The organism is Streptomyces sp. NRRL WC-3742 (assembly GCF_000720635.1).
Taxonomy (GTDB): Bacteria; Actinomycetota; Actinomycetes; order Streptomycetales; family Streptomycetaceae; genus Kitasatospora.
In genome coordinates this window covers 1-55809 of record NZ_JOCF01000016.1, presented here as the reverse complement: position 1 = coordinate 55809, position 55809 = coordinate 1, and the positions used below count along the sequence as shown (strand labels likewise).

56 protein-coding genes (1 of these 56 only partly in view) are annotated in these 55809 nt (G+C 74.1%); 30 read left to right on the top strand and 26 right to left on the bottom strand.

The genetic code is table 11. From position 1 onward, the window contains the following. Positions 1–155, bottom strand: the 5' end (the start) of a protein-coding gene (locus IH61_RS0111985) for a hypothetical protein (protein ID WP_031068619.1). 601 nt of this gene lie to the left of the window's left edge; the window shows 155 of its 756 coding nt (coding positions 1–155); it begins with the start codon at positions 153–155; its stop codon lies off the left edge, out of view. A gap of 298 nt (positions 156–453) precedes the next feature. On the opposite strand from IH61_RS0111985, the gene IH61_RS0111980 reads away from it, so the two are divergent. Together IH61_RS0111980 and IH61_RS0111975 are read left to right on the top strand one after the other, a co-directional pair. Further along, positions 454–1203, top strand: a complete 750-nt coding sequence (locus IH61_RS0111980) for a polyprenol monophosphomannose synthase (protein WP_031068618.1) — start codon at positions 454–456, stop codon at positions 1201–1203. A gap of 96 nt (positions 1204–1299) precedes the next feature. Beyond that, on the top strand, positions 1300–2571 hold the full coding sequence (locus IH61_RS0111975; protein WP_037972404.1) for an FUSC family protein: 1272 nt from the start codon (positions 1300–1302) through the stop codon (positions 2569–2571). 51 nt (positions 2572–2622) lie between these two features. Here IH61_RS0111975 and IH61_RS47725 read toward each other — a convergent pair whose 3' ends face one another. The 5 genes from IH61_RS47725 to IH61_RS0111950 all read right to left on the bottom strand — a co-directional run bounded on the left by IH61_RS47725 (position 2623) and on the right by IH61_RS0111950 (position 7361). After that, a complete protein-coding gene (locus IH61_RS47725; protein ID WP_031068615.1) occupies positions 2623–2814 on the bottom strand; it encodes a hypothetical protein in 192 nt (63 codons plus the stop codon). 4 nt (positions 2815–2818) lie between these two features. Beyond that, on the bottom strand, positions 2819–3292 hold the full coding sequence (locus IH61_RS0111965; RefSeq protein WP_031068612.1) for a VOC family protein: 474 nt from the start codon (positions 3290–3292) through the stop codon (positions 2819–2821). 109 nt (positions 3293–3401) lie between these two features. Beyond that, on the bottom strand, positions 3402–5390 hold the full coding sequence (locus IH61_RS0111960; protein ID WP_031068610.1) for a phosphocholine-specific phospholipase C: 1989 nt from the start codon (positions 5388–5390) through the stop codon (positions 3402–3404). A gap of 14 nt (positions 5391–5404) precedes the next feature. After that, positions 5405–6838 carry an endonuclease/exonuclease/phosphatase family protein gene (locus IH61_RS0111955; RefSeq protein ID WP_031068608.1) on the bottom strand — a complete coding sequence of 478 codons (1434 nt, stop codon included), beginning with the start codon at positions 6836–6838 and terminating at the stop codon, positions 5405–5407. Positions 6839–7094: 256 nt separating this feature from the next. Continuing rightward, complete coding sequence (locus IH61_RS0111950; RefSeq protein ID WP_031068606.1) at positions 7095–7361, bottom strand: metal-sensitive transcriptional regulator; 267 nt, start codon at positions 7359–7361, stop codon at positions 7095–7097. A gap of 163 nt (positions 7362–7524) precedes the next feature. On the opposite strand from IH61_RS0111950, the gene IH61_RS0111945 reads away from it, so the two are divergent. Together IH61_RS0111945 and IH61_RS0111940 are read left to right on the top strand one after the other, a co-directional pair. Continuing rightward, positions 7525–8355, top strand: coding sequence for an SAM-dependent methyltransferase (locus tag IH61_RS0111945; RefSeq protein WP_420713897.1), 831 nt, complete (start codon positions 7525–7527; stop codon positions 8353–8355). A 184-nt stretch (positions 8356–8539) separates the two neighbouring features. After that, complete coding sequence (locus IH61_RS0111940; protein ID WP_031068602.1) at positions 8540–9271, top strand: DUF4097 family beta strand repeat-containing protein; 732 nt, start codon at positions 8540–8542, stop codon at positions 9269–9271. Between the two features lie 57 nt (positions 9272–9328). Here IH61_RS0111940 and IH61_RS0111935 read toward each other — a convergent pair whose 3' ends face one another. The 3 genes from IH61_RS0111935 to IH61_RS0111925 form a co-directional block, all read right to left on the bottom strand. Beyond that, on the bottom strand, positions 9329–10003 hold the full coding sequence (locus tag IH61_RS0111935) for a response regulator transcription factor (RefSeq protein WP_031068601.1): 675 nt from the start codon (positions 10001–10003) through the stop codon (positions 9329–9331). Continuing rightward, entirely contained in the window at positions 10000–11331 is a 1332-nt protein-coding gene (locus IH61_RS0111930; RefSeq protein WP_078911040.1) for a sensor histidine kinase, read from the bottom strand. The genes IH61_RS0111935 and IH61_RS0111930 overlap by 4 nt, the downstream gene beginning before the upstream one ends. Before the next feature lie 118 nt (positions 11332–11449). Continuing rightward, positions 11450–13648: an MMPL family transporter gene (locus IH61_RS0111925; RefSeq protein ID WP_031068596.1), complete on the bottom strand. Its 2199-nt coding sequence runs from the start codon at positions 13646–13648 to the stop codon at positions 11450–11452. Between the two features lie 316 nt (positions 13649–13964). On the opposite strand from IH61_RS0111925, the gene IH61_RS0111920 reads away from it, so the two are divergent. From IH61_RS0111920 to IH61_RS0111910, 3 genes are all read left to right on the top strand, one after another. Next, positions 13965–15092: a DegT/DnrJ/EryC1/StrS family aminotransferase gene (locus IH61_RS0111920; RefSeq protein ID WP_031068594.1), complete on the top strand. Its 1128-nt coding sequence runs from the start codon at positions 13965–13967 to the stop codon at positions 15090–15092. A gap of 73 nt (positions 15093–15165) precedes the next feature. After that, positions 15166–16113 carry an NAD-dependent epimerase/dehydratase family protein gene (locus IH61_RS0111915; protein ID WP_037972401.1) on the top strand — a complete coding sequence of 316 codons (948 nt, stop codon included), beginning with the start codon at positions 15166–15168 and terminating at the stop codon, positions 16111–16113. 3 nt (positions 16114–16116) lie between these two features. Further along, a complete protein-coding gene (locus IH61_RS0111910; protein ID WP_031068590.1) occupies positions 16117–17196 on the top strand; it encodes an MGDG synthase family glycosyltransferase in 1080 nt (359 codons plus the stop codon). Positions 17197–17302: 106 nt separating this feature from the next. Here the strand turns inward: IH61_RS0111910 and IH61_RS42830 are convergent, their stop codons facing one another. From IH61_RS42830 to IH61_RS0111885, 5 genes are all read right to left on the bottom strand, one after another. Then, the gene (locus IH61_RS42830; protein WP_031068588.1) at positions 17303–17908 is read right to left on the bottom strand and encodes a hypothetical protein; all 606 of its coding nucleotides are present in this window, start codon (positions 17906–17908) and stop codon (positions 17303–17305) included. Positions 17909–17985: 77 nt separating this feature from the next. Then, positions 17986–18750 (bottom strand): polysaccharide deacetylase family protein, encoded by a 765-nt coding sequence (locus IH61_RS0111900; protein ID WP_031068586.1) that lies wholly within the window; start codon positions 18748–18750, stop codon positions 17986–17988. Continuing rightward, a complete protein-coding gene (locus IH61_RS45840; RefSeq protein WP_051836876.1) occupies positions 18747–19520 on the bottom strand; it encodes an SDR family NAD(P)-dependent oxidoreductase in 774 nt (257 codons plus the stop codon). Before IH61_RS45840 ends, IH61_RS0111900 begins: the two co-directional genes overlap by 4 nt. Positions 19521–19570: 50 nt before the next feature. Further along, a complete protein-coding gene (locus tag IH61_RS45835; RefSeq protein WP_051836874.1) occupies positions 19571–20530 on the bottom strand; it encodes a hypothetical protein in 960 nt (319 codons plus the stop codon). 117 nt (positions 20531–20647) lie between these two features. Beyond that, complete coding sequence (locus IH61_RS0111885) at positions 20648–21523, bottom strand: helix-turn-helix transcriptional regulator (RefSeq protein ID WP_031068581.1); 876 nt, start codon at positions 21521–21523, stop codon at positions 20648–20650. 192 nt (positions 21524–21715) lie between these two features. Here IH61_RS0111885 and IH61_RS0111880 point away from each other — a divergent pair, with 192 nt between their 5' ends. Next, positions 21716–22459 (top strand): dienelactone hydrolase family protein, encoded by a 744-nt coding sequence (locus IH61_RS0111880; protein WP_031068580.1) that lies wholly within the window; start codon positions 21716–21718, stop codon positions 22457–22459. Then, positions 22456–22863 (top strand): carboxymuconolactone decarboxylase family protein, encoded by a 408-nt coding sequence (locus tag IH61_RS0111875; protein WP_031068578.1) that lies wholly within the window; start codon positions 22456–22458, stop codon positions 22861–22863. Before IH61_RS0111880 ends, IH61_RS0111875 begins: the two co-directional genes overlap by 4 nt. Before the next feature lie 55 nt (positions 22864–22918). On the opposite strand, the gene bla is transcribed toward IH61_RS0111875, so the two are convergent. Together bla and IH61_RS0111865 are read right to left on the bottom strand one after the other, a co-directional pair. Continuing rightward, a complete protein-coding gene (gene bla, locus IH61_RS0111870; protein WP_031068576.1) occupies positions 22919–23833 on the bottom strand; it encodes a class A beta-lactamase in 915 nt (304 codons plus the stop codon). Positions 23834–23879: 46 nt separating this feature from the next. Further along, entirely contained in the window at positions 23880–24683 is an 804-nt protein-coding gene (locus IH61_RS0111865) for an SAM-dependent methyltransferase (protein ID WP_031068574.1), read from the bottom strand. Positions 24684–24884: 201 nt separating this feature from the next. Between IH61_RS0111865 and IH61_RS42825 the strand changes: the two genes are divergently transcribed. After that, positions 24885–25478 (top strand): RNA polymerase sigma factor, encoded by a 594-nt coding sequence (locus IH61_RS42825; RefSeq protein ID WP_031068572.1) that lies wholly within the window; start codon positions 24885–24887, stop codon positions 25476–25478. Then, positions 25475–26152: a hypothetical protein gene (locus IH61_RS0111855; protein ID WP_158844920.1), complete on the top strand. Its 678-nt coding sequence runs from the start codon at positions 25475–25477 to the stop codon at positions 26150–26152. Before IH61_RS42825 ends, IH61_RS0111855 begins: the two co-directional genes overlap by 4 nt. A 6-nt stretch (positions 26153–26158) precedes the next feature. Here IH61_RS0111855 and IH61_RS0111850 read toward each other — a convergent pair whose 3' ends face one another. The 5 genes from IH61_RS0111850 to IH61_RS0111830 all read right to left on the bottom strand — a co-directional run bounded on the left by IH61_RS0111850 (position 26159) and on the right by IH61_RS0111830 (position 30917). Then, a complete protein-coding gene (locus IH61_RS0111850) occupies positions 26159–27988 on the bottom strand; it encodes a condensation domain-containing protein (RefSeq protein ID WP_158844917.1) in 1830 nt (609 codons plus the stop codon). A gap of 158 nt (positions 27989–28146) precedes the next feature. Then, positions 28147–28827, bottom strand: coding sequence for a 4'-phosphopantetheinyl transferase family protein (locus tag IH61_RS45830; protein WP_051836869.1), 681 nt, complete (start codon positions 28825–28827; stop codon positions 28147–28149). Continuing rightward, the gene (locus IH61_RS45825) at positions 28824–29621 is read right to left on the bottom strand and encodes a hypothetical protein (RefSeq protein WP_031068560.1); all 798 of its coding nucleotides are present in this window, start codon (positions 29619–29621) and stop codon (positions 28824–28826) included. The genes IH61_RS45830 and IH61_RS45825 overlap by 4 nt, the downstream gene beginning before the upstream one ends. A 4-nt stretch (positions 29622–29625) precedes the next feature. Continuing rightward, complete coding sequence (locus IH61_RS0111835; RefSeq protein ID WP_031068559.1) at positions 29626–29916, bottom strand: phosphopantetheine-binding protein; 291 nt, start codon at positions 29914–29916, stop codon at positions 29626–29628. Positions 29917–29984: 68 nt separating this feature from the next. Continuing rightward, positions 29985–30917 (bottom strand): 3-oxoacyl-[acyl-carrier-protein] synthase III C-terminal domain-containing protein, encoded by a 933-nt coding sequence (locus tag IH61_RS0111830; RefSeq protein ID WP_031068558.1) that lies wholly within the window; start codon positions 30915–30917, stop codon positions 29985–29987. A gap of 159 nt (positions 30918–31076) precedes the next feature. Here IH61_RS0111830 and IH61_RS0111825 point away from each other — a divergent pair, with 159 nt between their 5' ends. From IH61_RS0111825 to IH61_RS0111810, 4 genes are all read left to right on the top strand, one after another. Next, entirely contained in the window at positions 31077–31358 is a 282-nt protein-coding gene (locus tag IH61_RS0111825) for a hypothetical protein (protein WP_158844914.1), read from the top strand. Then, entirely contained in the window at positions 31355–32527 is a 1173-nt protein-coding gene (locus IH61_RS0111820) for a glycosyltransferase (RefSeq protein WP_031068556.1), read from the top strand. Before IH61_RS0111825 ends, IH61_RS0111820 begins: the two co-directional genes overlap by 4 nt. A 103-nt stretch (positions 32528–32630) precedes the next feature. Then, entirely contained in the window at positions 32631–33674 is a 1044-nt protein-coding gene (locus IH61_RS0111815; RefSeq protein ID WP_324607596.1) for an ATP-binding cassette domain-containing protein, read from the top strand. A 19-nt stretch (positions 33675–33693) separates the two neighbouring features. Further along, on the top strand, positions 33694–34458 hold the full coding sequence (locus IH61_RS0111810) for an ABC transporter permease (protein WP_031068554.1): 765 nt from the start codon (positions 33694–33696) through the stop codon (positions 34456–34458). Between the two features lie 64 nt (positions 34459–34522). Here IH61_RS0111810 and IH61_RS0111805 read toward each other — a convergent pair whose 3' ends face one another. Genes IH61_RS0111805 through IH61_RS0111790 form a run of 4 tightly spaced genes read right to left on the bottom strand, consistent with a single transcriptional unit; the run spans position 34523 to position 38714 of the window. Further along, positions 34523–35815 carry a PLP-dependent aminotransferase family protein gene (locus tag IH61_RS0111805; RefSeq protein ID WP_031068552.1) on the bottom strand — a complete coding sequence of 431 codons (1293 nt, stop codon included), beginning with the start codon at positions 35813–35815 and terminating at the stop codon, positions 34523–34525. Then, positions 35812–36747: an alpha/beta hydrolase gene (locus IH61_RS0111800; protein ID WP_031068550.1), complete on the bottom strand. Its 936-nt coding sequence runs from the start codon at positions 36745–36747 to the stop codon at positions 35812–35814. Before IH61_RS0111800 ends, IH61_RS0111805 begins: the two co-directional genes overlap by 4 nt. 37 nt (positions 36748–36784) lie before the next feature. Continuing rightward, positions 36785–37561, bottom strand: a complete 777-nt coding sequence (locus IH61_RS49540) for a class I SAM-dependent methyltransferase (RefSeq protein ID WP_031068549.1) — start codon at positions 37559–37561, stop codon at positions 36785–36787. 55 nt (positions 37562–37616) lie between these two features. Beyond that, positions 37617–38714 carry an alpha-hydroxy acid oxidase gene (locus IH61_RS0111790; RefSeq protein ID WP_031068547.1) on the bottom strand — a complete coding sequence of 366 codons (1098 nt, stop codon included), beginning with the start codon at positions 38712–38714 and terminating at the stop codon, positions 37617–37619. A gap of 246 nt (positions 38715–38960) precedes the next feature. On the opposite strand from IH61_RS0111790, the gene IH61_RS0111785 reads away from it, so the two are divergent. The 12 genes from IH61_RS0111785 to IH61_RS0111730 all read left to right on the top strand — a co-directional run bounded on the left by IH61_RS0111785 (position 38961) and on the right by IH61_RS0111730 (position 50464). Then, a complete protein-coding gene (locus IH61_RS0111785; RefSeq protein WP_031068545.1) occupies positions 38961–40325 on the top strand; it encodes a class I adenylate-forming enzyme family protein in 1365 nt (454 codons plus the stop codon). A 71-nt stretch (positions 40326–40396) separates the two neighbouring features. Beyond that, the gene (locus IH61_RS0111780) at positions 40397–40684 is read left to right on the top strand and encodes a phosphopantetheine-binding protein (RefSeq protein WP_031068544.1); all 288 of its coding nucleotides are present in this window, start codon (positions 40397–40399) and stop codon (positions 40682–40684) included. Then, complete coding sequence (locus tag IH61_RS0111775; RefSeq protein ID WP_234327143.1) at positions 40681–40968, top strand: acyl carrier protein; 288 nt, start codon at positions 40681–40683, stop codon at positions 40966–40968. The genes IH61_RS0111780 and IH61_RS0111775 overlap by 4 nt, the downstream gene beginning before the upstream one ends. Further along, a complete protein-coding gene (locus tag IH61_RS0111770; protein WP_199823302.1) occupies positions 40965–42119 on the top strand; it encodes a beta-ketoacyl synthase N-terminal-like domain-containing protein in 1155 nt (384 codons plus the stop codon). The genes IH61_RS0111775 and IH61_RS0111770 overlap by 4 nt, the downstream gene beginning before the upstream one ends. Before the next feature lie 14 nt (positions 42120–42133). Then, positions 42134–42718 (top strand): beta-ketoacyl synthase N-terminal-like domain-containing protein, encoded by a 585-nt coding sequence (locus tag IH61_RS0111765; RefSeq protein ID WP_199823301.1) that lies wholly within the window; start codon positions 42134–42136, stop codon positions 42716–42718. 122 nt (positions 42719–42840) lie between these two features. Then, complete coding sequence (locus IH61_RS0111760) at positions 42841–44457, top strand: class I adenylate-forming enzyme family protein (protein ID WP_031068535.1); 1617 nt, start codon at positions 42841–42843, stop codon at positions 44455–44457. Next, positions 44454–45770 (top strand): beta-ketoacyl-[acyl-carrier-protein] synthase family protein, encoded by a 1317-nt coding sequence (locus tag IH61_RS0111755; RefSeq protein ID WP_078911024.1) that lies wholly within the window; start codon positions 44454–44456, stop codon positions 45768–45770. The genes IH61_RS0111760 and IH61_RS0111755 overlap by 4 nt, the downstream gene beginning before the upstream one ends. A gap of 27 nt (positions 45771–45797) precedes the next feature. Further along, positions 45798–46781, top strand: a complete 984-nt coding sequence (hppD, locus tag IH61_RS0111750) for a 4-hydroxyphenylpyruvate dioxygenase (RefSeq protein WP_031068531.1) — start codon at positions 45798–45800, stop codon at positions 46779–46781. A gap of 31 nt (positions 46782–46812) precedes the next feature. Next, positions 46813–47727: a phytanoyl-CoA dioxygenase family protein gene (locus IH61_RS0111745; protein WP_031068528.1), complete on the top strand. Its 915-nt coding sequence runs from the start codon at positions 46813–46815 to the stop codon at positions 47725–47727. Beyond that, on the top strand, positions 47724–48704 hold the full coding sequence (locus tag IH61_RS0111740; RefSeq protein ID WP_234327142.1) for a thiamine pyrophosphate-dependent dehydrogenase E1 component subunit alpha: 981 nt from the start codon (positions 47724–47726) through the stop codon (positions 48702–48704). Before IH61_RS0111745 ends, IH61_RS0111740 begins: the two co-directional genes overlap by 4 nt. Beyond that, positions 48701–49669: an alpha-ketoacid dehydrogenase subunit beta gene (locus IH61_RS0111735; RefSeq protein WP_031068524.1), complete on the top strand. Its 969-nt coding sequence runs from the start codon at positions 48701–48703 to the stop codon at positions 49667–49669. Before IH61_RS0111740 ends, IH61_RS0111735 begins: the two co-directional genes overlap by 4 nt. 9 nt (positions 49670–49678) lie before the next feature. Next, the gene (locus IH61_RS0111730) at positions 49679–50464 is read left to right on the top strand and encodes a DUF3050 domain-containing protein (protein ID WP_031068522.1); all 786 of its coding nucleotides are present in this window, start codon (positions 49679–49681) and stop codon (positions 50462–50464) included. Positions 50465–50480: 16 nt separating this feature from the next. Here the strand turns inward: IH61_RS0111730 and IH61_RS0111725 are convergent, their stop codons facing one another. Further along, entirely contained in the window at positions 50481–51830 is a 1350-nt protein-coding gene (locus IH61_RS0111725; protein WP_031068521.1) for an acyltransferase, read from the bottom strand. 146 nt (positions 51831–51976) lie between these two features. Here IH61_RS0111725 and IH61_RS0111720 point away from each other — a divergent pair, with 146 nt between their 5' ends. The 3 genes from IH61_RS0111720 to IH61_RS0111710 form a co-directional block, all read left to right on the top strand. Continuing rightward, entirely contained in the window at positions 51977–54367 is a 2391-nt protein-coding gene (locus IH61_RS0111720; protein WP_031068520.1) for an ATP-binding cassette domain-containing protein, read from the top strand. Between the two features lie 90 nt (positions 54368–54457). Beyond that, positions 54458–54985 carry a hypothetical protein gene (locus tag IH61_RS0111715; RefSeq protein WP_031068518.1) on the top strand — a complete coding sequence of 176 codons (528 nt, stop codon included), beginning with the start codon at positions 54458–54460 and terminating at the stop codon, positions 54983–54985. Then, positions 54982–55809 (top strand): serine/threonine-protein kinase (locus tag IH61_RS0111710; RefSeq protein WP_234327141.1); only part of this gene is annotated, 828 nt, incomplete at its 3' end. The genes IH61_RS0111715 and IH61_RS0111710, both read left to right, overlap by 4 nt.

The following is a 55809-nucleotide window of genomic DNA, read 5'->3' as shown; positions in this document are numbered from 1 at the left end:
TCCGGGTCGAAGGCACCGGCGGCGTCGACCGGCGCGCCACCCGCCTCGGACGCGGCCCCGGCGGCGGAGGTCCGGCCGGAGTCGGAGGAGGTGCAGCCGGTGAGCACGGCGAGCGAGAGGAGGAACGCGGAGACGGGGACGGCGGTGCGGCGCATGGCGGGGCGGTTCCTCCGGGGGTGGGGGCGGTCGTTCGGCGGGGCGGTGCTGCGACGGCACTCACGTTCGTTCAAGAACGTGCAAAGCCGATCAAGGTCGGGGCAGCATGCCACAAGGACGCATCGCAGTCGAACGGGTTCCGGAGGCAGGACGGGCGGTGCCGGGCGGGCACCCGTGGTAGGAGGGGGTGACGCGCACGGATACACTCACACGGTCTACTGCGGAGCAGGTCGTCGCGGGTGGCCGGGCCATCCGGCCGGGCGGCGGCGGCCTGAGAAGGTGCAAGGGAAACAGAACATGGTCGAGGGCTCCCCCAAGGTCGTTGTCGTCGTCCCCACGTACAACGAGCGGGAGAACCTTCCGGTCCTGGCGGGGATGCTCACGGACCTCGCGGTGCCCAACCTGCACCTGCTGGTGGTCGACGACGGTTCGCCGGACGGCACCGGTGAGGTCGCCGAGAAGCTGGCCGCCGATTCCGGCGGCACGGTCGGCGTGCTGCACCGCACCGTCAAGGACGGCCTGGGCCGCGCGTACCTCGCCGGCATGGCCAGGGCGCTGGACGAGGGCGCGGACATCGTCATCCAGATGGACGCCGACCTCTCGCACCCGGCCTCGGCGATACCCGAGATGCTCCGCACCCTCCAGGACGGGGAAACCGCCGTGGTGATCGGCTCGCGCTACGTGCCGGGCGGCTCGACGGCCTCGGAGTGGCCCTGGCACCGCAAGGCGCTCTCCGCCTGGGCCAACTTCTACGTGAACGCCATCCTGGGGCTGGGCGTCAGGGACGCCACCGCCGGTTTCAAGGCGTGGCGGGCGAGCACCCTGCGGGCGATCGACCTGCCGTCGGTGCGCAGCAACGGCTACTCGTTCCAGGTGGAGATGAACTACCGCGTGATCAAGCGGGGGCTGACCATCCGCGAGGTGCCGATCCGCTTCGAGGAGCGGATCGAGGGGATGTCGAAGATGAGCCTCGGGGTGCAGGTCGAGTCGGCGCTCGCGCCGTGGAAGCTGCGCTTCGACCGCGACGACCGGGACGACCGGAGCTGACGACCGCCCCCACCCGGCCGCGCGGAGGTCCCGCGTCCGGGTCAGGGTCGGGCCGACCGGCGGTGTGAACGACGGCCACGGGGAAAGAAGGGCCTCATGGCCCTCGTCCCGGAGTCACTCGTTCCCGAGCCCGTTTCGGCCCTGCTCCGCCGGGGCGCCCGCGAGCCGTTCGTCGTCCAGACCGTACGAGCGACGGTGGCCGCCACCCTCGCCTACGCCGTGGCGACCTGGCTCAGCAGTGAGCCCGCACCGCTGACGGCGCCCCTGACCGCACTGCTGGTGGTCCAGGTCACCGTCTACTCGACGCTCAAGACCAGCATCCGCCGGGTCAACTCGGTGGTGGTCGGGGTGCTGATCGCGATCGGCTTCAGCGCCGTGGTGGGGCTGTCCTGGTGGAGCCTCGGGCTGATCATCCTGGCCTCACTGGTGATCGGCCGGTTCGTCCGGGTCGAGGAGTTCGTCCAGGAGGTCGCGATCAGCGCGATGCTGATCCTGGGCGTCACCAAGCTCGCCTCCCAGGCATGGGACCGGGTGCTGGAGACACTGATCGGCGCCACCGTCGGCCTGGCGTTCAACCTGCTCTTCGCCCCGCCCGTGTGGGTGGACACCGCCGGGGAGGCCGTCGAGGGCCTGGCCCGGCGGGCCCGCCAGCTGCTGCTCGACCTCGCCGAGGAACTGGCCGGGCCCGTCCCGGTGTCCCTTGCCGCCGAGCGGCTGCACGAGGCGCGCAGGCTCGACCAGGCCATCACCGAGGTGGACGCGGCCATGCGCCAGGCCGAGGACAGCCTGCGGTTCAACCCCCGGATCAGCGAGGGGCTGCTGTCCCGGCTGGTGCTGCGCACCGGGCTGGACACCCTGGAGATCTGCGTGGTGGTGATCCGGGTCCTGGCCCGGTCGCTGACCGACCTGGCCAAACGGCGCCGGCCCGGCGAGCGCCTGTTCCCGCCGGAGGTCGCGGTGGGCCTGGAGGAGCTGTTCGCACACGTGGGCGGGGCGATGGTCAGCTTCGCCGTACTGGTCACCACTCAGGTCAGCCGGAACGCGGCGGAGGCCGAGGAGCGGCTGGCCGCGGAACTGGCGGCGGCCTGGAGCTGTCGGGAGAACGTCGCCCAGCTGCTGCTGCGGGAGGTCCAGGAGCGCCCGGAAGCCTGGCAGCTGCACGGCTCGATACTGGCCGAGGTGGACCGGATCCTGGACGAGCTGGACCTCGACCACCGCAGCAGGCGGCTGATGGAGGAGCTGGACCGGGCGTCGGTGGAGAGCCGGGAGCGGTTCACCCGCTTCGCTCGGCTGAGGGAACGGCTCCGGGGCGAAAGCGGGAGGCGTGGCGGGCGCGGGAAGCGCCCGGCGGCGAACGCCGGGCGCTGAATCCGCACAGGAGTCCGCACAGGAATCCGGGCAGGAATCCGCGCAGGATCGTCAGGGCATCAGCCAGGGCTGCTGCGGCAGCGGGTGGCCGGTCTCCAGGTAGGTCTTGAGGTTGGACAGTACCGCCGACCAGCCGTGTTCGACGTCCGCCCGCTCCGCCTCGTCCGCGTTGGTCAGGGCGTGCCAGACGCGCTCGGGGGTGGCCCGCAGGTAGACGGTGATGCGGAAGTCGGGGGCCGTCACCGGATCAGCCCGCGGCCGCGTCGAGCAGCGGCTGGATCTCGATCTTGCGCATCTTCATCATCGCGCCCATGACGCGGGCGGCCTTGTCCCGGTCCTCGCCGCTCACGAGGTCGAGCAGGATGCGCGGGGTGATCTGCCAGGAGAGGCCGAAGCGGTCCTTGAGCCAGCCGCACTGGCTCTCCTCGCCGCCGTCGGCGGTGAGCGCGGCCCAGAGGCGGTCGACCTCCGCCTGGTCGTCGCACTCGACCTGGAGCGAGACGGCCTCGGTGAACTGGAACACGGGGCCGCCGTTGAGGCCGACGTAGGGGCGGCCGTCGAGCTCGAAGGAGACGGTCATGACCGTGCCCGGCTCGCCCGCGCCGGCGTCGGGGTAGCGGGAGATCCCGGTGATCCGCGAGTTCGGGATCAGCGAGGTGTAGAAGGTGGCGGCCTCTTCGGCCCGGCCGTCGTACCAGAGACACGTGGTGATTTTCTGCATGGGCCCGACCGTAGCGCCGGGCTACGACAACGCGGCCCCGCCACGGCCGGGGGTCACCGGATCGGCGCCCCCGGCCAATTGACGGACCATCACACCGGACGGTGGTGCATCAGTGCACCCAGCCCGCGTAGCGCTGGGCGAAGCGCAGCCCGGTGTGGGCGGTGACGGTGACGTCGTAGCGGCCCTGCCTGTCCAGCGGCCAGGTCAGGTTGACCTGCTTGCCGGGCTTGACGCGCACCGTCCTCGCGCTGCCCGCGAAGTCGTTGGGCGCGGCGGTGAAGGAGACCTCGGTGAGGCCGTCGTTGGCGACCTGGAGGGTGAGCTTGAGGTCCCCGTGCAGGTCGGCGGTCACGATCGGCACACCGATGTCGTTCTGCCCGTTCTGCCCGTCCTTGCCGTCGCGTACGACGGTGCCGGCGAAGCGGCGCACGAAGCCGTCCGGGCCGTGGACGGTGAAGTCGTAGCGGCCGTCGGTGGCGGCGGCGTCCCAGACGTGCTGGGCCTTGGCGCCGGGGGCGACGGTGTACGGGGTGCCGGCGAAGGGCAGCAGGATGTTGGGGTAGACGGTGTACGGGAAGGCCACCGAGCCGTCGTTGGTCATGGTGCAGGTGACCTTGCCGCCGACCCGGTCCACCTCGACGTCGGCCCACGGCTGGTAGGGCAGCGGCCGGTGCGGGCGCTCGCCGCGCTCCTGGACGGGCATCGACTGGGCGCCGACGGCCGGCAGGGCGACGCCGGGGAGCTTGGTGCCCGCGTCGGCCTTGGCCATCAGGGCGTTGGTGTCGGGGAGCTCGGGAATCGAGAAGTCGGGGGCGGCGAAGTCGAAGCAGCTGGTCAGGTCGCCGCAGACGGCGCGGCGCCAGGCGGAGATGTTGGGCTCGGCGACGCCGGTGACCAGCTCCATGAAGCGCAGCACGGAGGTGTGGTCGAAGACCTGGGAGGAGACCCAACCGCCGCGCGACCAGGGCGAGGCGACCCACAGCGGCACCCGGTTGCCCAGGCCGATGGCGCGGCCCTGGGCGAACTCCTCGGGGGTGCCCTCCTCGGGGGTGGGCGGGACCATGTGGTCGAAGTAGCCGTCGTTCTCGTCGTACATGACGAGGAAGACGGTGTGCTCCCACACCGCGGGGTTGGACATCAGCGACTGCAGCGCCTGGTTGACCCAGTGGGCGCCGTAGGCGGGGCCGGCGGCGGGGTGCTCGGAGAAGAGGTAGGGGGCGACCAGCCAGGAGATGGTCGGCAGGGTGCCGTCCTTGCAGTGGCGGTCGAAGTCGGTGGGGTCGAACTTGGTCATCGCGTTGACGTAACGCGGGTCGTCGTGCGGGAAGTTGTGGAACTGCTTGAAGTAGGAGAGCGCGTTGTCGTCGTAGTCCCCGGTGCGGTCGTCCTTGCTGGGGTTGTGGTAGACGCGCCAGGTGACGCCGGCCTTCTCCAGGCGTTCGGCGTAGGTGGTCCAGTCGGCGACGGGGTTGTCGGTGACGGGGGTGTTGTCGATCCAGGGGCCGGTGGTGCCGTCGCGGCCGGGGCCGGCGGTGCCGGTCCACAGGTAGAGCCGGTTGGGGTCGGTGGGGCCGGCGAGGGAGGTGAAGTAGGCGTCGCAGACGGTGAACGCGTCGGCGAGGGCGTACTGGTAGGGGATGTCGTCGCGGGTGAAGTAGCCCATGGTGCGCTCGCCCTTGGCGGCGATCCACTTGTTCATCGCGCCGTTGTTGATGGCCTGGTGGCCGGTCGCCCAGTCGTGGGCGAGGCCACCGGCGTTCTGGGCGTTGTACTTGGCGGTGTCCATCCGGTACGGCAGCATCGCCCCGCCGTCGCTGCGGCGGGTGTCGGGCTGGCGGAAGACGTCGGAGCCGTCGGGGAAGCGCAGGGCCTGCTTGTCGCCGAAGCCGCGTACGCCGGAGAGGCTGCCGAGGTAGTGGTCGAAGGAGCGGTTCTCCTGCATGAGGACGACGACGTGCCTGACGTCCTTGATGGTGCCGGTGGCCTCGGCCTCGGGGCGGGCGGCCGCGGCGGGGGTGGCGGCGGCGAGGCCCGTCAGGGCGGTGGCGCCGGCGGCCGCGGTGGCGCCGACGAAGGTGCGGCGGGAGAGCTCGGGCATCTCGGACCGGCCTTTCAGAGCTGGAAGGTGGCGACGGCGGCGGCGGTGTCGGAGGGCCACTCGTTTGCGGCGGCGTTGGGCTCGGCCTGCGGCCAGCCGGTGACCAGGGTGTGGGCCTCGACGAGCTTGAGGGCGCCCGCGTACCAGACGTAGTCGATGCGGTCCTGCGGCTCGGGCTTCTCGCCGCGCCGCCTGCGGGTGGGCGACCAGGTGGCGCCGGGCGCCTTGGCCGGGTCGGGGTTCTCCTCGCGGAAGGCGTCGGTGAGCCCGGCGCCCTGGACCGCCTTGCTGACGGGCCAGGCGATCGGCCCGACGCCCTGGTGGGCGGCGGCGGTGGCGGCCGTCCAGTCCTGGTGGGAGGGCGAGGAGAGCGCGCCGCCGAGCACCACCGTCAGCGTGCGGCCGAGGTCCTCGCGGAGGGCGGCGGCCAGGGCGGTGGCCTGCCTGGCGCGCAGCGAAGCCTTCTCGGCGGCCTCAACCTGGGCGGCGCCCTGGCCGTCCTGGACGGCGTACGGGCCGTAGCCGGTCTCGTCCAGGTGCGCGGCCCAGAAGCGGACGGTGCGGCCGCCGGGCAGGTTCACGGTGGCGGCGACGGCGGGCAGGTCGGCGGTGGCCGCGCGCAGGTCGGTGAGCGGGTGTCGGCTGAGGATGCCGACGCTGCCGGGGCTCTGGTGGGCGTACCAGCCGAGGGCGTCGGCGAGGGCCTTGGCCCGCTCGCCGGCCGTCTCCTGGAGGGCGAGCACGTCCAGGCCCTGACTGAGCACCACCCGCAGCTGCTTCTCCAGCGCGTCGGTGTGGGCGGCGCCGGCGTCGTGGAGGTTCCAGCTCGCGGCCTTGAGACGGGGGCGGGCCGCGGCGTCGGCGACCGGGACGAGCAGGGTGACGGTGTCGACGGCGCCCGCGGAGTCCTTGACGCCGACGACGATCGGCTCGGGGTCGCCGGTGGCGGCGGGGGCGGTGCCGGTGACGGTGCCATCGGCGCCGACGGAGGCCCAGGCGGGGCCGCTGACCTTGCGGTAGGAGGCGCTGCCGGCGGGGTTGCCGGCCGGGCGGGCCCACAGGCCCCCGAGCTTGACGCTCACCTTGCTGCCGGGGGCGACGGGCGCGGTGGTGAGGGCGTCGACGGCGGCGTGCGGGGGCACGACGGCGGGCTTGGGCCGGAAGCTGAACGGGGCGCTCCGGGCGAGGACCTCGTAGCCGTCCTTGGCCAGCAGGTACGCGGTGTACGGGCCGCCGGTCAGGGCGGAGGTGTCCAGTTGGACGTCGCCGGAGGCGGCGGCGGTGTACTTCCACAGCAGCGAGGAGCCGGTTCCGGGCTTGCGGCTGCCGTCGTAGATCCCGACCCAGTTCTTGGCGTCGGGGGCGTCGGTCGTCCAGTGGAAGGTGAGCCGGTCGCCTTCGAGGGGGCTCGCGGAGGAGGTGAGGGTCAGGGCGCTGCCTGCGGCCACGGTTGTCCTGTCCGCCGCCGGGCGCCCGGTCCGCCGGGGGACGGTGCCGGGGCCGCGCGCGGCTGGTCACGGAGACTGAGAGGGAGTGCCGCACAGTTGGCTGTACAACTGCGGGCGGCCTCATTCATCCGAAGACCAGCGACCGGCGCGTGAACGACGCGTGACGCAGCGTCGGGCGGTTCGCGAACTGCTCGGGTCGGGCGTCAGGCGTCGAGCTCAGACGTCGAGCTCAGACGTCGAGCTCAGGCGTCGAGCCTCAGGCCAGGGCGAGGAACAGCTTCTCCAGCTCGGCCTCGCTCATCGGCGGGGCGTCCCCGTCCGAGGCGGCCATGCACTGGCGCATCCCGCTGGCGACGATCTTGAAGCCCGCCCGGTCCAGGGCGCGGGAGACCGCGGCGAGCTGGGTGACCACGTCCTTGCAGTCGCGACCCGCCTCGATCATGGCGATGACTCCGGCCAACTGGCCCTGTGCGCGGCGCAGTCGGTTCAGGACCGCGCCGACCGCCTCCTCGTCCACCTGCATGCCGGGCCGCCTTTCACGTTCGTCTTTCAGAGGACAAGTGTACCGGGCGGGGTATTCATTCCCCGGCGCGCTGGGCCCTAGGCTGTGTGCCGAGCACATGGCAAGTCGATCATCAGATGAGCTGTTTGCGAATTCCGGGCCGCAGGTGGAGGGGACTACGACCGTGGGATACGAGACCATGTGGGAGCCCGGCGAGGCCGGCATCCCGGCCGACCTGCGGCCCGACGTCCCGCACCCGGCGCGGATGTACGACTACTACCTCGGCGGCAAGGACAACTTTCCCGCCGACCGAGCCGCCGCCGAGAAGGCCCTCGCGGCCAACCCCGAGTTCCGCTCGACCGCCCGCGCCAACCGGGGCTTCCTCACCCGCGCGGTGGGCTTCGTCGCCGGACTCGGCCTCGACCAGTTCCTCGACATCGGCACGGGCATCCCCACCGCCGGGAACACCCACCAGATCGCCCGGTCCGTGATCCCCACCGCCAGGGTCGTCTACGTGGACAACGACCCGATCGTGCTCAGCCACGCCCGCGCCCTGATGGCCGGCGCCGGCCCCGGGCGCAGCACCGTCCTCCAGGCCGACCTGCGCGAGCCGGCCGCGCTGCTGAAGGCCGTGCGGGCCGAGCGGGTGCTCGACTTCGAGCGGCCCGTCGCCCTCGTGCTGGCCGCCGTGCTGCACTTCCTGCGCGAGGAGGACGAGCCGTACCGGGCGCTGGCCACCCTGCTGGAGGCGCTGCCCTCCGGCAGCCACGTGGTGCTCTCGCACGGCACCGCCGACTTCATCCCGGCCTCGGTGCGCGACCGCGTCACCGGCGTGTACGACCGGGCCACCGCGCCGCTGGTCGGGCGCAGCCGGGAGGAGGTCCGGGCCTTCTTCGACGGGCTGGAGCTGCTGGAGCCCGGCGTGGTCACCGTCCCGCTGTGGCGCCCCGACGCTCCCCCGGCGCCGGGTGCGGAGCGGGTGAGCATGTACGGCGCGGTGGCGCGCAAGCCGTAGTTCCCCACGTGGTGGTGCGCGGGCCGTGGTCCGTGGTAGTCCCAGGTGGACGACACATTGGGGGGTTTTTACCACCGCCCCGGCCTCCCTCCCGCGGATAGCGTCGAGGGGACGGCCCCGGGTACGGGGTCGTCCCACGGGGAGTCCACAGGGACCACGCAGCAGCTAGTGGGGGGTAACCGTCATGCGTCACCACCGTCGTTACACGGGGATCGTCGTCGTCGCAGTTCTGGCCACCGGGCTGATCAGTGCCTGCGACCCGACCTCCGTCACGGAGAAGACCTTCAGCGACGACGCCACGGTGTCCGAGAAGATCACCGCCGTCCGGCTCGACAACTCCGCCGGGGACCTGACCGTCCACGGCAAGTCCGGCACCGACAAGGCGTCCGTCCATCGCAAGGTCGCCTACCACAACGACAAGCCGGGCGGCTCCACCCGGGTGGAGAACGGGGTGCTGGTGCTGGGCGGTTGCGGGCACCTGTGCGCGGTGGACTACACCGTCGAGCTGCCTCCGGGGCTGCCGGTCACGGGGTCCGGGTCCGCGGGCGGGATCAAGCTCACCCAGGTCGGGGACGTGAACGTCAAGACCGACCACGGCGACATCTCGGTGGAGGACGCGGGCGCGGTCGAGGTGCGCACCAGCAACGGCGACATCAAGGGCACCACGCTCAAGGGCGACCACACCACGGCCAAGACCGACAACGGCGGGATCAAGCTCACCCCGGGCAAGGCCCAGAACGTCAAGGCGAACACCGACAACGGCGACGTCACCGTCGTCGTGCCGGCCGGCTCCTACAAGGTGAGCGCCGGGACGGACATCGGCGAGAAGCACGTCGGGGTGACCAACGACGCGAACGCCAAGTTCAAGATCGACATCGGCTCGAACATCGGCGACGTCACCGTCAAGTCCGGCTGAGGCTCCTCGGGCCCCGGAGTCGCCCCGCAGGCGGGAGTTCGAGGACGGGCCCGAGCCTCAGGCCGGGCGGCCCGGCGGGACGAGGCCCGACTGGTAGGCGATGGCCACCAGTTGGGCCCGGTCGCGCGCGTCGAGCTTGGACATCGCCCGGTGGATGTGGGTGCGCACCGTGAAGGGGCTCACGAACATCCGCTCGGCGATCTCCTCGTTGGTCAGGCCGGTGGCGGCCATCGACATGACCTCGCGCTCGCGGGCCGTGAGGACGGCGAGGCGCTCCGCCGGGGCCGCGGCGGCGAGGTCGGGCTGGGCGAGGAACTGGTCGATGACGGCGCGGGTGGCGGCCGGCGACAGCAGTGCGTCGCCGGCCGCCACCGTGCGTACGGCGGCGAGGAGTTCCTCCGGGGCCGCGCCCTTGCCGAGGAAGCCGCCGGCGCCCGCGCGCAGGGCCTGGGCCACGTACTCGTCGATCTCGAAGGTGGTGAGGATCAGCACCCTGGTGCCGGAGAGCTCCTCGTCGCCGCAGATGGCGGCGGTGGCGCCGAGTCCGTCGGCGCCGGGCATGCGGATGTCCATCAGGACGAGGTCGGGCCTGGTGGCGCGGGCGAGTTCGACCGCCTCGCGGCCGTCCGCGGCCTCGCCGACGACCTCCATGTCGTCCTCGGCGTCGATCAGCACCCGGAAGGCGCCGCGCAGTAGGGCCTGGTCGTCGGCGAGCAGTACGCGGATGGTCATGCGCGATGGTCCTTGTCGTCTCGTACGTCTCGTACGTCTCGTACGTCTCGTGCGTCTCGGCCGTCTCGTGCGTCTCGTGCGGCCCGGTGGTCGGCCAGGGCGGGGGCGCCGTCGCGGCTGCCGGTGCGCAGCGGCAGTTCGGCCGTGACCAGGAACCCGCCGTCCGGGCGGGGGTCGGCGGTGAGGCGCCCGCCGACCGCGCCGGCCCGCTCGCGCATGCCGATCAGCCCGAAGCCGCCCTCCCCGAATCCGACCTCCCCGGGCCCGGGCTGGGACAGCGCGCCGGGGCGGTGGCGGCCCGCGGGGGCGGGGCGGCCGTTGGCGACGCTGAGCGCGACCCGGCTGCCGCTGTAGGCGAGGGTGATCTCGGCGTCGGCGCCGCTGGCGTGCTTGGCGACGTTGGTCAGCGACTCCTGGACGATCCGGAAGGCCGTGAGGTCCACGCCCGGGGAGAGCGGGCGGGCCTCGCCCTCGACGGTGAGCCGCACGGGCAGGCCCGCCCGTTCGAAGCTGTGGATCAGCTCGGGCAGCTGGTCGAGGCCGGGGGCCGGCTCCAGCGGGGCGGGCTCCTCGGCGCGGCGCAGCAGTCCGACGGTGGCGCGCAGCTCCTGGAGGGCGGAGCCGGTGGCCTCGGTGATGTGGCTGAGCACCTCGCGGGCCTGGGCGGGGTGGCGGTCCATGAGGTGGACGGCGATGCCCGCCTGGGCGTTGGCCAGGGCGATGTGGTGGGCGACGACGTCGTGCAGGTCGCGGGCGATGCGGATGCGCTCGTCGGCGACGCGGCGGCGGGCCTCCTCCTCGCGGGTGGCCTCGGCGCGTTCGGCGCGTTCCCGGATCGCGGCGAGCTGGACTCGGCGGTTGCGGATGGAGTCGCCGAGGGCGCCGGGCAGCAGGGCCCAGGCGAGGACGCCGATGCGCTCGCCGATCGGACCGCCGGGGCCGAAGGCCAGCGTCATGCCGGTGAGCAGGACGGCCGTGGCGACGGAGGCGCGGAAGGCGGTGGCGCGGTCGGTGCGCACCGCGAAGAAGTAGAGGGCCAGCAGCAGCGGGGTCGCCAGCATGGGGGTGAGCCGGGGGCTGATCACGCTGAGGGCCATCGTGCAGCCGAGGGTGACGGCGACGACGGCGTAGGGGTGGCGGCGGTGGAGGAAGACGGCGAGGGCGGAGACGGTGGCGACGGCGACGGTACTCACGCCGGGCATGACCCAGTTCCCGCCGTACTGGTCGACGGTGGCGCCGAGCCCGGTGATGACGATCAGCAACGCGCCGCCCAGGACGTCGAGCAGCCGGGGGTGGTCGCGGCGCAGTCGCTGCCAGGTGTCGCTCATGGTGGTGCTCCGCGTCCGAGTGATCTGCGCGTCCATTGGTCTACGCGTCCGATGCTCCGCGGGGGCCGTCCCGGACGGAACGGCCCCCGACTTGCAACGGTAAACGGTCCGGGGCCGGTCAGACGGTGACCGGCTCCCGCTCCGGGGCCGCCTCGGGGGCGGCGGTGTGGAGCTTGCTGCCCTCGACGTCCACGTCCGGGACGATCCGGTCGAGCCAGCGCGGCATCCACCAGGCGCGGCGGCCGAGCAGGGCGAGCACGGCCGGGACGATCGTCATCCGGACGACGAAGGCGTCGAAGGCGACGGCGGCGGCCAGGCCCAGACCCATCATCTTGATCATGGGCTCGCTCATCCCGATGAAGCCCGCGAAGACGGCGATCATGATGAACGCGGCGGCGGTGACCACCCGGGCGTTGTGCCGGAAGCCGGTGACGATCGCCTCGTGCGGGCTCTCGCCGTGCACGAAGCCCTCGCGGATGCGGGTGACGAGGAACACCTCGTAGTCCATGGCGAGGCCGAAGACCACGCCGATCATGAAGATCGGCATCATGCTCATCACCGGGCCGGTCTGCTCGACGCCGATCAGGTCGGCCAGCCAGCCCCACTGGAACACCGCGACGACGGCGCCCAGCGCGGCGGCCACCGAGAGGAGGAAGCCGAGGGCCGCCTTCAGGGGGACGAGCACCGAGCGGAAGACGACGAGCAGCAGCAGGACGGCCAGGCCGACCACCACCGCCAGGTAGGGCAGCAGCGCGTCGCTGAGCTTCTGCGAGACGTCGATGTTCATCGCGGTGGTGCCGCTGACCAGGACGGTCGCGCCGGTGGCGGTCTTCAGGTCGGCCGCCTTGCCGCGGATGGTGTGCACCAGGTCCTTGGTCCTCGCGTCGCTCGGACCGGTCGCCGGGATCGCGTTGACCAGGGCGGTGTCCCCCGCCTTGTTGAACACCGGCGGCGACACCCTGTCCACCCCGGGCACCGAGGAGACGGCCTTGACGACCTCGTTCGCGGCGCCCTTCGGGTCGGCGGTGCCCTTGACGTCCACCAGGACGGTCAGCGGGCCGTTGAAGCCGGGGCCGAAGCCCTCGGAGAGCTGGTCGTAGGCGCGGCGCTGGGTGGTGGAGGTGGGCTTGGACTCGTCGCCGGGCAGGCCCAGGTTCAGGTCCAGGGCGGGGGCGGCGAGCACGCCGAGCCCGATCACACCGCCGAGCAGCACGGCGAGGGGGCGGCGCAGCACGAACCGGGCCCAGCGGGAGCCGCCGTTGTCGCCGGTGCGCGGGGCCGCGCCCTCGGGGGCCTTGCGGACCTTGCGCGGCAGCACCTTGCGGCCGATGAAGCCGAGCAGGGCGGGCACCAGGGTGAGCGCGACCAGCACGGCGATGACGACGGTGCCGGCGGCGGCCATGCCCATCTTGGCGAGCATCGGGATGCCGACCACGGAGAGCCCGGCCAGGGCGATGACCACGGTGAGGCCGGCGAAGACCACCGCCGAGCCCGCGGTGCCCACGGCCCGTCCGGCCGCCTCCTGGGGCGTGCGGCCCTCGGCGAGTTCGGCGCGGTAACGGGAGACGATGAAGACCGCGTAGTCGATGCCGACCGCCAGGCCCAGCATCATCGCCAGCGTGCCCGTCGTGGTGGACAGGCCCAGGGTGCTGCCGAGCGCGGCGATCAGCGACATGCCCAGGCCCACGCCGACGATCGCGGTGAGCAGCGGCAGGCCCGCGGCGACCAGCGAGCCGAAGGTGATCACCAGGACGACGGCGGACAGCGCCATGCCGATCGCCTCGCTGCTGCCGCCCGCCTCGGGCTTGGCCATCAGCGCGGTGCCGCCGACCTCGACCTTCAGTCCGGCGTCGCGGCCGTGCTGGGCGGCCTGCTCCAGGGCGGTGGTGGCGCCGTCGGACAGCTTGCCGGCCTTCACCGAGTAGCTGACCGTCGCGTACGCGGTGGTGCCGTCCTGGGAGACGGCGTGCGCCTGGAACGGGTCGACCGCGCCGGTGACCTCCTCGGCGTGGGCCAGTTCGGCGACGGTGGCCTCGACGGCCTTCTTGTTCGGCTCGGCGGTGATCTTCTGACCGTTCGGCGCGACGAACACCAGGCGGGCCGAGGCACCGTCCGCGTGGCCGCCGGGGAAGCGCTCGTTCATCAGATCGAACGCCTTCTGCGCCTCCGTGCCGGGCATCGCGAAGCCGTCGTCGGGCGCCGCGGGTGCCTTGGCGGCGAGGACTCCGCAGACGGCCAGCACGGCGACCCACAGCAGGGTCACCAGCTTGCGCCGGGCGAAGGCCCATCGGCCCACTCGGTACAGGAACGTGGCCACGGAAGTGCGGCCTCCTTCGGGTTCGGTGCACGGTCTCGGAACGCGCGGCGAGCGGCCCGCACGCCGGTTCCGGCGCGGTCCGCCCGCAGCATGTCCCATCGTTGATCGCCGACCCCTCCCCCGTCGTCGTCCCTGTGCAGGCCGTACGCGTACTGCGGACGCAGTACGACCGGCGCCGTCACCCGTGCGGGCGGTGCGGCGGGCCGCGGCGGGCCCCGCGAAGTAGCGTGATGTGCCTGGCCCGACCGTCTCCTCGACGCTCGGTACGACCTGACCCCGATCGGTGCTGACCCCAGCCCGCCGCCGGAGGTGTCCCATGGGCGTTCCAGCCGCCCGCATCGTGTTCGACGAGAGCGACCGCGCGGCCGTCGCCGAGGCGGTGACGGAGATGCTCGCCACCGGCGCCCTCACCCTCGGCCCGTGGACGGAGCGCTTCGAGCAGGCGTTCGCGGCCGAGCACGGCGCCTCGCACGCCGTGGCGGTCGCCAGCGGGACGGCGGCGCTGGAGGTGATCCTGCGCACCGTCGACGTGCGCGGCAGGGACGTGGTGGTGCCGGCCGTGACCTTCTACGCGACCGCCGGCGCCGTCGTCCACGCGGGCGGGCGGCCGGTGTTCGCCGACGTCGACCCGGCCACCCTGGCCCTGTCCCCCGAGACGCTGGCCGCCGCCCTGACCCCGGACACCGCCGCCGTGGTGCTGGTGCACGTCGGCGGGATGATCACCCCGCGGGTGGACGAGCTGCGGGCGCTGTGCGACGGGCGCGGCGTGCCGCTGGTCGAGGACGCCGCGCACGCGCACGGCAGCAGCTTCGACGGGCGCAGCGCCGGGACCTTCGGCCTGGCCGGGGCGTTCTCCTTCTACCCGACCAAGGTCACCACCAGCGGCGAGGGCGGCATGATCCTCACCGAGTCGCCGGAGCTGCGCGACGAGGCCCGGATCTACCGCGACCAGGGCAAGGGCTCCTTCACCACCAACCACCACGTGCAGCTCGGCCACGCCTGGCGGATGAGCGAGCTGCACGCGGCCACCGGCACGGTGCACCTGCGCCGGCTCAAGGAGTTCATCGAGACCCGCCGGGCCGTCGCCCGCCGCTACGACGACGCGCTGGCCGGCCTCGACGGGCTGGAGCCGCTGACCGAGCCGGCCGGAAGCCGCGGCAACTACTACAAGTACGTGGCCCTGCTGCCGCGCGGCACGGACCGGGCGGCGTTCAAGCGGGCGGTGGCCGAGGAGTTCGGGGTGCGGCTGTCGGGCGAGGTGTACGACCTGCCGCTTCACCTGCAGCCGGTGCTGGAGCCGTACCGGCGCGGGCCGCTGCCGGTGGCGGAGGACGTGTGCGCCCGGCAGATCTGCCTGCCGGTGCACTCGGACATGACCGAGGACGAGACGGAGCAGGTGATCGAGGCCGTCTCGACGGTGCACCGGCGCCTCGCCGGGACCTGAACAGCTGAAGGATGAAACGAATGAGACGGCTGGGACGGATGAGTCGGATGAGTCGGATGAAGGGAGCGGGGCCGTGCGGATAGCCGTCACCGGAGGATGCGGGTTCATCGGCTCGCACGTCGTGGACCACCTGATCGCGGCCGGCCACGAGGTGCTGGCGGTGGACACCACCGACAAGTACCTCAACCCCGACGCCGAGCACGCGCGCATCGACGTCCTCGACCTGCCGGCCCTCACCGCCGCGCTGGCCGGCAGCGAGGTGGTCTACCACCTCGCCGCCATGGCCGACGTCGAGCAGGTCACCGCCGACCCGGTGGGCGCGGTGCGCGCCAACATCGACGGCACCGAGACCGTCCTGGAGGCCGCCCGGCGCAGCGGCCTGAGCCGCACCGTCCTGGCCAGCACCGTCTGGGTGTACGGCGCCGCCCTCGCCGACCAGCAGCTCGACCAGCTCGACGGCGAGGAACAGGAGCTGGACGAGCACGCGCCGATCGCCCTGGAGCACAGCGGCCACCTGTACGTGGCCACCAAGCTCGCCGCCGAGATGCTGGTGCACAGCTACCGCGAGCTGTACGGGCAGCACTTCACCATCCTGCGCTTCGGCATCCCGTACGGGCCCCGGATGCGCGACGAACTCGTCGTCGCCCGGTTCGTACAGGCGGCGCTCGCCGGGCGGCCCATCACCATCGCGGGCGACGGGCGGCAGAGCCGCAACTTCGTCTACGTCGAGGACCTCGCGGACGCGCACGTGCGGGCCCTGTCCCCCGCCGCCGAGGACCAGACCTTCGCGCTGGAGGGCTCCACCGCCATCTCCATTCGCGACATCGCCGACACCGTGGACGAGTTGCTCGGCCCGGTCACCATCGAGCACATCCCCGGGCGCAAGGCCGACTACGCGGGCCGGCGGATCTCCTCCGCCCAGGCCAAGCGGCTGCTCGGCTGGTCGCCGCGCACCAACTTCACCGAGGGGGTGCGGCGTTACGCCCAGTGGTACCAGGACGCCGCCTCCGCCTCGGGCTGACCGGTGCCGCACGCCCTGCTGGTCTCCGGCTCCCTCGGCCAGGGACACGACGTGATGGCGCGGGCCTGCGCCGACACCCTGGAGGAGCGCGGCTGGACCACCTCCACCGTCGACGCGATGGCCCTGCTGGGCCGCCGCTCCGGCGCCGCCGGGGAGGCCGTGTTCCGGCGGCTGCTCGACCTGCCCGGGGTCTACGACGCGTTCCACTTCTCCGCACTGCGCCCCGGTGCCCGGATCGCCCTGGCGGCCGACGCCGCCGCCCGCTCCAAACTCGTGCCCGCGTTACGGGAGTTGGTGCAACGGCAGCGGCCGCAGCTGGTGGTGTCGGTGTTCGCCACCGCCACCTCGGCCGTCAACGCCCTGCCCGGGCGGGACTTCCGGCACTTCGTGTTCTGCACGGACGTCACCCCCCACCGGCTGTGGGTGCAGGAGGGCACCGACCTGTTCCTGGTCACCTCCGAGGTGGCCGCCTGCGCCGTACGCCGCTACCTGCCGGAGGCCGGGATCGCCGTACTGCCCGCGCCGCTGCGCGCGCCGTTCTACCGGCCGCCCGGGCGCGCCGAGGCACGGGCGGAGGCCGGGGTGCCGACGGGGGCGCGGTGCGTGCTGCTGATGTCCGGCTCCTGGGGGCTCGGGCCGCTCGCCCGCTGCGCCGCCGCCCTGGCAGCGGCCGGGCCGCACGTGCTCGCCGTCGCCGGGCGCAACCGGGAGCTGGAACGGCGGCTGCGCGCCGCCGCCCTGCGCGAGCCCCGGCTGCACCCCTACGGCTACACCGACCGGGTGCCCGCCCTGATGGCAGCGGCGGACCTGGTGGTGACCAGCTCCGGCGACACGTGCAGCGAGGCCCGGGCGATCGGGCGGCGGCTGCTGCTGCTCGACGTCGTCCAGGGGCACGGGCGGGACAACCTCCAGCACGAGCTGGAGCTCGGCCACGCCGACGTCGCCTCCGCCCGGCCCGAGGAGGTGGTGCGCGGTGCGCTCGCCGCGCTCGACCGCCCGGCGCCCGCCCCCTCCCCCGGCGCCACGCCGGACGGCTGGCGGGCGGGGTTCGGGGCGGCGCTGGAGCGGGTGGGGCTGGCGTAGGCCCGGTCCGGCCTCAGGGAGTCGGTGCGGGCCGAGGGCTCGGTGCGGGCGCTCAGTGCGGGAAAGGCGCCCAGCGCAGGAAAGGGGCTCGGTGTGGGAAAGGGCCTCAGTGCAGGCCGAAGGCGCCGGAGCAGGTGAGGGTGCCGGAGACGGTGCCGTTGGCGCCCAGCTCCTCCTTGACGGGGAAGTCGGTGAGCTTGGCGCTGTCGCCGGTGCGGCTCGCGTGCTCGCCGACGGCCGCCCTTCCCTTCCACTGCTGCGGGCGGGTGCTTCCCTTGACGGTCAGCAGCAGCTCCGCCTGGCCGTCCTTGAAGATCACCGAGGCGACGAGCACGTTGGCGCTCCTGGGAGTTCCCGTGACGGTGAGGAGGCCGCCCGGCTTGGCCTCGCCGACGCAGCCGACCTTGTCGAACTCGTAGGTGCCGCCGCCCGAGCCGCTGAGCGTCAGGGAGCCGCCCCCGCCGGAGGTGCCCGGGACGGAGGGGAGGGTCGGGGCGCCGGGCTTGGCCGGCGTGGTGGTGGAGGTGGCGTCCGGGGTGGCCGGAGCGCTCGGGCCCGAGGAGGTGGCCTGGGCGCCGACGGAGGCGGCGGCCGGGGCCTTGGAGTCGGAGCCGCTGGAGCAGGCCGTCGCCACGAGGGCGGTCAGGACGGTCAGCGCGGCCACCGGGACGGCGGCGGCGCGCAGTCTGCGCGAGGTGCGGGTGGTGGTCATGTCGGTGTCCCCCCGGGTGGTGATGGTGTCGGCCCTGACGACGCGTCCACCCGGGCACCCGGTTCCCGAACGGGCGCTCAGGTCACGGCAGTTCGCTGCGGCTCACCGGAGCGCCGTTTCGGGGGCGGGACGGCGTGGTCGCGCAGCGGGCCCAGGGTCAGGCCGTGGGTGCGGCAGTGGGCGGCGAGGGCGGGCAGGGCGGCGAGGGTGGCGCGCCAGGAGCCGGTGGCGGAGGTGCAGTCGGAGTCGTGGAGCAGCAGGGTGGCGCCGCCGGTGAGGCCCGGGCGGGCGGTGGCGTAGACGCTCGCCCCGGTGGCCTGGGCCGTCCAGTCGCGGCCCCAGGCCGTCCACAGGACGGTGCGCAGGCCCAGGCGGCGGGCGGCGAGGGCGGGCCCGGCGGTCAGGACGCCGTACGGAGGGCGGTACCAGAGCGGGCGTACGCCGCACAGGTCGGTGACGGCCTCGGTGGCGCGGCGCAGCTCGCGGGCGTCGCGGGCGGGGGCCGGGTACCACTGCTGCCGGTGGTGCCAGCCGTGCACGGCGACCTCGTGGCCGCGCAGCACCAGCTCCCGGCCCAGGTCGGGGGCGCGTTCCAGCATGGCGCCGAGGAGGAAGAAGGTGGCGCGGGCGCCGAGTTCGTCGAGCGCGTCGAGGACGTACGGGGTGCTGGCCGGGTCGGGGCCGTCGTCGAAGGTGAGGGCGACGTGCCGGGGGTCGGCGCCGTGGCCGGCGGTGCGGCGGGCCAGGGTGCGGCGCAGCGGCGGGAGGCGGACGGCGGCCGGGGCCAGGTGCAGGAACTCGACGGCGGCGGCAGCGGCAGCCGCCTTCGGCAGGGCGCTCACCCGAAGCGGGAGGCCATGCGGCGGAAGAAGCCCGGGGCGGCGCCGTGGATGCGGGCGGGCAGGCCCAGCCACTGCGGCACGAAGAGGCGGTCGCGCTGGGTGGTGATGCTCGCGACCACGGCGTCCGCGACACGCTCGGCCGTGACGGGGCGGGGGCGTTCGCGCTGGTAGGGGGTGCCGCGCCGGTCGAAGAACGGGGTGTCCACCGCGCCCGGGAGGATCATGCGCACCCCGACGCCGGTGCCGCGCAGCTCGTACCAGAGGCTCTCGGCGAACATCGCCAGGCCCGCCTTGGTGGCCGAGTACCCGGATTCCTCGCGGACGCCGACCTGGCCGGCCATCGAGCCGAGGAGCACGATCCGGCCGCGCCCGCGCTCCAGCATGCCGGGCAGCAGGAGGCGGACCAGGCGCAGGGGGGCGGCGAGGTTGACCTCGATCATCCGGTCCAGGGTGTCGGAGGGGGTGCGTTCGTACGGGCCGCGCCAGCCGAGGCCCGCGCTGGCGACCAGGGCGTCGACCCGGCCGGTGGCAGCGAGGGCGGCCTCGGCGAGGCGGGCGGGGCCGTCCGGTTTGGCGAGGTCCTCGGGCAGGGCGCGGCCGCCGGTGCGGTCGGCGAGGGCGTCCAGGCGGGTGCGGTCGGTGCCGGAGAGCAGGGTGCACCAGCCGGCGTCGGCCAGGCGGGTGGCGGTGGCGAGGCCGATGCCGGAGGAGGCCCCGGTGATCAGGGCGACCGGGCGGGCGTCGGGGGTGGCCTGGGGTTCGTCCGGCATCGCGTTCCTGCCGCTCTGTGGGCGCTTCGCCGTCCGATTTGTCCGGCAAGTCACCTTCGCACGGCGGAGCCGTCCGGGCGACCGGGGCCCGGGGCCGGCTCGGGCCTGCGCGCTTCGGCGGGCCCGGCGGACTCGGTGGGCTCGGCGGACTCGGCGGGCTCTGCGGGCTCTGCGGGCTCTGCGGGCTCGCCCTCGAGTTCGCCGAAGCGGGAGAGGAGGAAGGTGCCGCCCACGGCGATCGCGAAGCCCGTCAGGGCGCACCAGGCGTAGCCGGGGCGGGCGGCGTCGCCGAGTGCGGCCACGCCGACCAGGGCCGGGCCGAAGGTCTCGGCGACCGTCCCGGCGGCGGTGGCGGCGGTGACGGTGCCGCGCTGCAGGGCCAGGGCGTACGCGAGGTAGCCGCCGAGGCCCCCGACGACCAGGGCGTACGCCGCCGGGTCGGTGAGGAGGGTGACCACTCCGGAGGCGTCGAGGACGCGGACGGCGAGGCTGGTGACACCGAAGCCCACGCCCGCGAGCAGCCCCAGGCCCGCGGCGGCGGGGACGCCCTCGCGGCGGGCCAGGACCAGGGTGAGCAGCAGCATCACGACGGTGGTCGCCAGCAGGGCCCAGTGGAAGGCGGCGGGCGCGTACTCCCGGCCCTCCCGGCCCGAGCCGAGGGCCAGCAGCGTCAGGCCGACCACGACGGCGAGGATGCCCGCGACGTCGCTGCGGTGCAGGCGGGCGCCGAGCATCCAGACGGCGGCCAGCGCGGTGACGGCGAGGCTGGCGTTGGTGACGGCCTGGACCGTGAAGAGAGGCAGGCTGCGCAGGGCGACGATGCTCAGCACGAAGCCGAGGATGTCCAGCAGCGTGCCCGCCACGAACTGCCAGGAGCGGACGAGCGCGGCGAGCAGCCCGGCCCGCACCCGGTCCGCGCGGGGGGCGGAGCGGGCGCCGCGGGCCTGGAAGACCGCGCCGAAGCCGAAGCAGACGGTGGCGACCAGGGCGGTGGCGAGTCCCAGCAGCATGCCTCTCCCGTCCCGGGGTGTGGGGCAGCATCGGTTGGCACCACCAGTCTCTGCCAGGTGGGGTGGGGGCGCACGGGTGGGGGCGCACGGGTGCGGCTGCCCAGGCCCGGACAGGGTCTAGCCGACCGCGGGGGTCAGCGGTTCCTCCGCCCAGGTGGCGAGCAGCTGCAGGGCGGCCTCGGTCGGGCCGTCCGGGACCGGGGTGAGGGTGACGAGGCGCCGGCGGTCGTCGCCGGTGAGGTCGAGGGTCTCGTAGGTGAAGGCGAGCGTCCCCACGGCAGGGTGCCGGAAGCTCTTGGTCCCGTACGTCCGGATCTCCACGTCGGCGCGGGACCAGAGCCGGGCGAAGGCGGCGCTGTGGGTGCGCAACTCGGCGATCAGGTCGGCGAGTTCGCGGTCCCCGGGGTGCAGGCCCGCGGTCGCGCGGAGCTGGCCGACGGTGGCGGCCGCGATCTCCTCCCACTCGACGTAGAACTCGCGCCCCTCCGGGGCGAGGAAGAGGAACCTCGCCAGGTTCCACGCGCCCGGCGGGAGGGCGGCCGCCGGGACGAACAGCCGCCTGGCGATGGGGTTGAGGGCGAGGACGTCGAAGCGGTCGGTCATCACCACCGCCGGGACCTTCACCTGCTCCAGCAGGCGCACCAGCTCGGGGCGGACGGCCGGCGAGTCGGGAGCCGTCGTGCCGGGACCGGGAGCCGTCCTGCCGGGAGCCGTCGTGCCGGGCCTGCGGGCGGGCCGGGCCAGGACGTGCAGGTGCGCGCGCTCGACCCCGTCCAGGCGGAGCACCTCGGCGAGCGCGTCCAACACCTCCTCGGAGGGGTGCCTCGCCCGGCCCTGCTCCAGCCGCTGGTAGTACTCGACGCTGATCCCCGCGAGCTGCGCCAGCTCCTCCCGCCGCAGGCCCGGCACCCGGCGGCGTCCGCCACCGCGCAGTCCGGCACTCTGCGGGGTGATCAGGGCCCGTCGGGCCTGCAGAAACTCCCCCAGATCCATGCCCGCCAGTATGCCCGGCACGGCGTGCCCGGCGCTGCGGGGGCAGCACTGCGGGGGCGGCCCCGCATGCCCTGAGCTGCGGCGGCGGCGAGGGTGGCCCTGCCAGTACCCGGAACGGCAGGGGCCTGGGTAGCTCCCGGAGATCGCAGCAGGCTGGGACGCGTCCGCAACGACGCAGGGAGAAGACCCGCCATGTGCCACACCACCGACAGCCGTCCGCCCGCCGCCCCCGCCACCACCGGCGCCGTGGCGCGGGAGGGCCGGCTGGAGATCACCGCCGCCGACGGCAACCAGTTCAGCGCCTTCCGCGCCGCCCCGACCGTCCCCAACGGCCGCAGCGTCCTGCTGCTGCCCGACCGGCGCGGCCTGCACCCCTTCTACGAGGACCTCGCCCGGCGCTTCGCCGAAGCCGGGTTCCACACCCTCGCCTTCGACTTCTACGGCCGCAGCGCGGGCCTGAGCCCCCGCGACGCCGACTTCGACTGGGCCGCCCACATGCCGCTGCTGGAGCCCGCCCACGTGGAGGCGGACGCGGCGGCGGCCGCGGCCAAGCTGCGGGAGTGGAGCGGCGGTCCGCTCTTCAGCGTCGGCTTCTGCCTGGGCGGCGCGTACTCCTGGCGGCTCGCCTCCGCCGGCCTCGGCCTGGCCGGTGCGGTCGGCTTCTACGGGCCGCCGCGCTTCTTCGGCGACCGCGCCGAGCAGCTGTCCGCGCCCCTGCTGATGCTGCTCGCCGGGGACGACGTGGCCACCACCCGGGAGGAGTTCGACGCCTTCTCCGCCCGCCTCGACAGCGCCGGCAAGGAGCACGAGAGGCACGTCTACGACGGCGCCCCGCACTCGTTCTTCGACGACTCCTACGCGCAGTGGCAGGACGCCTGCACCGACGCCTGGCACCGCCTGCTGGACTTCACCGCCCGCCACGGCTCCGCCCGGTGAACGAGCGGTACGAACGCGGCCTGGCCCGTCAGCGCGAACTCGGCGGGCCGGGCCGCACCCGCACCGACGCCTACGCGTCCCTCGCCGACATCGCCCCCGACCTCTCCCGCCTCGCCGTCGAGTTCGCCTACGGCGACATCCACGCCCGCCCCGGCCTGGACCCCGCCCGGCGCCAACTCGTCATCCTCGGCGCCCTGATCACCCTCGGCGGCGTCGAGCCGCAACTCGAGGCGCACCTCGGCACCGCCCTCGACGTCGGCCTCCGGCCGACCGAGATCGTCGAGGCCCTCCTCCAGGCCCTCCCGTACGCGGGGTTCCCCCGGGTCATGGCCGCGACGGCCGTCGCGCGCAAGGTCCTGGCCGCCCGCGGGCTCCTGCCCGTGGGGCAGGCGCCGGTTCCGTAGGGGCCACGATCACGCGGTACGGGGACGCGGGCGATCCGCGCCCCCGTGGCGTGGGTCAGCCGAGGGCGGCGGCCAGGAGGGCGGCCGCCTCGGCCACCAGGGCGTCGTCCTTGGGGGCCTTGGGGTCGGGCTTGGTGGAGAGGACGGACAGGACGACGGGGGCGCCGTCCGGGGTCCAGGCGATCCCCACGTCGTTGGTGGTGCCGTAGCTGCCGGTGCCGGTCTTGTCGGCGAGGCGCCAGTCGGCGGGCAGGCCCTCGCGGAAGCGGTGGGTGCTGGTGGTGTTGCCGAGCATCCAGGTGGTGAGGCGGTGGCGCTTGGCGGGCGGGAGGGCGTGACCGAGGAGGAGGCGGCGGTAGATGCGGGCGATGGCCCGCGGGGTGGTGGTGTCGGTGGTGCGGTCGGGTTCGGCGGAGTTGAGGTCGGGCTCGCAGCGGTCGAGGCGGGTGGTGCGGTCGCCGATCGAGCGGCAGAAGCGGGTGACGGCGGCGGGGCCGCCGAGTTCGCGCAGCAGCAGGTTGGCCGCCGCGTTGTCGCTGTGGTCGATCGCGGCGGCGCAGAGTTCGGCGACGGTCATGCCCTCGGCGAGGTTCTGCGGCAGGCCCGTGACGGGGGCTCCACCGGAAGCCTCGGTGTCGGCGCGGGTGTAGTGGAGGCGGCGGGCGAGGAACTCGCCGTCGCGGTCGAGGTCGCGCAGGACGGCGGCGACGGCGACGGTCTTGAACACCGAGCACATCGGGAACAGTTCGCCCGCGCGGTGCTGTACGACGTGGCCGGTGCGCAGGTTGCGGGCGTGGACGCCGAGGCGGGCGCCGTGTTCGCGTTCCAGGTCGGCGAGGTGGCGGGCCGTGTCGCCGCCCGCCGCGCCGCCCGCCGCGTGGGCGGTGCCGGTTGCGCCGGCCAGGGCCGCGACCGTGACGCCGCCGAGGGCGAGGACGGCGCGTCGGGTGTGCTGGGGGTGTGAGGTCATGGTCATCAGGACGCCGTACGCGGTCTGACGGTTCGTCACCGTTCCGTCAGAGGGCCAGGGCCACGCCCGCGTAGACCGCGGCCTCGGCGGCGGTGACCGGCCGGTCCTCGGGGGCGGGGCGCCAGTCGGGGCAGGGGACGACGCCGGGCGGCAGGAGCGTCCAGCCGTCGAAGAAGCGGGTGAACTCCTCGAGGGTGCGGGCCTGGGCCGGGGTGCCGGCGGACTCGTAGATACCGGTCACGCGGGCGACGTCCTCGGGCGCGAAGTCGGGGGTGACGTGGGTCAGCACCAGGGCGCTGCCGGGGGCGAGGACGGACTTGTAGTGCTCGACGATCCCGTAGGCCCCCTGCGCGTCGGGCACGAAGTGGAGCAGGGCGTTGAGGGAGAGCGCGACGGGCCGGGCGAGGTCGATGGTCTCGAGCAGGCCCGCGGAGGAGAGGAGGCGTTCGGGGTCGGTGACGTCGGCCTCGACGTAGGCGGTGCGGCCCTCGGGTGTGCCGGTGAGCAGGGCCTGGGCGTGGGAGAGCACGATCGGGTCGTTGTCGGCGTAGACGACGCGGGCGCGCGGCTGGACGCCCTGGGCGATCTCGTGGAGGTTGGGCGAGGTGGGGATGCCGGTGCCGATGTCGAGGAACTGCTCGATGCCGGCCTCGGCGAGGGCGCGGGTGGAGCGGTGCATGAAGGAGCGGTTGGCGCGGGCGGCGGTGCGCAGCCAGGGGGCGACGGCGAGCGCGTGGCCCGCGGCTTCGCGGTCGGCGGCGAAGTTGGTGAAGCCGCCCAGGAAGTAGTCGTACATCCGGGCGGAGTGCGGCACGTTCAACCGCAGGTCGACCCCGTCGTACAGGCTCATCGTGCGCTCCCCCTCGGACCTCGGCCCTCGGCCTTTCTGACATGGACGGATCGATTGTTTCCCATGGTTTACGGCACCCAACCGCGTTCGGGGCCGCCGGTTTCGGCCCGATCGATCCGTGTCCGCATACATATGACGGGATGACGAACTGTATTCGCTTGACGGCCCGGAGTGAGCGCCCGGTGCCGTGAGGATGGGGCGATGACGATCGACAGGAGCGCCCCCGTCCGCGGGGCGGGAACGGTCGGCGGCGAGGCCGGGCCGCGGCCGGACCTCACCTACGCCGCCTTCTGCGCGACCCACCAACCCGCCTGGCACGCCGCGGCGTTGACGCGGACAGGCAGCCGGGCCGATGCCGCGCTGGTGGTCGAGGCCGTCAAGGGGGACCTCGCCCGCTGCTGGCCGCAGGTGGTGCGCTTCGAGGAACCGGCCGCCTACGCCTGGCGGTTGGCGAACCGGCACATCGCGGACTGGGCGTCGGGCGCGGAGCCGGTGGCCGTGGAGGCCGTCACCTTCGAGGCGGTGATCGGGGCGTTCAAGCAGGTCGCGGACGGGCTGCTGCACAGCGAGGCGGACGAGGTGCGGCTGTACGCGGCGATCCTCGAACTGCCGGACCGGCAGCGGGACGTGGTGATCCTGCGCTACCTGCTGGGGCTGAACGTCAAGGTGATCGGGGCGTACCTGGGCCGCCCGGTGGCCACCGTCCACTCCAACCTGCGGCACGCCCGGGAGCGGCTGGCCCGGCGGCTCGGGATCTGCGAACTCCCGGACCGGGGCGGTGAGTCGGCGCCGTGACCCCCGAGCACGGAACGCCGCCGCCACCGGTGCGGGTGCCCCGGCCCGAGCGCGCCCACGCCGAGCGGGTCGCCGCGCTGCGCCGGGCCCGGCTGACGGCCGCGCCCGCCCACCTGCCGTCCGAGCACGAGCAGGCGGCCTTCGAACTCGGCCTGGTGGTGGCCCTGGTGCTGGGCGCGCCGGACGCCTCCCAGGGCCTGGACCTGCTGGTCAACGAGCGCCGCATCCACCCCGAGGGGGCGGAGGTGTTCGGCGCGCTGCTGTACGCGACCGGGCGGGAGGAGGGCGCCGAGTTCTGGTGGCGCTTCGCGGCCGGTTCGGGCAGCGGCACCGCCGCATACTGCCTGCACCTGTACCACCTCAGGCTCGGCGAGACCGAGGACGCCGACTACTGGCGCGCCTGGTCGGACCAGCTGGCGACGGCCCGGGGCCGGCCGGGGCCGCGGGACCTACGGATGAGCCGGCCGCTGCTGCCGGACGACGTACGGCGCGACATCCTCTCCCGGGTGCACCACGGGCTGGCGCCGCAGCTGCCGGCCGCCCTGGTGGAGGTGATCGACCGGCTGCCGGTGCAGGGAGGGGACGAGGAGGAGGTGCCGAACCCGTGGGGGCTGGCGGCGCAGGCGGAGGCCGGGCGCTGGTGGGAGCCGCCCCGCGAGGGGCCGCCGGGGTGAAGCCCGTCAGCTCGGCGTGCTCTCACCCGTTCGAGTGAGGGCCGCGTGGCGGGCCGCCACCTCGGGGTCGCGGCCGCTGCCCTCGGCGACGGTGCCGGAGCGGCGATGGCGGATGAGGTAGTGGTGCGGGGCCATCGCCGTGTCGCGGCCGGGCAGGGCGGCGACCACCGCCACGTGGGCGACGCCGGGGGTGAGCGAGGCGTCCGGCGTGGTGATCTCGGCGGTCAGCGCCGCGTCCTCGAGGGCGAGCCGGATCTCCGCCTCCGGTCCGAGCGCCTCCCGCAGGAGGGCCCGTACGGCGGCCAGGTCGATCCAGCAGCCGTCGATCACGTGCCACTCGCCCACCCGGTGCGGGCGCGGCAGGTCGGCCAGGCCGGGCAGTTCGGCGAGCGGGACGGGGCCCTTCGCGGCGGCGGCGAGCACCGCGAGCAGGGCACGCGCGAAGTGGTCGCTCTCCTGCGCGTCGAGCACCTGGGGGCAGGCGACCAGCACGAAGTCGAGGCTGCCGCTGATCCGCAGGATGGTGAACATCAGCCGGACGGGCATCGGCGGGGAGGGCAGCTCGGTGAGCTCGGGCTCGACGGCCGGGGCGGGCTGGAGGTCGGCGACGGCGGCGGGGATGGTGAGGCTGAGGTCGTTGACCACCACCTGGCGGCCGAAGCGGGCGCCGCGCAGGTGGGCGGTGTCCTCCACCAGCTCCCAGACCTTCTCGGCGTCCAGGGTGCTGTGCCAGTACGCGGCCAGCGAGGTCGGCTTGGTGCGGCCGATGAGGCCGTCGAGGTCGGTGGGGGCCGAGCCCGGCGAGCCGTCCTCACCCTCCGGCGCCCCTTCGAGGTCGAGCTCGATCAGTGCGTCCTGGGCGAGGGTGCCGACGTGGTCGAGCAGGGCGGCGCGCTGCCGGTTGGCGGACAGGGCGGCCAGGACCAGCCGCGACTGGCCCGAGCGGTGGGCGACCAGCGCCGCGAAGCCGGCGAGCAGGACCACCGAGGGGCTGGCGCCGGTGCGGCGGCAGACGGCGGCGAGGTCGTCCGCGCCCTCGCGGGAGCGGACCAGCAGGGCGCCGTGGTCGCTCGCCCGCCCGGTGATCCGCGAGTCGGCGAAGACCGCCTGCGGGCCGGTGGAGAGGATCTGCGCCCAGCGGCGCAGGGCGGCGGTGGCCTTGCGGCGGCCCTGGGGGCTCTGCTCTGCGGCCGCGAACTCCAGCGGGGTCGGGGCGCTGACGGGCGGGAGCTCCTTGCCGGCGGCCAGGGCGAGCCAGTCCTGGATCAGGACGGCGATGGCGGCGCCGTCCGCTCCGGCATGGCAGACCACGGCGACCAGGCGCAGCAGCCGTTCGCCTTCCGCGAGCAGGGTGAAGCGGATGCGCGGCGGCGCGGCCAGGTCGATCGGGACGGCGACGTCGCGGCGGCCCGACTCCTCGGCGAGGGCGTCCAGTTCGGCGTCCGTCCGGCCCCCGGCCTCGATCACGGTGACGGTGAACTCGCCGTTCGCCCGCACGACCTGGCGGTCGGGGAAGCCGTCCGGGCCGGGGCCGGGCGGGAAGTGGGTGCGCAGGGACTCGTGCCGTTCGACGAGCAGGCGCAGGGCGTCGAGGCCGGCGGAGAGGGAGGTGTCGTCCGGGACGGGCCAGACGGAGTCCTTGTTGATCTGCTCCGGGGCGCCGCCGCGGATGCAGCGGATCATGTTGTCCTGGCCGCGGGTGAGCGGGCCGAAGCCGCTGCCCTCGGCGGCGTAGCGGACGGCGATGCGCCGGGTGGCGAGAGGGATCGCCTCCACCGCTGGAGTCGGACTCGAAGGCACGGGCACGTCGGGGGAGGACACGTCGTGGATGGTCACGTCGCACGCGCCTTTCGGCTCGCCGGGGGCTGCTCGGCAGGGGTTTTCGCAGGGGTTTTCGCAGGGGGTCTCGCAGGGGGTTTTCGGGGACGGTATCGCGGATTCCGCTACTGGTCCAGACCAAAGGGATGGACAGTCGAGGGCAGCCTAATGAATCGTCAATTCACTTGCCAGCTACGCGAGTTGACATGGACAGGCGCCGCTCCGAGCAGGGCCAGGGCCCCATGGAAGGCACCCGGGACGGAAACGTCGCGCAACAGCACCGGCCCCGGCCCGAGCGCGCCCGCGCAGGGCAGCACGAGCGGGGACGGGCCCGCCACGGGCAGGGCGAAGGACTGCGCCAGCCGCCCGCCGTACGCCTTCACACAGGCTTCGCGGCGGCACCAGAGCGCGGTGAAGCGCGCCGAGCGCTCCTCGGGCGTCGGGCCCTCGGCGACGAACCGGGCCTCCTCGGGCGGGAAGCAGCGGCGGGCGAGGCGTTCGGCCGCCCGGGCGTCGGCCGCGCGCTCGACGTCCACGCCGACCGCCCGCTCCCCCTCGGCCAGGGCGAGCGCGGCGAGGTCGTCGGAGCCGGTCCAGCTCACCCGCAGGCCCGCCGCGCCCTCCGGCTCGGGCTTGCCGTGCGGGCCGTAGCGCCAGCGGACCTCCGTCGGGCGCAGGCCGAGCCGGACCGCGACCAGCTGCCGGACGGCGCCGCGCGTCACGGTGAGGCGGCGCCGCACCTCCGGGTTCGCACGGGCGGCCCGATCCCGCTCCCGTTCGTCGAGGGAGTGCCACAACTCGGCGACGACCGGCTCGGGTTGGCGGCAGTCGATCAGCCAGAGGTCGACGGCCGTCACGGCAGGGTCAGCGCGCTCAGCACTCCCAGGCGGCGGTCGACTCCGGCGACCATCACGGGCCGCCGCTGCTCCCGCCAGTCGGGAAGCCGCTCGGCGAGCCGGGCCCACAGGCCCGTGAAGGGCTGGGCGCCGGGCCAGGGAGCACCGTCCAGTCCGGGGCCGGTGAGCAGTTCGGCCTCGGGCCCGAGTTCCTCGGCCCAGGCGCGGACGGTCTTCTCCGGGTCGTCGAGGCCACGGATCTGACGTATCTGACGAACAGTCATCTCCGCTGCGGTCGTCTCCTCGCAGACCAGGACCACGACCGCGTGCTCCCGGGGCAGCGGTACGGGTTCGGCCGGTTCGTAGTGCAGGGCGCTCTGTTCGGCGAGCACGACCACGGCGCGCCGGCAGGTGCCGGTGCGGTGGTGGGCGGCGGCCGTGCGCAGGGCGGTGAAGGCGGCCGCCGAGCCCTGGTCGCAGACGGCGAAGGCCAGCGGCGAGCCCGGCACCGAGCGGCTGAGCGCGAGGGAGGACGGTGCGCCGGGGCGCACGTCCGGGGTGTCGAAGGCGAGGATCAGCAGGTCGACGGGCTCGTCCTCGGCCAGTGCCTCGCGCAGCGGGCCGGCGGCCAGTTCCTCGTAGGAGTGGCCGACGCCCTCGCCCAGCAGGTCCTCGCGCAGCGGCAGGCCGTACGGGCGGACGAGGTCGGAGGTGAAGACACGAAGGTCCGGGTCGAGGGAGGTCTCCGAGCGGCCGTCGAAGCGGTGGGCCGAGGCGCGGGTGATCCGCAGGCCCGCGCCGCCGGGGGCGGGCACCCGGTCAGTCCTCGGGGATGAGGTGGCCGGCGACGTAGTCGGCCAGGTTGGTGACGGAGCGCAGGTCGTCCTCGGTGATCTGCTCGACGTCGACCTGGATGTCGAGGGACTCCTCCAGCTCCAGGATGAGCTCGATGGTCCCGGCGGAGGTGAGGCCGAGGTCGTCGAAGAGGCAGGCGTTCTCGGGGATCTCGGGCAGGTCGCGCTTGAGGACGCGCGGCAGCAGCTCGCCGATGCCGTGCAGGACGCGCTCGCGCATCTCGGGGTCGGTGGTCTGGACCACTGGATCTGGCATGGGGGTTCCGTCCCGTCTTGCGTGGGAAACTGGGAGACGCGGAGAGGTGGTCGGTGGATGGCGGCGCGTCAGCAGCGCACGGCCATCGCGGAGAAGGTCGCTCCGACGCCGGCGGCGGCGATCAGGTAGGGCTCGCCCCGCTGGACCGTCCCACGGGTGGTGGCCGTGTGGAGGTTGATGAGGCTGTCCGCAGCGAAACTGTGCCCCACCGACAGCACGTTGTCCAGCACCACCTTGTCCAGCGGGTAGCCGATCCGGCGCGCGATCATCCGCCAGGACGCCTGGTTGACGTTGTGCGGCAGGATCGCGGCCAGCTCGTCGAGGCGCAGGCCCGCCTCGTCCAGGGCCGCCTCGATCGCCTCGACCATGACGTCCGGGTACTCCCGCTGGTAGCGGGCGAGCAGGTCGGCGTCCTCGGCCAGCCGGCCGTCGAACTCCGGGCGCTGGCGCACCGCGTAGGAGAGCACCCGGTGGCGCTCGCCGCCGGCACTGACCAGGCAGGCGGCCGCGCCCTCGGCGAAGATCCCGGTCTCGGGCACCAGTTGGGCGTCCCGGGTGAAGGTCTTCTCGCCGGCGAGGACCAGGGCCAGGGCCTGCGGGTCGGGGTCTCCGGCCAGCAGGCGGCCCGCCAGGTCGATGGCGAGCAGGCCCACCGCGCACGCGTGGTGGGTGACGGTGAACGCGCTCGCGTGGCCGAGGCCGTGGGCGTCGAGCAGGTCGTGCAGGGGGTTGAGCGGGTGGGGCACCGCGACGGGCATGCTGCGGGCGTGGATCACGTAGCGGACGTGCCGTTCACGTCCGTTCAGTGCGCCGAGCTTGTCCAGGGCGGCTTCGAGCAGGTCGGGCAGCGTCCCGTCCGGATCCAGCCGGAGCCGGTCCAGGCCGTGGAAGCGGCGGAAGAGTCGGAGTTGACGTGGGGTCAGGCCGAGGCGCTCACCCACCGCCTCGATCGGCACGGAGAGCGGGGGGAGGTGAACGGCCACTGCCTCCAGTGCGGTCACGCGGGCTAGTATCACCACGCCCGACCGGTCGCACAAGTGATCTCGGGCCCTTGACAGACTCCTGCGCGACCGCCCGCGCCCACCGTGCGCCCGGGGCCGTCGCGACCACCCCGTGCCGTCGAGCCGACGGGAGAAACTCCCTTGTCAGACCGTGAACCCATGCCCCCTTGCGGGCCGTTGCACCCCGAACTGATCACCCTGCTGGCCGAGGCGGCGGACGCCCCGCCCGACTGGGCGGAGGCGATCACCCCGCAGTCCCGCCTCGACGGGGACCTCCTGCTGGACGAGTGCGAACTCGCCGCCCTGGACGCCCTGCTGCGCGCCCGCTTCGGCCCGGGCGCCGACCTGGCCGGGCTCCGGTCCGGGCTCGACCTGGCCGCCCTGGAGGCCCTGACCGTCGCCGACCTGCACCGGCTGCTGCCCGAGGAGGACCGGTCATGACTCGTTTCCTGCTGGTGATGCCCCCGTTGACCGGGCACGTCAATCCGGCGGCGGGCATCGCCGCCGAACTGACCGCGCGCGGCCACGAGGTCGCCTGGACGGGCACCGAGACGGTGCTGCGCCCGCTGCTCGGGCCGGACGCGCAGGTGCTCGGCACCGGGACGCGGGCCTTCCGCGCGCAGGGCGGGCACGGGCTGGCCGCGCTGCGCTCGCTGTGGGAGGGCTTCATCGTCCCGTACGCGCGGTTCACCGCGAAGCCGCTGGACACGATCGTGCGCGAGTTCCGCCCGGACGCGCTGCTGGTGGACCAGCACACCCCGGCGGGGGCGATCGCGGCCCACCGGCACGGGCTGCCCTGGGCGAGTTTCGCGCCGGGGGCGATGGAACTGGGCCGCCCCTACCGGGCGTTGCCGCAGGTGGAGGCGTGGACGGAGGGCCTGCTGCGCGGGCTGTGGGAGCGGGCCGAGCTGCCCGAGGAGGAGTTCACCGATCCGCGCTTCTCCCCCGCCCTGCTGCTGGCCACCACCGGCCCCGCGCTGACCGGCGAGGCCGCGCCGCCCGCGCACCACGCCCTGGTCGGGCCGGTGCTGCGCACCCGGCCGGCCGACGCGGACTTCCCGTGGGAGCGCCTGACGCCGGGCCGCCGGCGCGTCCTGGTGACGATGGGCACGCTGGCGGGCGAGCTGGGCGCCGGGTTCCTCTCGCGGGCCGTCCTGGCGCTGGAGCTGTGCGGGCCCGGCGTGCAGCCGGTGTTCGCCGCGCCGCGCGAGCTGCTGCCCGAACTTCCCTCCCACGCGGTGGCGGTGGACCGGGCGCCGGTCCTGGAGCTGATGGCGCGCGGGGAGCTGGACGCGGTGCTCTGCCACGGCGGGATGAACACCGTCGGCGAGGCGCTCGCCCACGGGCTGCCGCTGGTGACGGCGCCGATCCGGCACGACCAGCCCTTCGTCGCCGCGCAGGTGGCGGCGGCCGGGGCGGGCCTGCGGGTGCCGTTCGCCCGGGTGACGCCGGAGCGGCTGGCGGAGGCGCTGGGCACCGTCCTGGAGTCACCGGACGTACGGGAACGGGCGGTTCGCGTCGGCCGCGACCTGCTCGCGGGAGGGGGCGCGGTGGCGGCGGCCGACCGGCTGGAGGCGCTGGTCGGGGCACCCGCGCGGACGCCCCTTTAGCAGAACCGGTGATCACAGGTCCATTGGTCTAGGCCATTGTTTCCGGACCCCGGTTCGCCCTAGGGTGGCGCAGCAGTACCGCCCTGCGGCACCGTCAGGGCAGGTGCCGAGCACCGCGTCCGAGGTGCCGTGGCAGCCCATCCCCGTACGGGAGTTCCGGTTGATCGAGACCACGGGACTGCGCAAGTCCTACCGCAAGAAGACCTCCCGCAGGAGCGGGGACACCTCCACCGTCGACGCCGTGCGCGGCATCGACCTCTCCGTCGCCCCCGGGGAGATCTTCGGATTCCTCGGGCCCAACGGCGCCGGGAAGACCACCACCCTGCGCATGCTGGCCACCCTGATCCGCCCCGACGGCGGGAGGGCCGAGGTGGCCGGCGCCGACCTGTTCGCCGATCCGGCGGGAGTGCGCCGCCGGATCGGCTACGTCGCCCAGGGCGGCGGCACCACCGACAACGTCTCCGCCCGGGAGGAGCTGGTCCTCCAGGCGCGGATGTACGGCGCGGCCAAGGCGGAGGCCGTCCGGGCCGCCGAGGACGCGGTCAAAGCCTTCGACCTGGGCGATTTCGGCGACCGCACCTGCGCCACCTACTCCGGCGGCCAGCGCCGGCGCGTCGACATCGCGCTCGGCGTCATCCACCGGCCCCGGGTGCTGTTCCTGGACGAGCCCACCGTCGGGCTGGACCCGGCCAGCCGGGCGTACGTCTGGGAGGAGATCCGGCGGCTGCGCACCGAGGGCATGACCGTCGTCGTCACCACGCACTACCTCGACGAGGCGGACGCGCTCTGCGACCGCGTCTCCATCGTCGACCACGGCGAGGTGGTGGCCGAGGGCACTCCCGAGGCGCTCAAGCGCGAGATCTCCGGGGACGTCGTGCTGCTCGGGCTGGAGCCCGGCCAGGAATCGGCCGAGCGAGTCATCGAGCGCGCGGCCGAGGTGCTGCGCCCGCAGCCGTACCTGCACCGGCTGGAGCCCGACGGCGAGGAGGGCCTGCGCCTCTACCTGGAGGACGGCGCGGCGGCCATCCCGCAGCTGCTGCGCGCCCTGGACGGGGCGGGGGTGCGGCCGGGGACGGTCCGCCTCCAACGGCCCAGCCTGGACGACGTGTTCCTCGCCCGCACCGGCCGCTCGCTGCAACAGTCCTGACCGACCTCTTGGGGAGACCGTGAAGCTCGCCCGCGACACCTGGCTGGTCTTCCAGCGCCAGCTGCTGCTGATGGCCCGCACGCCGGTGTGGATCGCCGTCGGGATCATCCAGCCCCTGTTCTACCTGCTGCTGTTCGCGCCCCTGCTCAAGAAGGTGCTCGCCCCGCAGGGCACGATCAGCTACGCCGACGCCTACCAGGTGTACGTGCCGGGCCTGTTGGCGGTGCTGTGCATCTTCGGCGGGCTCTTCACCGGCTTCAGCCTGCTCGGCGAGCTCAAGGCCGGGATCATCGAGCGCTCCCGCGTCACGCCCGTCAGCCGGCTGGCGCTGCTGCTCGGGCGGGCGCTGCGCGAGATGGTGGCGCTGCTCGTCCAGGCGGTGCTGATCACCCTGATCGCGCTGCCCTTCGGGCTGCGGGTGAGCCCGCTGAACCTGCTGCTCGCCTACGTGCTGCTGGGGCTGCTGGCGCTGATGACCTCGGCGATCTCCTACGGGATCGCGCTGATGGTGCCGGCCGACGCGGCGATGGCGCCGGTGGTCAACACCATCGCCCAGCCGATCGCGCTGCTGTCGGGGGTGCTGCTGCCGCTCACCCTGGCGCCGGGGTGGCTGCAGGGAATCGCGCACTGGAACCCCTTCTACTGGGCCGTGGAGGGCATGCGCGCGCTCTTCTCCGGGCACGCCGGGGACAGCGCGGTGTGGCAGGGGCTGCTGGTCGTGGTGGTGATGACGGCGCTGGCCGTGTACTGGTCGGCGCGGCTGTTCTCCACCCGGGTGCGCTGATCCCCCTTCCGTACGAGTAGGGCCCGGTCCGCGTGGACCGGGCCCTACTCGTGCGTCCGGGGGATCAGGCCCGGGCGGTGATGAAGGCCGCCAGCTTGGCCACCCCGTCGATGATCTGGTCCTGCGTCACCGAGCTGACGGACAGCCGCAGCCGGCGCTCGCCGCCGCCCGCCGGGTAGAACGGGGCCATCGGCGTCCACAGCACCCCGTACTCGCGGGCGCAGCGCTCCATGGCCTCCTCGTCGGCAACGAAGGGCACGGTCAGGACGGCGAAGAAGCCGCCCTCGGGCCGGTTCCAGGACACGCCGAGGCTGCGCTGCCCGGAGGCGGGGAAGTGCCGCTCCAGCTCCCGCAGCAGGGTGTCCATGCCGGCCGCGTAGTGGGCCGTGGCGCGGGCGTTGGCGGCGCGCAGCCGACAGTCGTGGGTGAGGAGCATGCCGCCGATCACGGCCTGGCTGAGCGCGGGCGTGTTGACGGTCGTCATGCTCTTGAGCTTGGCGAGTTCGTCGGCGAGCAGGCTGGTGCGGCCGCAGGGCGCGCTGACCTCCTGGTCGGCGAGGACGTAGCCGAGGCGGGCGCCGGGGAAGCAGGTCTTGGCGAAGGAGCCGAGGTAGACGACCTGCTGCTCGCGGTCCAGGGCCTTGAGGGTGGGGCGCTCGCCGGGGGTGCGGGCGAAGAAGCCGTAGGGGTTGTCCTCGATGACCAGCAGGCCCTCGGCGCCCGCCGTCTCCAGCAGCCGGGTGCGGGCCCGCAGGGGCATGCTGGTGCCGGAGGGGTTGGCGAAGTCCGGGACGACGTAGAGGGCGCGGGGGCGGCCACCCTCGGCCCGTACGGCGCGGGCGGCGGCGCGCACGGCCTCCGGGTCGGGGCCGCCGTCGGGGCCCTCGGGGACGGGGCGGGTGGCGATGCCCAGCAGGCGGGCGGCGCCGGTGACGCCGACGTAGCAGGGTGAGCTGACCAGCAGGACGTCCTCGGGGCCCGCGCACAGGGCGCGCAGGGTCAGCAGCATGCCCTCCTGGGCGCCGACGGTGAGGACCAGGGCTTCGGGGGCCGCGGTGAGGCCCTCGTCGTTGGCGAGGGTGCGGGCCACCAGGTCGGCGATGATGCCCTTGGTGGGGCCGTACTGGAACAGGGTGGTGCGCACGGCGTCGCGGTCCAGGCCCCGCTCGGCGAGGTGGGCGAGGTAGGCGTCGAGGTAGCGGGGGACGTCCTCGGGCTCGAAGAAGCCCTCGTAGGGGCGGCCGGGGGCGAAGGAGACGGCGTCCGGGTAGCGGGTGGTGACCTCGTTGAGGAAGGTCATCGCGTCCAGCAGCGGGTCGGAGAGCGAGGCGTGCAGCTCGGCCAGGTCGAGGATCATCGCAGGGCCTCCCGGAGGCGCTCGGCGGCGTGGGCCTGGGCCTCGGCGGCGGCGTCCAGGGTGCCGGTCATGGCGAAGAAGCCGTGCGGCACGCCCTCGTAGCGCCGCAGGTCGACGGGCACGCCGGCGGCGCGCAGGGCCTCGGCGTACTGCTCGCCCTCGTCGCGCAGCGGGTCGTACTCGGCGGTGAGGACGGTCGCGGGCGGCAGGCCCGCCAGGGTGTCGGCGCGCAGCGGGGAGGCGTACGGGCGGGCGCCGTCGGCCGGGTCGGCGAGGTAGTGGCCCCAGTACCAGGCGACGGAGCGGCGGTTGAACAGCGCCGGGTCGTCGTGTTCGCGCAGCGAGGGGGTGTCGGCGCCGTGGTCGGTGTTGGGGTAGACCAGCAGCTGGTGCCGCAGGGAGGGGCCGCCCTCGGCGCGCAGGAGCAGGGTGAGGGCGGCGGTGAGGTTGCCGCCGGCGCTGTCGCCGCCGACCGCGAGGCGGGTCGGGTCGATGCCGAACTCGGATGCTCTGTGTACGAGTTGACGGAGGGCGGCGTGGCAGTCGTGGAGGGCGGCGGGGAAGGGGTGCTCGGGGGCGAGGCGGTAGCCGACGGAGGCGGTGACGCAGCCGACGGCGTTGGTCAGGCGGCGGCAGATCGCGTCGCTGGTGTCGGGCGAGCCGAGGGTCCAGCCGCCGCCGAACAGGTAGAGCAGGGCGGGTAGTTCGCGCCCGGGTGGTTCGGGGCGGTAGAGCCGGAGGGTGAGGTCGCCGCCGGGGCCGGGGATGCGGTGCTCCTCGACGGCGGCGACGGGCTCGGGGGTGCCGGCGGATGCCTGGATGTCGGCGAGGTCGGCGGCGCGGGCCTCGGCGAGGGTGAGGGTGTACAGCGGCGGCGCGCCGTCGGCCGCGCGGCGGGCACGGAAGGCTTCGGCCTGGGGGTTGAGGGGCATGGGTGGCTGTCCCGTTCGGTGTCTCTGTGTGAGGGATCTAGCGGTCGGCCTCGACGTAGATGGTCTCGTCGGTGCGGAAGGCGGTGTCGAGGTCGGCGACGTCGGGGCGTACGCCCTGGCGGTAGGCGCAGTGGCGGATGCGGTCGGGGGTGAAGCCCGCCCGGGTGAGGACGTGGCGCAGCTCGTCCAGGTCGTAGATCCACTGGTGGCCGTAGTGGCGGAAGATCTGGTTGACCAGGAACGCCGGGCGGTCCGGCATCGGCGGGCCGAAGCCGAGGGTGGTCAGGCGGCGGCGGTGCTTGGTGAGGAAGCCGTCGCCGGTGGCGTAGCCGACCAGGTAGCGGGCGAGGTCGGGGGTGGTGACGCGCAGGACGCCGCCGGGGCGCAGGACGCGGCGGGCCTCGCTCAGCCAGCCGACGGCGACGGGCATGGTGACGTGCTCGATGAGGTGCTCCGCGTACACCCAGTCGACGCTGGCGTCGGCGAAGGGCAGGGGCTTGGAGATGTCGAGCCGGGTGAACCAGCGCTCGCCGTCGACGCGGTAGAGCGTGCCGGGTTCGGCGGCCGTGTCGGGGCTGCGCAGGGTGGCGAGGTCGGTGCCGAGGCCCTCGGGGTGAGCGGTGCGGAAGGCGGCGAACTCGATTCCGGTGAGGCCGAGTTCGCGGAAGTCCGCTTGGGTCTGCGGCAGGGGCCCGGGGTGGGGCTCGAGGGTGGTGCAGGTGGCGACGTCGGCGCTGAACTCGTCGAGCCGGGTGGCCAGTCCGTCGGGGTCGTCCCAGTCCCAGCCGGGGAATCGGGTGTCGGGTGTGGTCATCGTGGGTCTCTTTTCATGGTGAACGGGGCCCGGTAGCGCCCCGGTTCATTCGGGCTCACGCCCTCGCGGGCCAGGGGGTGACGGCCGTGCGGTCGAGGTCGGCGAGCCGGGGGCGGCCCAACAGGGCCATGGTGTGCTCCAGTTCGTCGCGCAGCAGGTCGAGGACCCGCAGCACTCCAGCTTCTCCGCCGGTGGCGAGGCCCCAGAGCACGGGCCGGCCGACCAGGACGGCGCGGGCGCCGAGGGCCAGGGCGGTGGCCAGGTCGGCGCCGGTGCGCACCCCGCCGTCGAGGAGGACGGGCACGGTGGCGGGGACGGCGTCGACGACTTCGGGCAGGGCGGCCAGGGCCGGGATCGCACCGTCGAGTTGACGGCCTCCGTGGTTGGAGACCAGCACGGCGTCGGCGCCGTGCTCGACGGCGAGGCGGGCGTCCTCGGCGGTGAGGATGCCCTTGAGGACGATGGGCAGCCGGGTGCGTCGGCGCAGCCAGGCGAGGTCCGCCCAGGTCAGGCTGGGGTCGAACTGGCGGCGGGCGTGTTCGGCGATGCCCGAACTGCCGTCGGCGGCCCGGTGGCTGGCGCTCATCAGGGCGGGGTCGAGGTTGACGGCGCGGACATCGGGCGGGATGGCGAAGCCGTTGCGCAGGTCGCGCAGCCGTCTGCCGATCCTTGGGGCGTCCACGGTCAGGACCAGTGCCCGGAAGCCGGATGCCTCGGCGCGCTCCACCAGGGCGGTGAGGGCCTCGCGTTCGCGCAGCCAGTACAGCTGGAGCCAGAGCGGGCCGGTGGACGCCTCGGCGATCTCCTCCAGGGTGCGGCTGGCGAACATTCCTGCCACGAACAGGGCTCCGGCGCGGCCGGCGGCGCGGGCGGTGGCGGTCTCCCCGTCCGGGTCGACGAGCCGGTGGTAGGCCATGGGGGCGATGCCGAGCGGTGTGCCGAGGGGGCTGCCGAGCAGGGTCAGGGCGGGTTCGCAGGTGGTGACGTCGACCATCGTTCGGGGGCGAAGCGCATAGTGGGAGAAGGCTTCGCGGTTCGCCGCGAGGGTGCGTTCGTCGCCGCTTCCGCCCGCGATGAAGTCCCAGATTTCCCGGGTGAGTTCTGCGCGCGCGGCGCGTTCGATCCCGGCCAGCGTGAGTGCTCCCACGGGCATCCTCGTTTCCCGGACGGCCACGCTCGGACCAGTCCCGGTTCGGCAGCGTAGGAGGAAGGGTCCCATTGGTATAGACCTTGATTTGACCAATCGTCTGTGCCAAGGTCTGGCCACGGAATTGACCGTTTTGGATATTAACGGCGTTCATGTCAAATCCCCTCGCTTCGTGGAGCGGTGTTGACCCGTATTTCCCCCTCCTCACTTCCGCCCTCCCCGCCACCTCACGCCGACGCCCAGGAGAACTGGGTGGACGAACTGTTGCTGGCCGGGCCGGGGGGCGAGGAGTGCCTGCACCTCGGCACGCCCCTGGACCGCGCCGCCCTGCGCGCGCTGGTCGAGGAGCAGTGCACCCGGCTGGCCGCCGTCGGGCTCGGGCCCGGCGGCACCGCCGCGCTGCGCCTGCCGCCCTCGGTGGCCTTCGTCACGTCGCTGCTGGCCTGCTGGCGCCTCGGCGCGCAAGTCGCACTGCTCGACCACCGCCTGACCGATCACGAGATCGAGGCAGCGGTGGAGCGGCTGGCCCCCCAGGTGCTGGTCGGCGCGACCCACGGACCGGCCTCGGCGCTGCGCGGCTTCTCCGAGGTGGAGCCGGAGGCCGTCGCCCTGCCCGGGGGCCGGCCGGCCGCCACCGGGCACGCGCTGATCCAGCTCAGCTCGGGCTCGACCGGCCCGGCCAAGGTGATCGCCCGCACCGCGAGCGACGTGATCCGCGAACTCGACTGCTACCGCAGACTCATGGACTTCCCCGGCGGGGGCGACCGCGTCGTGCTGCTCTCCTCGGTGGTGCACGTGCTCGGCCTGGTCGGCGGACTGCTCAACGCGCTGCGCGCCCGCACCGCGCTGACGATCCCCGAGCGGATGACCGCGGCCGGCATCCTGGCCGCCGTCGCCGCGAGCGACCGCCCGACCACCGTCATCGGCGTGCCGTTCCACGCCGAACTGCTGGCGGGCACCGTCGCTCCCCCGGCGCTGCCGCTGCTGCGGCGGATGATCGTGGCGGGCGAACTCGTCCGCCCCGGGCTGGCCGCGCTGTTCACCGAACGCTACGGCGTGCCGCTCGGCACCATGTACGGCATGACCGAGACCGGGGTCATCGCCACCGACCTGTCCGGCGCGCTCAACCCGGCGAAGCGGCCCGTCCACGGGATGCGGCTGCGCCTCGTCGGCGGCGAGCTGCAGATCGGCGCGCCCACCTCCCCGTACCCAGGGCTGGACGACCCGACCCGCTGGTCGGACGGCTGGCTGCACACCCGGGACGCGGCCGAGCTGGACGAGGTGTACGACCTGGTCACCGTCCTCGGCCGGCTCGACTCCCAGGTCTCGATCGGGGGCCTCAAGGTCGACCTCACCGAGGTCGAGCAGGCGCTCACCGCACTGCCCGAGGTCCGCGAGGCCGTCGTCGTCTTCGAGGACGGCGCCATCGAGGCGTACCTCGCCACCGAACCCGACGCGGACCTCTCCCTCGTGCACGACGGGCTGGCCCGCCGGCTCGCCGCCTACAAGCGGCCGCGGCGCCTGGCGCTGCTGCCCCGACTGCCCCGTACCGCCACCGGAAAACTGCTGCGCGACCCGGCCGCCCTGCGCGACACCGCCGCGACCGCCCCGCGCTGAACCCCTGACGTCGAACCCTGACGTCGGGCCCCCTCACGCACCACCCGCACCGACCGAGCTAGGAGCCCACCATGCAGGACCGCATCCGCGCGTTCGTCCTCGCCTCCCTGACCGACATGCAGTACGACGTCTCCGAGGTCACCGGGGACACCGACCTCGGCCCGGCCGGTCTGGACCTCGAGTCGCTCGCCCTGGCCGAACTGTCGGTGCAGGTCGAGGACGAGTTCGGGATCAAGTTCGACCTGGACGAGATGGAGACCACCGCGATGATGACGCTCGACGAGTTCACCGCCGACGTCGCCAAGCGCATCGACGCCCTGGCCACCAGCGCCGCCGCCCCGGTCGGTGACGCGGCGTGACCGCCCTGGACGATGGGGTCGCCGTGGACGGGGCCGGTCGGGCACTGCCCGACCGGGCCGAGGTGATCTCGATGCTGGCGGCGTTCGGGCAGCGCGCCGCCGAGTCCGTGCCCGAGGAGCTCGGCTCGCTCGAGCTCACCTGGCTGATCGCCGAGTTCGAGCAGCGCTACGGCTTCCAGCTCGACCTCGACGACGAGGGCTTCGCCGCCGTGCGCACCGTGGACGACGCCGCCGAGCTGCTGCGCGCCACCGTCCTCGCCGAGCGCGCGGGCGCCCGGCCGTGACCGGCGCCCGGCTCTCGGGGATCGCACCGCCGGGCGGGCGCCGGCCCGTCCTGGTCACCGGCGTCGGCGTGCTCAGCGCCGCCGGACGCGGGCTCGCCGCGCTGAGCGAGGCCGCCGCCCACGGCAGGCCCTCCTTCGGCGACGTCACCCGCTTCGACGTGAGCGCCCGCCGCACCACCCGGGCGGCGCTGCTGCCCGAGGAGGTGCCGGTGGCCGCCACGATGCCGCCGGCCGGAGCGTCCCCGGTGGCCGGCGCCGTACTGGACGCGATCGGGCAGGTGGGACCGCTCCCTGACGGGACGCCCGTCCTGCTCGCCCTCCACAGCGACGAGCGCACCGGCGCCACCGCCCGGGCGGTCGCCGCCGGTGTCGAGCGGCTGTGCGGCGCCCCGGGCGTCACCCGGGTGTACACCGGCGCCTGCGTGGCCGCCTCCACGGCCGTCGCCGACGCGGCCGCGATGGTCGCCACCGGACGGCACGAGCGCGTGCTGGTCGCGGCCGGGCACCTCGTCGAGCCGGGGGTGTTCGCCGTCTTCGACGCCGGGCGCGCCCTGGCCCGCGACGGCGAGCTACGCCCGTTCAGCAGCGGACGCACCGGCACCCTGCTCGCCGACGCGGCCGTGGCCGTGCTGCTCGAGGCGGCCCCGGCCGCCGAGCGGCGCCGCGCCACCGCGCTCGCCCGGCTGACCGGCTGGGGCCGTTCCGGGGACGCCCACCACGTCTGCCGCCCCGAACCGGAGGGCACGGGCCTGTCCCGGGCGATCGAGGCCGCGCTCACCCGCGCCGGAATCGCCCCGGCCGAGGTCGGTTACGTCAACGCCAACGGCACCGGCTCCACCCTCGCCGACCTCGCCGAAGCCCGCGCCCTGCACCGGGTGTTCGGCCCGCACACCGCCGAACTGCCGGTCAGTTCCAGCAAGTCGGTGCACGGACACGCCCTGGAAGCCTCCGCCCTGCTCGAACTCGCCGTCACCGTCGGCGCGTTGGACTCCGGCCTGCTCCCGGTGAACGCCGGCGCCCTCGGAACGGACCCGCAGATCGGCCTCGACCTCGTCCTGGACGGCCCCCGCGCCGCCCGCCCGGGCCACGCCCTCAGCCTCAACTCCGCCTTCGGCGGGGCCAACACCGCCCTGCTGCTGGCCGCCGCATGAACACCATGAACACCATGAACATTACGAGCACCACCAACACCATGAACGCCACGAACGCCACGAACACCGCCAGCACCATGACCGCCGTCACCACCGCCGCGACGGCGTACGGGCTGCGCGTGATCGCCGAGGCCCGGGCCGACGACGACGCCGCACCCCCGCCGCCGCTGCCCGGCTTCGCCTCCTCGGGCTTCAACCCGCTGGTCGCCGAGGTCGCCGACCGCTGCCTCGCCGCCCACCACGGGCAGCCCCCGGCCCCCGGGCGCACCGCCCTGCTGCTGGCCAGCACCAGCGGCGACCGCGCCACCGCGCGGGCCATCGACGAGTCCGCCGAGCCCGGGAGACGGCCCGCACCCCTGCTGTTCTTCCAGTCCAACCCCAACGCCGTCCTCGGGCACATCGCCGCCCGCTGGGGCCTGACCGGCCCCGTCGTGGCAATACGCCCGGCCGAGACCGCACCCGGCCGCATCCCGGCCGACGCGCTCGACCACGCCGCGCTGCTGATCGCGGACGGGGACGCCGACCGCGTCCTGGTCATCGCCGCCGAGGAGACGGCCCAGGGCCCTCACCGGGCCGTCGCCGCCCTGCTGGCCGACTGACCCGCCCCCGACCACCACGCGCACACCTTCCGCCGGGCCGCCGTCGAAGCGCGCCCCGCCTGCCTGCCCTGCACCGCCTGCCCCACCCGCCCTGCCACCGAACGCCCGAGAGGGAGCCACTCGTGTCCATCCGCAGTCTCCGCCGCCTGCTCGCGGACGACCCCGCCGTCGGCGCCGGGAACGTCCTGGAGGCCCGGCTCGCTCTCGGCCTCGCCCTGGACGACCCGCTGATCACCTTCGACACCCCGGTCGACGACCACGCCGCCTGGCAGCCCTTCACCCTGCGCGAGCTGGACCGCGCCGTCCGCGCCCGCGCCGGCGCGCTGCACCTGCTGGGCATCACCCACCGCGACCCGGTGGTGGTGTACGCGAGCGCCGCCGCCGACCACGTGCTCGCCTTCCTCGCCCTGGCCCGCCTCGGCGCCATCCCCGCCCTGCTCAACCCCAACCTGGACGGCGAGCGCGCCGCCCGCTACATCGCCCGCCTCGGCGCGGCCGGCGTACTCGCCGACGAGGCCCACCTGGCCGCCCTGGCCGGCCACGAGGTCGGCGCGCCGCTGCTGCCCGAGATCGGCACCCTCGGCGCGGGCGACCCGGACGCCGCCCCGGCGCCGTACCGGCACTGGTCCGGCGACCCGGTGGCGATCACCCACTCCTCCGGCACCACCGGCATGCCCAAAGCCGTCGTCCACTCGCACACCAGCCTGTACGCGGCGATCCACCACCGCCTCGGGCTGCCGCGCCCCCAGGGCCAGGAACGGATGCTCAGCGCCCTGCCCGCCCCGCACGCCGCGACCCTGATCGCCCTCAACCTCGCGCTCAGCTCGCACACCGAACTCGCCCTGCTCTCCGGCCAGTCCGGCGCCGGGGTGCTGGAGGCGATCGAGCGGTGGCGCCCCAGCGGGGTGATCGGCTTCGCCGCCACCTGGGCCGACCTCGCCCACCACGACCTGGCCGCACGGGACCTGGAGTCCGTCGCGCTCTGGTGGAACACCGGCGACTGCGCCCACGAGGTGCACATCCGCCGCCTCATCGCCACCGGAAGTCGCCGGACCGTCACCCGCAACGGCCGTACCCGCGAAGCCGGTTCGCTCTTCGTGGACGGCCTGGGCTCCACCGAGATGGGCCACTCGCACTTCTTCGTCACCCACGGCCCCGGCACCGAGCGCTACGGGCGCTGCGTGGGCCGCCCGCACGCCTTCGTCGACTGCGAGGTGGTCGGCCCGGACGGCGAGCCGCTCGGCCCCGGCGAGGTCGGCGAACTCGCCACCGCCTCCCCGACCCTGGCGCTCGGCTACTGGAACGACTCGGCCACCACCTTCCGCACCCGGCTGCGCGGGCGCTTCCTCACCGGGGACCTGATGTACCGGGACGAGGCGGGCTACTACTACCACGTCGACCGCGTCGTGGACTCCGTCCAACTCGACGGCGGCGAGCGGCTGTTCACCGCCATGTCCGAGGAACGGGTGCTCGCCGCCTGCCCCGACGTGCTGGACTGCACCGTCGTGGCCGTGCGCGACGGCGACCGCGTGGTCACCGACGTCCTGCTGATCCTCGCCGAGGGCGCCGAGCCCGGCCTCGACCGTACGAAGGCCGTCACCGCCGCCCTCGACGAGGCCAGCGCCGCGACGGTGCGCCAGGTGCTGGTGGTCTCGGGCGAGGACATCCCGCTCGGCCCGACCGGCAAGGTCCGCAAGGTCCTGCTGCGTCAGCGCCATCTCGGCGCGGTGAGCGCATGAGCGAGCGATGGGGGTACCCCCGGCCGGAGACTGAGGGAGAGCAGGACTCGAGCAGGCGCGGCGCACGGCCCGGCGCCGTCGTCACGGGCCTGGGCCTGGTCTCGCCGCTCGGCCGCAAGCCCGCCGAGGTCTTCGAGGCGCTGGCCGCCGGCCGCTCCGGCCTGAGCGCCGTGCCCGAGGGCCACGCCGCCCACGGCTGGCTCCCCGCCGCCGGGATCGCCCCACCGGTGGACGGCAAGGAGGTACTGCCGCCCACCGAGACCCGCTGCGTGGACCGCTTCGTGCTGCTGGCCCTGGCCGCCGCCGACGACGCGCTCGCCGACGCGGGCCTGGCCGTCGGGCGCGACGTCGACCCGCACCGCACCGCCGTGGTGCTGGCCACCGGCGGCGGCGGCCTGGAGACCTTCGAGCAGCAGTCCCACCGCCGCCTGGAGCGCGGCCGCCCCGGCGTGAGCCCGTACCTGCTGCCCGGGATGCTCTCCAACATGGCCACCGCCCGGATCGCCATCAAGCACGGCATCCGGGGCTACAGTTCGGCCGTGGTGACGGCCTGCGCGGCCGGTGCCCAGGCCGTGGCCGAGGGGCTGCGGCTGATCCGCTCCGGCGACGCGGACGTGGTGGTGTGCGGCGGCACCGAGTCCTCGCTGCACCCGACCATCGCCGCCGCCTTCACCAACGCCCGCGCCCTGGCGCAGGGTTGGGAGGACCCGACGGAGGCCAGCCGGCCCTTCGACAGCCGGCGCAACGGCTTCGTCCTCGGCGAGGGCAGCGCCGTCCTCGTCCTGGAACGCGCCGAGCACGCCGACGCCCGGGGCGCCGGCGGCTACGCCGACGTGATCGGCTGGGGCGCCTCCACCGACGCCCACCACCCGACCATGCCCCGCCCGGACGGCTCCGGCGCCGCCGACGCGATGCGCGCCGCCCTCGCCAACGCGGGCCTGACGCCGGGCGACATCGACTACGTGAACGCCCACGGCACCGGCACCAGGATCGGTGACGTGGCCGAGACCGCCGCGCTGAACGCCGTCTTCGGCGAGCACCGCCCCGCGGTCAGCTCCACCAAGGGCGCCACCGGCCATCTCCTGGGCGCCGCAGGCGCGTTGGAGGCCGCCGTGACCGCCATGGCGGTGGCGCGGGGGACGCTGCCGCCCACGCTCAACCTGACCGACCCCGACCCGGCCTGCGACCTGGACCACGTCCGCGGCGCCGCCCGCACCGGCCCCGTGCGCGCCGCTCTGAGCAACGCCTTCGCCTTCGGCGGCCACAACCTCAGCCTGATCCTCGGCCCGGCGTCCACCCGGTCAACCCGCTAATCCACCATCCCTCCGGGGGAGATCCCGATGACCGTCCAGACCATCAGCCACGTCGAATTCCACTGCGAAGACGCCGACAAGTACGCGGCCGGCCTCTGCGCCGACTACGGCTTCACCGCCGAAGCCCCCGTCGCCGCGCCCGACGGCACCCGCACCATCGCCCTGCACCAGGGCACCATCCGCCTGCACCTGGCCGACGCCGCCGACCCCGGCCACCCCGTCTCCTCCTTCGTCGCCCGCCACGGGGACGCCGTCGCCGTGCTCGCCCTCGGCTGCGCCGACCCGAACGCCGCGATGGACCGCGCCGAGCGGCACGGCGCCCGGGTGATCGACCGCGCGGGCGGGCTGATCGCCGGCTTCGGCGACACCGCCCTGCGCTTCGTCCCGCTGCGCACCACCGACCCGGCGGCCGGCCCCGGCCTGCTCGACACCCTCGACCACGTCGCGATCTGCGTCCCCGCCGGCCAACTCGCCGAGTCCGTCAGGTTCTGCGAGGCCGCGCTCGGCTTCCACCGGATCTTCGGCGAGTACATCGAGGTCGGCGAGCAGGCCATGGACTCCAGCGTGGTGCAGAGCGCCTCCGGCGAGGTCACCTTCACCCTGATCGAGCCCGACACCGCTCGTCGCCCCGGCCAGATCGACGAGTTCCTCACCTCGCACGGCGGCGCCGGCGTGCAGCACCTGGCGTTCAGCACCCGCGACATCGCCACAGCCGTCCGGACGATCCGCGCGCGCGGCGTGGAGTTCCTGACCACCCCCGGTGCGTACTTCGACGCGCTCGCCGAGCGGTTCGGCGAGACGGCCATCCCCGTGGAAACCCTGCGCGACCTGCACGTCCTCGTCGACCAGGACCACGGCGGCCAGCTGTTCCAGATCTTCGCCCGCTCCACCCACCCCCGGCGCACCTACTTCCTCGAGCTGATCGAGCGCCAGGGCGCGGGGACCTTCGGCACGGCGAACATCAAGGCCCTGTACGAGGCCGTCGAGCGCCAGAGCACCGACGCCCGCTGACGACCCCGCCACCGAGAAGGAGAGCGCGCCGATGACCACCACCGCCGAGTTCCACCTCACCGACGCCGACCGCGCGTTGCTGCCCACCCCCGAGGAGGTGGCGCACTACCGCGAGCACGGCTGGTACCTGACCGGAAAGCTCTTCACCGACGAGGAGCTGGACACCCTCCAGGCCGCCACCGAGCGCTACTACGCGGGCGAGCGGGACCGCGAACTCCCCGTCCGCCCGCCCCGGTTGGCCGCCTGGGAGCCCTCGCACGGCCCGGTGCAGCGGCACAACGACTACGTGCACTACGAGAGCGACGCCATCGGCGCGATCCTGCGCAAGCCGCTGGTCGGCGCCGTCGCCGCGCTGCTCGCCGGGGCCGAGGAGATCCGGATCTTCCAGTCCACCCTGATCCTCAAGCCGCCGGTGCCCGAGGAGCCCAGCAACCGGGTGCCGTGGCACTTCGACAAGCACTACTGGCAGACCTCCTCCTCGGAGGAGATGCTCACCGCCTTCATCCCCTTCCACGACTGCCGGGAGGAGAACGGCACCATCACCATGGTCGACGGCAGCCACCGCTGGAAGGAGCTGCCCTCCGGTGAGGACTCCACCCGGCACTTCGCCGACCGCGACGGCAGCGAGCTGGACGCCATCCTGGCCGCCAACGCCGCCCACAACGGCGCCGAGGTCGTGAAGGTCCCGATGCTCATCCCGCGCGGCCACATGTCCTTCCACCACTGCCGCACCTACCACGGCTCCGGCCCCAACCTGGCCGACTTCCCGCGCCGCGCCGTCTCCCTGCACCTGCAGGACGGCGCCAACGAGTACCGCCGACACGAGAAGGCGGACGGCGGCCCGGTGGTGTACAACCACGACGTGCTGGTGCGCCGCACCGCCGACGACCGGCCGGACTACGCCGACCCGGCGTACTGCCCGACCACCTGGCGAGGGGTCCTGTGACCGCACCCCTCGACTCCCCCGGCGAGCGCTACCGGATGCTGCGGCTGATCCGCGGCTTCGAGGAACTGGCACTCGCCCTGGTCAGGGCCGGGGCGATCCCCGGCGGCATCCACCCGTACATCGGCCAGGAGGCCGTCGCGGTCGGCGTCTGCTCGGCGCTCGGCCCGGCCGACACCCTCACCAGCACCCACCGCGGCCACGGCCACGTCCTCGCCCGGGGCGTGGCCCCCGACCGGCTGCTCGCCGAACTCGCGGGCCGCGTCGACGGGTTGAACCGCGGCCGGGGCGGCTCCATGCACGCCGCCGACCTCGGGCTCGGCATCCTCGGCGCCAACGGCATCGTCGGCGCCGGAGCCCCGATCGCGGTCGGCGCCGCCTGGGCCGCCCGCCAGGCCCGCACCAGCGCCGTCGCCGTCTCCTTCTTCGGCGACGGCGCGCTCAACCAGGGCGTCCTGCTGGAGTCGCTCAACCTCGCCGCGATGTGGCGCCTGCCGGTGGTCTTCGTCTGCGAGAACAACGGCTACGCCACCACCCTGCCCGCCGCCACCGCCGTGGCCGGCAGCGCCACCGGCCGCGCCGAAGCCTTCGGCATCCCCGCCGAACGGGTCGACGGCATGGACGTGGAGGCCGTACGGGCCGCCGCGCTGCGCGCCGTCCAGCGGGCGGCGGACGGCGGCGGCCCCGGGTTCCTGGAGTGCCGCACCTACCGCTACGAGGGCCACCACACCATGGAACGCAGGATGAAACTGCGCTACCGCACCCCCGAGGAGGTCGAAGCCTGGCGCGACCAGGACCCGCTCCCCCGCGCCGCCGCCCTGCTCGAGGCCGCCGCCGTCGGGGCCATCGACCGGGAGGTCGCCGAACTGCTGGGCAGGGCCGAGGAGTTCGCCCTCGCCTCGCCGCACCCCGACCCGGCCGGGGCGCTGGACCACCTGTACGCGGACGGGCTGCGCCCCCGGGCGGGGGCGACGGCGTGACCAGACTCTCCTACACCAAGGCCCTCAACCGGGCCCTCGCCGACGAACTCGCCGACGACCCGGCGGTGTGCGTCTTCGGCGAGGACATCGGCGCCGGGATGGCCGGCCCCACCCTGGGCCTGCTGGACCGCTTCGGCGCCGAGCGGATCGTCGACACCCCGCTCTCCGAGCAGGCGTTCACCTCCATGGCGATCGGCGCCGCCCTGGCCGGGCGCCGGCCCGTCCTGGAGTTCCAGATCCCCTCGCTGCTGTTCCTGGTATTCGAGCAACTCGTCAACCAGGCACACAAGTTCTCGCTCATGACCGGCGGCCAGGCGTCCGTGCCGATCACCTGCCTGGTGCCCGGCTCCGGCTCGCGGGACGGCTGGGCCGGGCAGCACTCGGACCACCCGTACAGCCTCTTCGCCCACGCCGGGATGAAGACCGTGGTGCCCGCCACCCCGACGGACGCCTACGGGCTGCTGCGCTCGGCGATCCGCGACGAGGACCCGGTGGTGGTCTTCGCCCCCGCCGCCGCCCTGCCCGTACGCGAGACCGTCACCTGGGAGCTGGAGCCGATCCCGCTCGGCCGCGCCCGCATCCACCGCCCGGGCACGGACGTCACCGTGGTCGCGGTCGGCCACCTCGTCCACGACGCGCTCGCCGTCGCCGAGGAGCTGGCACCCGAGATCTCCGTCGAGGTGCTGGACCCGCGCACCCTGTACCCCTTCGACCGGGAGGCCCTCGCCGCCTCCCTGGAGCGCACCGGCCGCCTGGTGGTCCTCGACGACTCCAACCGCAGCTGCGGCTTCGCCGCCGAACTGCTGGCCACCGCCGCCGAGGAGATGCGCCTGGTCGCCCCGCCCCGGCGCATCACCCGCCCCGACGGCGCCGTCCTGCCCTTCGCCCCCGCGCTCGACCGCGCCCTACAGCCCTCCCGCGAGCAGCTGCGCCACGCGCTGCACGCCGTCCTCAAGCACACCTAAGGAGCCGAGTTGTCCACCAACCGTTACCACTGGGACCGCAGCCACCCCGGCCTGACCAGCCTCCAGCAGGCCATCGACCCGCTGCGCCGCGAGGTCGTCGGCCACTCCGTCTACCACGGGCTGACCAGCATCGACCGCGTCCGCACCTTCCTGAACAGCCACGTCTTCGCAGTCTGGGACTTCATGTCGCTGCTGAAGAGCCTCCAGCGCGACCTCACCTGCGTCGAGGTCCCCTGGGTGCCGAACGGCCCGACCGCCAGCCGCCGGCTGATCAACGAGATCGTGCTGGTCGAGGAGAGCGACGAGCTCGGCGAGGGCTACACCAGCCACTTCGAGCTGTACGTCGAGGGCATGCGCCAGGCCGGGGCCGACCCGGCCCCGATGGCGGAGTTCCTGGCCCAGCTGGGCTCCGGCAGCGCCGTCCCGCTGGCCCTGAAGGCCGCCGAGGTGCCCCAGGCCGCCGTCGACTTCACGACCACCACCTGGTCGATCGTCGAGGACGCGCCGGTGCACTGCCGGGCCGCCGCGTTCGCCTTCGGCCGCGAGGACCTGATCCCGGAGATGTTCACCCAGGTTGTCGGGATCCCGGACCCGGACGGCGTGCTCACCGTCTTCAAGGACTACCTGGCCCGCCACATCGAGGTGGACGGCGAGCAGCACACCCCGATGGCCATGCAGATGCTGATCGACCTGTGCGGCGACGACCGGGCCAAGTGGGAGTCCTGCGCCGAGACCGTCCAGCTCGCGCTGGAGGCCCGGCTGCGGCTCTGGACGGCGATCGAGCAGTCGTTCTGACGGTTTCGACCTCGCGTCAGATGATCCTGGGCACCAGGGCGGCCGTCGCGGGCAGCGCGTCGGCCGCCGCCCGGTAGCGGTGCAGGGCCGCCCGGCCCTGCACCCCGCGCGCCCGGGCCGCGAGCCTGGCCGGCAGCACCACCGTGCACAGGAAGCCCCGGCCGTCGAAACCCTCCACCGTCCAGCACACCCACGGGACGGGGAAGTTGGCCGCCGGACTGAACAGCACCGGCCGCTGCCCCTGGAAGGTGATGCCGTACGCGCCGAAGCGGCTCCAGTTGGAGAAGCTGAAGCGGCGCGCCGCCGGGTCGAAGCCCAGCGGCACGCAGTCGGCCATCCGGGAGCGGCCCGCCGCGGCGAGGAAGGCCAGGTTGGCGCGCAGGTTGAGGTGCTCGGCCGGAAACTCCTCCACCGCCGTACGCAGCGCGGCCGCCAGCGCCGCCGCCCCGTCCCCGGGCCGGTGCGGCAGGTGCACCTCGCTCAGCAGGTTGCCCACCAGGGCGGGTGAAAGGCCCAGCCAGCGGCGGGCGTTGACCGGGACGGTGACCATCCGCTCGGCCTCGTCCTCGTCCAACTCCCGCAGGGTGCTGATCAGATGGGCGCAGACCACGTCCCCCGAGGAGAGCCTGCGCCCGGCCTTGGCGCTGAACTCCTCCCGCATCCGGCGCACTTCGTCCTCGGTGAGGAGCACCTGCACGATCCGGTTGGCGCGCGGCGCGAAGGCCACCTCGTTCGCCAGCAACTGCGCCTCGGCGGCCGTGGGCAGCCGGAAGCCGGGCCGGCCGCAGTCCTTCTCCGGGAGCACGGAGTGCAGCAACGCGTCCTGGTCGTCGACGAGTTCGGCCTCCGGAAGCAGCTCGCCCTCGACGGCCGCCGACCAGGCGCGCATCAGCAGCATGAAGCTCTGCAGGTCCCCGATCGCGTGGTGCCAGGAGCAGCCGAGGACCGTCCCGCCGTCCGAGGTGCGGGTGAGGCGGACGGTGAGCAGCGGGAGGCCGCCGAGGCGGGCGGCGCGGGCGTCCACCGGGTCGACGAGTTCGGAGCCGGTCGCGGTGGCCCGGCCCATGGCCTCGGCGAGGGTGCCCTCGACGGCGTAGACGTCCAGCGGCACGCCGGTGTCGTCGCAGACGGCCGTCAGCTGCTCCCCCTCGGTGCGCAGCCGTCCGGCGAACACCGGGACCCGCTCCAGGGCGAGGGCCAGGCCCTCGGCGAGCCGGTCCTCGTCCAGCGGGCGCTCGAAGTAGAGGACGACGGAGACGGAGAGGTCCGCGAGCATCGTGTCCATCAGCCCGCAGCGCAGCTCCCGGCCGGTGGCATGCCCGGCCCTGACGATCCGGCGACGGCTCAACTGCGGCCAGATGCTCATGAGTTCCGTCCCCAAGTGATCGAGACGCCGGCGGCGGGCACGCCGAACGATAGTGCCGCGCCGAGCAGGTGGTCCAGTCCAATCCACGATCCGGAGCAATCCGGTCCGATGCGCGGAGCACACGGTCCGGAACTAGAATGCTCGGCATGGGAGAGCGCCCGGGCGCACCCACCGCGCCGCCCCTCGTCCTGGTCACCGAGACCGGGTCACGGCTGATCGATCCGAGCCGCGCCTACCACCTCGGCCGAGATCCGACCGGCGAGATCGTCCTGCCCGACCCCCGGGTCTCCTGGCACCACGCGGTACTGCACGCCGTGGACGACCACTGGCGCCTCGAGGACGTCGGCAGCACCAACGGAACCTACGACCACGGGCAGCGCGTCACCGGCGAGGACGTCGGCCCCGGCACCAGCCTGCGGTTCGGGGACCCGGCCACCGGCCCCTCCGCGACCTTCGCGGGCCTGCCCCGCTCCGACCCGGACGCGCGGACCTCCCTGCTCGCCCCGCAGTCCTCCAGCACCTTCCGCCGCCCCAGCTCCGTCCTGGAACTGCCCGGGCGCGCCGTGCGGATCGGCCGCTCCCCCGACAACGACCTCGTCCTGGACGACCTGGTCGTCTCCCGCCACCACGCCGAACTGCGCGAACTGCCGGACGGCGGCCACGAGATCGTCGACCTGAACAGCCACAACGGCACCTACCTCAACGGCCGCCCCGTCCAGCGGGCCCCCGTCGGCCCGGCCGACATCGTCGGTATCGGCCACTCCGCCCTCTGCCTCGACGACGGCCGACTCGTCGAGTACACCGACACCGGCGAGATCTCCCTCGACGTGCAGCACCTCGTGGTGCGCGTCGGCCCCGACCACCGGGTACTGCTCGACGACGTCAGCTTCCCGCTCGCCGAGAAGGCGCTGCTCGCCGTCGCCGGCCCCAGCGGCGCCGGAAAGTCCACCCTGCTCAACGCCCTCACCGGGCTGCGCCCCGCCGACGAGGGCACGGTGCTCTACGACGGACGCGACCTGTACCGCGACTACGCCGAGCTGCGCCGCCGCATCGGCCTCGTGCCGCAGGACGACATCCTGCACACCCAGCTCACCGTGCGCCGCGCCCTCGCCTACGCCGCCGAACTGCGCTTCCCGGGCGACACCGCCCGGCACGAGCGCGAGGCCCGCGTCGACGAGGTGATCGGCGAGCTGGGCCTGAGCAGCCGGACCGACCAGGTGATCTCCAGCCTCTCCGGCGGCCAGCGCAAACGCGTCAGCGTCGCCCTGGAGCTGCTCACCAAGCCCTCGCTGCTGTTCCTGGACGAGCCGACCTCCGGGCTCGACCCGGGCATGGAACGCTCCGTGATGCACATGCTGCGCGGGCTCGCCGACGACGGACGCACGGTGGTCGTGGTGACGCACAGCGTGCTGAGCCTGAACGTCTGCGACCGGCTGCTGGTCCTGGCCCCGGGCGGGCGCACCGCCTACTACGGGCCGCCGGGCGAGGCGCTCGGCTACTTCGGGTTCGAGGAGTGGCCGGAAGCCTTCGAGGCGTTCGAGAACGAGGAGCACGCCGCCTGGCAGCAGCGCTTCCGCGCCTCCCCGCAGTACGGGCGGTACGTGGCGGCCGAGGCGGCTCCGCCCGTCACCCCGCCCGTCTCCCCGCCATTCGCCTCGCCGCTCGCCCCGCCCCTCGCCCCGCCCCTCGCCTCGTCACTGCCGGTGATCGGGCGCGAGAAGCCCCAGGGCTGGTTCTCCCAACTCAGCACCCTGGTGCGCCGGTACACCTCCGTCCTGGCCGCCGACCGGCTCTTCCTCACCATCATGGTCGTACTGCCCTTCGTCATCGGCCTGATGTGCCGGGCCATGGCCGGCTCGCGCCTGTCCCCCGACAACGCCGTCAACTGCCTGCTCACCCTCTGCATCGGCGGCCTGCTGACCGGCTCCGCCAACTCGGTGCGCGAGCTGGTCAAGGAGCGCGCCATCTACCGGCGGGAGCGGGTGGTCGGGCTCTCCAGATCGGCCTACCTGGTCTCCAAGGTGGTGGTGCTGGGCGCCGTCACCGTCGCGCAGGCCGCCGTGCTGACGGTGGTCGGCCTCGCCGGGGTGAACCTCTCCTTCGCGGTGCCCACCGGCGTGGTGATGCCCCAACTGCCCGAGCTGATCATCGCGGTGGCGCTGCTCGCCTTCTCGGCGATGATGCTCGGCCTGGTCGTCTCCGCCCTCGTGGACAAGGAGGAGGCCACCATGCCGCTGCTCGTGCTGCTGTCCGTGGTGCAGATCGTCTTCAGCGGGCTGATGCTGAAACTGCACGGCGTGCCCGGCCTCGAGCAGTTCGCCTGGCTGATCCCCTCCCGCTGGGGCCTGTCGGCGATGGCCCGCACGGTCGAACTGCACACCGTGTTCCCGACCGCGATCACCGCCGACCCGATGTTCCGCCACGAGCGCACCGGCTGGCTGGTCAGCATCGCCGTGCTCCCCGTGCTCTCGGCGGCGTACGGGCTGCTCGTCCTGGCCCTGCTGCGGCGGCACGAGCCCGCCATCATGCGGCGGTAGTCCCGGTTCGGCGATGGCCCCGGTTCGGCGACAGCCCCGGTTGTCGGCCCGCCGGTAGAGTGGAGGAGCAGCGAGGAAGTGCAGCCAGCAATGGACGAGTTCGCATTCCGCCCAAGCCATGTCGCCCCGCCGGGCGGGATGGCCAGCTGGGCGGCCCCGGACCCCGCCCGGCCCTCCGCCCGGCTGGACGAGCTGCTCCCCGTACGGGTACTCGCCCGCCAGGGCGACTGGGCGCAGGTGCTCTGCTCCAACGGCTGGACCACCTGGGTCGACGGCCGCCTCCTGGTCCTCCTCCCCCAGCCCCCGCCCGAGACCGGCGGCGCCCCCGCGCCCACCCCCGACGCACGCGCGGCCCTCGCCGAGGTCGAGGCTGCCCTCGCCCGCTACCGGGCCCTGCTGGACGCCCTGGCGGCGGGCGGCCTCGACCAGTCCACCTTCCGGGAGCGGACGCGCGGGCTGCGGGTGGGCCTGGTGCTGGACGGCCCGCGAGTGTGGGTCTTCGACCCCGCGCAGGACCGCTGGAGCTACGGCGAGGGACTGCAGTCCCAGCCGTACGCGGCCGCGCCCGCACCGAGTGGGGACGGCGCCTACGCGCCCACCCAGGCGGGCGAGCCGTGAGCGCCGCCGAAGTCCCGGCCACCGCCGCCCTGCCCTCCGGACTGGTCGGGCGGCGCGTCGCGGCCTACCGGCTCGAGGAGGAGATCGGGCGCGGCGGCATGGCGGTCGTCTACCGCGCCAAGGACCTGCGGCTCGGCCGCAGCGTCGCCGTCAAGCTGCTCGCCCCCGAACTGGCGCGCAACGAGGTCTTCCGCAAACGGTTCATGCACGAGTCGGAGGCCGCCGCCGCGATCGACCACCCCCACATCGTCCCGGTCTTCGACGCCGGCGAGCAGGACGGCATCCTGTACCTCGCCATGCGCTACGTCGAGGGCGGGGACCTGCGCTCCCTCATGACCCGCACCGGCCCCCTCCCGCTCGACCGGGTCACCGACCTCACCCTGCAGATCGCCTCCGCGCTCGACGCCGCCCACGCCCACGGCCTGGTGCACCGGGACGTCAAACCCGGCAACGTCCTCGTCGCCGCCGGAACGGACGGCGAACACCCCGAGCACCTGTACCTGGCCGACTTCGGGCTCACCAAGAAGTCCCTCTCCCTGAGCGGCCTGACCAGCGTCGGCCAGATCGTCGGCACCCTCGACTACGCGGCCCCCGAACAGATCTCCGGCAAACCACTCGACGGGCGCTGCGACCAGTACGCCCTGGCCTGCGTGGTCTTCGAGCTCCTCGCCGGCACCCCACCCTTCCGCCGCGAGAGCGACCTCGCCCTCCTCTGGGCCCACCTCAACGACCCCCCACCCACCCTCCACGAACACCGCCCCGATCTCCCCACCCCGGTCGAAGCCGTCCTCGCCCGCGCCCTCGCCAAAGCCCCCGACCAGCGC

Coding starts and splice junctions, on each gene's coding strand:
- IH61_RS0111885 (WP_031068581.1), bottom strand. CDS start 21,523: ATGGATCTGGGGGAGTTTCTGCAGGCCCGACGGGCCCTGATCACCCCG.
- IH61_RS0111930 (WP_078911040.1), bottom strand. CDS start 11,331: ATGAGCGACACCTGGCAGCGACTGCGCCGCGACCACCCCCGGCTGCTC.
- IH61_RS0111755 (WP_078911024.1), top strand. CDS start 44,454: ATGAGCGAGCGATGGGGGTACCCCCGGCCGGAGACTGAGGGAGAGCAG.
- IH61_RS0111865 (WP_031068574.1), bottom strand. CDS start 24,683: ATGAGCCTGTACGACGGGGTCGACCTGCGGTTGAACGTGCCGCACTCC.
- IH61_RS0111715 (WP_031068518.1), top strand. CDS start 54,458: ATGGACGAGTTCGCATTCCGCCCAAGCCATGTCGCCCCGCCGGGCGGG.
- IH61_RS0111805 (WP_031068552.1), bottom strand. CDS start 35,815: ATGATCCTCGACCTGGCCGAGCTGCACGCCTCGCTCTCCGACCCGCTG.
- bla (WP_031068576.1), bottom strand. CDS start 23,833: ATGACCTCACACCCCCAGCACACCCGACGCGCCGTCCTCGCCCTCGGC.
- IH61_RS42825 (WP_031068572.1), top strand. CDS start 24,885: ATGACGATCGACAGGAGCGCCCCCGTCCGCGGGGCGGGAACGGTCGGC.
- IH61_RS0111975 (WP_037972404.1), top strand. CDS start 1,300: ATGGCCCTCGTCCCGGAGTCACTCGTTCCCGAGCCCGTTTCGGCCCTG.
- IH61_RS0111965 (WP_031068612.1), bottom strand. CDS start 3,292: ATGCAGAAAATCACCACGTGTCTCTGGTACGACGGCCGGGCCGAAGAG.
- hppD (WP_031068531.1), top strand. CDS start 45,798: ATGACCGTCCAGACCATCAGCCACGTCGAATTCCACTGCGAAGACGCC.
- IH61_RS0111800 (WP_031068550.1), bottom strand. CDS start 36,747: ATGCCCCTCAACCCCCAGGCCGAAGCCTTCCGTGCCCGCCGCGCGGCC.
- IH61_RS0111880 (WP_031068580.1), top strand. CDS start 21,716: ATGTGCCACACCACCGACAGCCGTCCGCCCGCCGCCCCCGCCACCACC.
- IH61_RS45835 (WP_051836874.1), bottom strand. CDS start 20,530: ATGCTGCTGGGACTCGCCACCGCCCTGGTCGCCACCGTCTGCTTCGGC.
- IH61_RS0111935 (WP_031068601.1), bottom strand. CDS start 10,003: ATGACCATCCGCGTACTGCTCGCCGACGACCAGGCCCTACTGCGCGGC.
- IH61_RS0111780 (WP_031068544.1), top strand. CDS start 40,397: ATGCAGGACCGCATCCGCGCGTTCGTCCTCGCCTCCCTGACCGACATG.
- IH61_RS0111920 (WP_031068594.1), top strand. CDS start 13,965: ATGGGCGTTCCAGCCGCCCGCATCGTGTTCGACGAGAGCGACCGCGCG.
- IH61_RS42830 (WP_031068588.1), bottom strand. CDS start 17,908: ATGACCACCACCCGCACCTCGCGCAGACTGCGCGCCGCCGCCGTCCCG.
- IH61_RS0111950 (WP_031068606.1), bottom strand. CDS start 7,361: ATGCAGGTGGACGAGGAGGCGGTCGGCGCGGTCCTGAACCGACTGCGC.
- IH61_RS45840 (WP_051836876.1), bottom strand. CDS start 19,520: ATGCCGGACGAACCCCAGGCCACCCCCGACGCCCGCCCGGTCGCCCTG.
- IH61_RS0111825 (WP_158844914.1), top strand. CDS start 31,077: ATGCCCCCTTGCGGGCCGTTGCACCCCGAACTGATCACCCTGCTGGCC.
- IH61_RS0111765 (WP_199823301.1), top strand. CDS start 42,134: ATGAACATTACGAGCACCACCAACACCATGAACGCCACGAACGCCACG.
- IH61_RS0111960 (WP_031068610.1), bottom strand. CDS start 5,390: ATGCCCGAGCTCTCCCGCCGCACCTTCGTCGGCGCCACCGCGGCCGCC.
- IH61_RS49540 (WP_031068549.1), bottom strand. CDS start 37,561: ATGACCACACCCGACACCCGATTCCCCGGCTGGGACTGGGACGACCCC.
- IH61_RS0111720 (WP_031068520.1), top strand. CDS start 51,977: ATGGGAGAGCGCCCGGGCGCACCCACCGCGCCGCCCCTCGTCCTGGTC.
- IH61_RS0111835 (WP_031068559.1), bottom strand. CDS start 29,916: ATGCCAGATCCAGTGGTCCAGACCACCGACCCCGAGATGCGCGAGCGC.
- IH61_RS0111980 (WP_031068618.1), top strand. CDS start 454: ATGGTCGAGGGCTCCCCCAAGGTCGTTGTCGTCGTCCCCACGTACAAC.
- IH61_RS0111820 (WP_031068556.1), top strand. CDS start 31,355: ATGACTCGTTTCCTGCTGGTGATGCCCCCGTTGACCGGGCACGTCAAT.
- IH61_RS0111725 (WP_031068521.1), bottom strand. CDS start 51,830: ATGAGCATCTGGCCGCAGTTGAGCCGTCGCCGGATCGTCAGGGCCGGG.
- IH61_RS0111745 (WP_031068528.1), top strand. CDS start 46,813: ATGACCACCACCGCCGAGTTCCACCTCACCGACGCCGACCGCGCGTTG.
- IH61_RS0111940 (WP_031068602.1), top strand. CDS start 8,540: ATGCGTCACCACCGTCGTTACACGGGGATCGTCGTCGTCGCAGTTCTG.
- IH61_RS0111790 (WP_031068547.1), bottom strand. CDS start 38,714: ATGCCCGTGGGAGCACTCACGCTGGCCGGGATCGAACGCGCCGCGCGC.